The 57,671-nt window shown below is 39.0% G+C and carries 47 protein-coding genes and 1 tRNA gene (1 of these 48 running past the window's edge); 19 read left to right on the forward strand and 29 right to left on the reverse strand.

Translation table 11 applies throughout. From position 1 onward, the window contains the following. Positions 1-168: 168 nt before the first annotated feature. Positions 169-2,202, reverse strand: a complete 2,034-nt coding sequence (glgB, locus tag G587_RS22790; protein ID WP_081679454.1) for a 1,4-alpha-glucan branching protein GlgB — start codon at positions 2,200-2,202, stop codon at positions 169-171. Between the two features lie 57 nt (positions 2,203-2,259). Next, the gene (locus G587_RS0113405; protein WP_026492676.1) at positions 2,260-5,409 is read right to left on the reverse strand and encodes a tetratricopeptide repeat protein; all 3,150 of its coding nucleotides are present in this window, start codon (positions 5,407-5,409) and stop codon (positions 2,260-2,262) included. Between the two features lie 204 nt (positions 5,410-5,613). On the opposite strand from G587_RS0113405, the gene rsmA reads away from it, so the two are divergent. Both rsmA and G587_RS0113415 read left to right on the forward strand, forming a co-directional pair. Continuing rightward, on the forward strand, positions 5,614-6,483 hold the full coding sequence (rsmA, locus tag G587_RS0113410; RefSeq protein ID WP_026492677.1) for a 16S rRNA (adenine(1518)-N(6)/adenine(1519)-N(6))-dimethyltransferase RsmA: 870 nt from the start codon (positions 5,614-5,616) through the stop codon (positions 6,481-6,483). A 17-nt stretch (positions 6,484-6,500) separates the two neighbouring features. Beyond that, positions 6,501-7,265, forward strand: a complete 765-nt coding sequence (locus G587_RS0113415) for a TatD family hydrolase (protein ID WP_026492678.1) — start codon at positions 6,501-6,503, stop codon at positions 7,263-7,265. Positions 7,266-7,312: 47 nt separating this feature from the next. Here the strand turns inward: G587_RS0113415 and nrdG are convergent, their stop codons facing one another. The 3 genes from nrdG to murI all read right to left on the reverse strand — a co-directional run bounded on the left by nrdG (position 7,313) and on the right by murI (position 11,025). After that, on the reverse strand, positions 7,313-7,843 hold the full coding sequence (nrdG, locus tag G587_RS0113420; protein WP_026492679.1) for an anaerobic ribonucleoside-triphosphate reductase activating protein: 531 nt from the start codon (positions 7,841-7,843) through the stop codon (positions 7,313-7,315). 1 nt (position 7,844) lies between these two features. Then, positions 7,845-10,061, reverse strand: a complete 2,217-nt coding sequence (nrdD, locus tag G587_RS0113425) for an anaerobic ribonucleoside-triphosphate reductase (RefSeq protein WP_026492680.1) — start codon at positions 10,059-10,061, stop codon at positions 7,845-7,847. A gap of 130 nt (positions 10,062-10,191) precedes the next feature. Further along, positions 10,192-11,025 (reverse strand): glutamate racemase, encoded by an 834-nt coding sequence (murI, locus tag G587_RS0113430; protein WP_026492681.1) that lies wholly within the window; start codon positions 11,023-11,025, stop codon positions 10,192-10,194. A gap of 31 nt (positions 11,026-11,056) precedes the next feature. Between murI and G587_RS0113435 the strand changes: the two genes are divergently transcribed. Beyond that, a complete protein-coding gene (locus G587_RS0113435; protein ID WP_155829551.1) occupies positions 11,057-11,509 on the forward strand; it encodes a hypothetical protein in 453 nt (150 codons plus the stop codon). On the opposite strand, the gene G587_RS0113440 is transcribed toward G587_RS0113435, so the two are convergent. The 3 genes from G587_RS0113440 to trmB all read right to left on the reverse strand — a co-directional run bounded on the left by G587_RS0113440 (position 11,500) and on the right by trmB (position 13,533). Beyond that, positions 11,500-12,420 carry an SH3 domain-containing protein gene (locus G587_RS0113440; protein ID WP_207637474.1) on the reverse strand — a complete coding sequence of 307 codons (921 nt, stop codon included), beginning with the start codon at positions 12,418-12,420 and terminating at the stop codon, positions 11,500-11,502. The genes G587_RS0113435 and G587_RS0113440 overlap by 10 nt on opposite strands. 94 nt (positions 12,421-12,514) lie before the next feature. Continuing rightward, positions 12,515-12,838, reverse strand: a complete 324-nt coding sequence (trxA, locus tag G587_RS0113445) for a thioredoxin (RefSeq protein ID WP_022763000.1) — start codon at positions 12,836-12,838, stop codon at positions 12,515-12,517. A 56-nt stretch (positions 12,839-12,894) separates the two neighbouring features. After that, the gene (gene trmB / locus G587_RS0113450) at positions 12,895-13,533 is read right to left on the reverse strand and encodes a tRNA (guanosine(46)-N7)-methyltransferase TrmB (protein ID WP_026492684.1); all 639 of its coding nucleotides are present in this window, start codon (positions 13,531-13,533) and stop codon (positions 12,895-12,897) included. Positions 13,534-13,687: 154 nt separating this feature from the next. Here trmB and G587_RS22795 point away from each other — a divergent pair, with 154 nt between their 5' ends. Beyond that, positions 13,688-15,112: a D-alanyl-D-alanine carboxypeptidase family protein gene (locus G587_RS22795; RefSeq protein ID WP_051201038.1), complete on the forward strand. Its 1,425-nt coding sequence runs from the start codon at positions 13,688-13,690 to the stop codon at positions 15,110-15,112. 27 nt (positions 15,113-15,139) lie between these two features. On the opposite strand, the gene G587_RS0113460 is transcribed toward G587_RS22795, so the two are convergent. The 19 genes from G587_RS0113460 to rpmH all read right to left on the reverse strand — a co-directional run bounded on the left by G587_RS0113460 (position 15,140) and on the right by rpmH (position 35,989). Continuing rightward, positions 15,140-16,099, reverse strand: a complete 960-nt coding sequence (locus G587_RS0113460) for a 3'-5' exonuclease (protein WP_026492685.1) — start codon at positions 16,097-16,099, stop codon at positions 15,140-15,142. A gap of 6 nt (positions 16,100-16,105) precedes the next feature. Then, a complete protein-coding gene (locus G587_RS0113465) occupies positions 16,106-18,598 on the reverse strand; it encodes a clostripain-related cysteine peptidase (protein ID WP_026492686.1) in 2,493 nt (830 codons plus the stop codon). A gap of 65 nt (positions 18,599-18,663) precedes the next feature. Beyond that, on the reverse strand, positions 18,664-19,773 hold the full coding sequence (locus G587_RS0113470) for an NHL domain-containing protein (protein WP_026492687.1): 1,110 nt from the start codon (positions 19,771-19,773) through the stop codon (positions 18,664-18,666). Between the two features lie 113 nt (positions 19,774-19,886). Continuing rightward, complete coding sequence (locus G587_RS24575) at positions 19,887-21,332, reverse strand: CapA family protein (RefSeq protein ID WP_196812577.1); 1,446 nt, start codon at positions 21,330-21,332, stop codon at positions 19,887-19,889. 14 nt (positions 21,333-21,346) lie between these two features. Continuing rightward, complete coding sequence (locus G587_RS22805) at positions 21,347-23,671, reverse strand: DUF3160 domain-containing protein (protein ID WP_051201040.1); 2,325 nt, start codon at positions 23,669-23,671, stop codon at positions 21,347-21,349. 250 nt (positions 23,672-23,921) lie between these two features. Next, positions 23,922-23,995 (reverse strand) — tRNA-Arg (locus G587_RS0113485). Between the two features lie 69 nt (positions 23,996-24,064). Continuing rightward, positions 24,065-24,949 (reverse strand): DUF3881 family protein, encoded by an 885-nt coding sequence (locus G587_RS0113490; RefSeq protein WP_026492688.1) that lies wholly within the window; start codon positions 24,947-24,949, stop codon positions 24,065-24,067. A gap of 52 nt (positions 24,950-25,001) precedes the next feature. Next, complete coding sequence (gene serS, locus G587_RS0113495) at positions 25,002-26,288, reverse strand: serine--tRNA ligase (RefSeq protein WP_026492689.1); 1,287 nt, start codon at positions 26,286-26,288, stop codon at positions 25,002-25,004. 48 nt (positions 26,289-26,336) lie between these two features. Next, the gene (locus G587_RS0113500) at positions 26,337-26,849 is read right to left on the reverse strand and encodes a DUF4446 family protein (protein ID WP_026492690.1); all 513 of its coding nucleotides are present in this window, start codon (positions 26,847-26,849) and stop codon (positions 26,337-26,339) included. A 24-nt stretch (positions 26,850-26,873) separates the two neighbouring features. After that, positions 26,874-27,764, reverse strand: coding sequence for a ParB/RepB/Spo0J family partition protein (locus tag G587_RS0113505; protein ID WP_026492691.1), 891 nt, complete (start codon positions 27,762-27,764; stop codon positions 26,874-26,876). A 27-nt stretch (positions 27,765-27,791) separates the two neighbouring features. Then, positions 27,792-28,556 carry a ParA family protein gene (locus G587_RS0113510; protein ID WP_026492692.1) on the reverse strand — a complete coding sequence of 255 codons (765 nt, stop codon included), beginning with the start codon at positions 28,554-28,556 and terminating at the stop codon, positions 27,792-27,794. A 230-nt stretch (positions 28,557-28,786) separates the two neighbouring features. After that, positions 28,787-29,524, reverse strand: coding sequence for a 16S rRNA (guanine(527)-N(7))-methyltransferase RsmG (rsmG, locus tag G587_RS0113515; protein WP_026492693.1), 738 nt, complete (start codon positions 29,522-29,524; stop codon positions 28,787-28,789). A 108-nt stretch (positions 29,525-29,632) separates the two neighbouring features. Then, positions 29,633-31,555 (reverse strand): tRNA uridine-5-carboxymethylaminomethyl(34) synthesis enzyme MnmG, encoded by a 1,923-nt coding sequence (mnmG, locus tag G587_RS0113520; RefSeq protein ID WP_155829553.1) that lies wholly within the window; start codon positions 31,553-31,555, stop codon positions 29,633-29,635. Positions 31,556-31,588: 33 nt separating this feature from the next. Then, positions 31,589-32,986: a tRNA uridine-5-carboxymethylaminomethyl(34) synthesis GTPase MnmE gene (mnmE, locus tag G587_RS0113525; RefSeq protein WP_035786744.1), complete on the reverse strand. Its 1,398-nt coding sequence runs from the start codon at positions 32,984-32,986 to the stop codon at positions 31,589-31,591. A gap of 84 nt (positions 32,987-33,070) precedes the next feature. Beyond that, positions 33,071-33,886, reverse strand: coding sequence for an RNA-binding cell elongation regulator Jag/EloR (gene jag, locus G587_RS0113530; protein ID WP_026492696.1), 816 nt, complete (start codon positions 33,884-33,886; stop codon positions 33,071-33,073). Between the two features lie 14 nt (positions 33,887-33,900). Next, positions 33,901-35,193 (reverse strand): YidC/Oxa1 family membrane protein insertase, encoded by a 1,293-nt coding sequence (locus G587_RS0113535; RefSeq protein ID WP_026492697.1) that lies wholly within the window; start codon positions 35,191-35,193, stop codon positions 33,901-33,903. A gap of 17 nt (positions 35,194-35,210) precedes the next feature. Beyond that, positions 35,211-35,420 carry a membrane protein insertion efficiency factor YidD gene (gene yidD, locus G587_RS25165; protein ID WP_081679456.1) on the reverse strand — a complete coding sequence of 70 codons (210 nt, stop codon included), beginning with the start codon at positions 35,418-35,420 and terminating at the stop codon, positions 35,211-35,213. Then, complete coding sequence (gene rnpA / locus G587_RS22810) at positions 35,392-35,769, reverse strand: ribonuclease P protein component (RefSeq protein ID WP_051201041.1); 378 nt, start codon at positions 35,767-35,769, stop codon at positions 35,392-35,394. Before rnpA ends, yidD begins: the two co-directional genes overlap by 29 nt. 85 nt (positions 35,770-35,854) lie before the next feature. Then, on the reverse strand, positions 35,855-35,989 hold the full coding sequence (rpmH, locus tag G587_RS0113545; protein ID WP_022761795.1) for a 50S ribosomal protein L34: 135 nt from the start codon (positions 35,987-35,989) through the stop codon (positions 35,855-35,857). Positions 35,990-36,475: 486 nt separating this feature from the next. Here rpmH and dnaA point away from each other — a divergent pair, with 486 nt between their 5' ends. The 13 genes from dnaA to G587_RS0113610 all read left to right on the forward strand — a co-directional run bounded on the left by dnaA (position 36,476) and on the right by G587_RS0113610 (position 54,060). Next, complete coding sequence (dnaA, locus tag G587_RS0113550) at positions 36,476-37,867, forward strand: chromosomal replication initiator protein DnaA (RefSeq protein WP_026492698.1); 1,392 nt, start codon at positions 36,476-36,478, stop codon at positions 37,865-37,867. A gap of 303 nt (positions 37,868-38,170) precedes the next feature. Then, positions 38,171-39,280: a DNA polymerase III subunit beta gene (gene dnaN, locus G587_RS0113555; protein ID WP_026492699.1), complete on the forward strand. Its 1,110-nt coding sequence runs from the start codon at positions 38,171-38,173 to the stop codon at positions 39,278-39,280. A gap of 4 nt (positions 39,281-39,284) precedes the next feature. After that, the gene (locus G587_RS0113560; RefSeq protein ID WP_026492700.1) at positions 39,285-39,506 is read left to right on the forward strand and encodes an RNA-binding S4 domain-containing protein; all 222 of its coding nucleotides are present in this window, start codon (positions 39,285-39,287) and stop codon (positions 39,504-39,506) included. Continuing rightward, entirely contained in the window at positions 39,503-40,603 is a 1,101-nt protein-coding gene (recF, locus tag G587_RS0113565) for a DNA replication/repair protein RecF (RefSeq protein WP_026492701.1), read from the forward strand. Before G587_RS0113560 ends, recF begins: the two co-directional genes overlap by 4 nt. 10 nt (positions 40,604-40,613) lie before the next feature. Next, the gene (gene gyrB, locus G587_RS0113570) at positions 40,614-42,551 is read left to right on the forward strand and encodes a DNA topoisomerase (ATP-hydrolyzing) subunit B (RefSeq protein WP_026492702.1); all 1,938 of its coding nucleotides are present in this window, start codon (positions 40,614-40,616) and stop codon (positions 42,549-42,551) included. Positions 42,552-42,717: 166 nt separating this feature from the next. Then, a complete protein-coding gene (gene gyrA / locus G587_RS22815) occupies positions 42,718-45,255 on the forward strand; it encodes a DNA gyrase subunit A (RefSeq protein WP_242830087.1) in 2,538 nt (845 codons plus the stop codon). Positions 45,256-45,260: 5 nt separating this feature from the next. Beyond that, entirely contained in the window at positions 45,261-46,709 is a 1,449-nt protein-coding gene (locus G587_RS0113580) for a GGDEF domain-containing protein (RefSeq protein WP_026492703.1), read from the forward strand. Positions 46,710-46,800: 91 nt separating this feature from the next. Next, positions 46,801-47,013: a hypothetical protein gene (locus G587_RS0113585; RefSeq protein ID WP_026492704.1), complete on the forward strand. Its 213-nt coding sequence runs from the start codon at positions 46,801-46,803 to the stop codon at positions 47,011-47,013. A 23-nt stretch (positions 47,014-47,036) separates the two neighbouring features. Further along, positions 47,037-48,311, forward strand: a complete 1,275-nt coding sequence (locus G587_RS0113590) for a chloride channel protein (protein WP_026492705.1) — start codon at positions 47,037-47,039, stop codon at positions 48,309-48,311. A 48-nt stretch (positions 48,312-48,359) separates the two neighbouring features. Then, the gene (locus tag G587_RS0113595) at positions 48,360-49,121 is read left to right on the forward strand and encodes an exodeoxyribonuclease III (protein ID WP_035786747.1); all 762 of its coding nucleotides are present in this window, start codon (positions 48,360-48,362) and stop codon (positions 49,119-49,121) included. Positions 49,122-49,144: 23 nt separating this feature from the next. Next, positions 49,145-50,680, forward strand: a complete 1,536-nt coding sequence (locus G587_RS0113600; protein ID WP_026492707.1) for an MBOAT family O-acyltransferase — start codon at positions 49,145-49,147, stop codon at positions 50,678-50,680. Positions 50,681-50,700: 20 nt separating this feature from the next. Further along, positions 50,701-51,801, forward strand: coding sequence for a hypothetical protein (locus G587_RS0113605; protein ID WP_026492708.1), 1,101 nt, complete (start codon positions 50,701-50,703; stop codon positions 51,799-51,801). A gap of 6 nt (positions 51,802-51,807) precedes the next feature. Beyond that, positions 51,808-54,060: an ABC transporter substrate-binding protein gene (locus G587_RS0113610; RefSeq protein ID WP_081679457.1), complete on the forward strand. Its 2,253-nt coding sequence runs from the start codon at positions 51,808-51,810 to the stop codon at positions 54,058-54,060. A gap of 70 nt (positions 54,061-54,130) precedes the next feature. Here the strand turns inward: G587_RS0113610 and G587_RS24580 are convergent, their stop codons facing one another. Beyond that, the gene (locus tag G587_RS24580; protein ID WP_051201043.1) at positions 54,131-54,988 is read right to left on the reverse strand and encodes a MurR/RpiR family transcriptional regulator; all 858 of its coding nucleotides are present in this window, start codon (positions 54,986-54,988) and stop codon (positions 54,131-54,133) included. A 270-nt stretch (positions 54,989-55,258) separates the two neighbouring features. Here G587_RS24580 and G587_RS0113620 point away from each other — a divergent pair, with 270 nt between their 5' ends. Together G587_RS0113620 and G587_RS0113625 are read left to right on the forward strand one after the other, a co-directional pair. Beyond that, positions 55,259-55,798 (forward strand): NADH peroxidase, encoded by a 540-nt coding sequence (locus tag G587_RS0113620; protein WP_026492710.1) that lies wholly within the window; start codon positions 55,259-55,261, stop codon positions 55,796-55,798. 150 nt (positions 55,799-55,948) lie between these two features. Continuing rightward, a complete protein-coding gene (locus tag G587_RS0113625; protein ID WP_026492711.1) occupies positions 55,949-57,106 on the forward strand; it encodes a leucine-rich repeat protein in 1,158 nt (385 codons plus the stop codon). 143 nt (positions 57,107-57,249) lie between these two features. Here G587_RS0113625 and tnpA read toward each other — a convergent pair whose 3' ends face one another. After that, positions 57,250-57,671, reverse strand: the 3' portion of a protein-coding gene (gene tnpA, locus G587_RS22825; protein ID WP_051201044.1) for an IS200/IS605 family transposase. The gene runs 37 nt beyond the window's last position; the window shows 422 of its 459 coding nt (coding positions 38-459); its start codon lies off the right edge, out of view — the gene reads right to left on this strand; its stop codon occupies positions 57,250-57,252.

A 57,671-nucleotide genomic window follows, 5' to 3' on the forward strand; every position in this document is an offset into this window, starting at 1 on the left:
CGAACATTCCGCACTTCGTGCTCCATGTTCTTACAACCGGCAAATGAATTTGTATGCAAGCATCCATTCGCTTGCCGGTCTTGTGCAACAAAAAAATAAAGGTGACAAACATATTCAATGTTTATCACCTATTATTTCGGAATGATTTTTAAAAATCTTTATGCTGCCTTATTTTGTCTTTTTTGAAGTAGTCTTCTTAGTAGTCTTGGCTGCTGTCTTCTTAGTAGCTGTCTTATTTGTTTCTGCCTTAGCTGTATCAGCCTTTTTATCTTCTACAGTTTCCTCAGGCTTTGCATCCGGATCCTGGAATACAAATACCTCTGCTCCATAAGGCGGGATCGTCATTGTAATACTGTAATTCTTGTAATCGCAAAGTCCGGGCTCTGCCTTTATGCTCTCCGGAATACCTGTTCCGCAGCCTGCATATTTTTTATCGGCACTGTCAAGTATATGCTTGTAGTTTCCTGCAAAAGGAACTCCTACCTTGTAGTTCTGAACCTCCATAGGAGTAAAGTTAATTACAAATAAGATATTATCTCTTCCATTGGATGCTCTTCTGTAGAAGCTGTAAATGCTGTGATCTGCATCATCTGCATTTATCCATTCAAATCCGCCCCAGTCATTGTCCACTTCGTAAAGGGCAGGATATTTTCTATATATCTCGAGAAGGTCACGAACATAGTCCTTAAGACCTCTGTTTAGATCCTCCTGAAGAAGGAACCAGTCAAGCTCTCTCTTTTCACTCCATTCTCTCTCCTGACCGAAGTCCTGTCCCATGAAAAGAAGCTTCTTGCCACTATGTCCAAACATGAAGGTATAGCCGGCTCTCAAGTTAGCATACTTATCAACCTTGTATCCGGGCATCTTCTCAACCATGGAGCACTTAAGGTGCACTACCTCGTCATGAGATAAAGGAAGAATATAATTCTCAGCATTGTTGTAGCTCATTGCAAAGGTCATCATGTAATGAGCGCCTTTTCTGAAATAGGGATCGAGCTTCATGTATTCACAAAAGTCATGCATCCATCCCATGTTCCATTTAAAGCTGAAGTTCAGTCCGTCGTCCTCTACAGGAGCTGTGATCTTAGGCCATGCTGTTGATTCCTCAGCAATCATCATAACATCAGGGTATGTTCCTCTGACCACGCTGTTAAGATGCTTGAAAAATTCGATGGCTTCATAGTTTTTATTTCCGCCGTCCTTGTTGGGAACCCACTGTCCGTCTCTTTTTCCGTAATCAAGATAAAGCATTGATGCAACGGCATCAACTCTGAGTCCATCGATATGGAACTCCTTGATCCAGAACAGTGCGTTGGCGATCAGGAAGTTTTTAACTTCGTTTTTAGCAAGGTTAAATATCTTTGTTCCCCAGTCAGGGTGCTCTCCCTTTCTCGGGTCCGGATCCTCATAGATGCATGTACCGTCAAAGCATCCAAGTCCGAATTCATCAGGACAAAAGTGTGCAGGAACCCAGTCAAGTATTACTCCGATGTTATTCTTGTGAAGAAGATTAACCAGGTACATAAAGTCTGTAGGCTCACCGTAACGAGATGTCGGTGCGTAATAGCCTGTTACCTGATATCCCCAGGAACCATCGAATGGATGCTCCGCAATACCGATGAGCTCGACATGCGTATACTTCATTTCCCTTAAATATTCAACTACTCTGTCTGCAAACTGTCTGTAGCTGTAGAAGCCATCCTCAGTCCCATCAGGATGCTTCATCCATGAACCGATATGGCATTCATAGATAGCCATGGGCTGCTTATTTAAATCCTTGCCCTTTTTGCCTTCGTACCACTTGCTGTCACTCCATTTGAATTTGGAAAGATCTGTGGTTCTTGAAGCATTACCGGGTCTGAGCTCAGCATAGTTTGCATAAGGATCTGCCTTATAAAGCTTTCTGCCGTCCTGTGTATGTATCAGATATTTGTACAGCTCACCTGTACCTACTCCCGGAATGAAAAGCTGATATATTCCCATGTTTCCGATTCTTTCCATCGGATACATGTCCTCATCCCATCCGTTAAATGACCCGATCACATGAACCGCTGCGGCATTTGGCGCCCAGACAGCAAAAAACATCCCCTTAACGCCATTTTCCTCAGAGACATGTGCCCCTAATTTCTTATAAATATCGTAATGAGTTCCCTGCCCAAACAGGTACTCATCTGCGTCTGAAATAAAAACTGTCTGACCCATATAATATCCCCTTTTTAGAAAATTTTTGAAGTGTTTTCATTATAGCACAACAGGTGCTTAATGAAGGAAGTCCTTCTCCCTTAAAATAATCATATCTTCTTTATCATAACGCTTTCTCAAAAGCACATCGAAGTAATGTCCGATTGAATGCTTATCTGCGTAGTAGATCGCATCATCAACCATCTCTTTAACCTCAGCTACCGTAACCTCATGGTCAAGTGTCTGACGCTCAGAAATCTTCTGATGAAGCGCAAGAATTCCCAAATTATCTATGATATGTTCTTTTTCAAGTGCATATTGCTCAGCATACGCAACAAGAGAATCATCATCAAGTGCCTCTATATCAACACGTACATTGAAGCACTTATTGAGATCCGGATATTTATCAAGGAGTCTGTCGATGTCGTCCTTGGTATCCTCGATTACAACTATATAGCCCTTGTTCTCACTCTGAAGCTGTTTAAGAAGAGTCTTAACCGTATCCTCCTTAAGGTCAGCTGCACGTCTGATGATCAGCGCACCATTTACGATCTTATCAAGGATTGAACTTACGGAGCTCTTGTTGAGCTTCATAGCTGTGATCATTGCCACTTTTCCGGAGAAATTGGAATCTGTGGACTGCACGGCCTTGATAAGACCCTTTGCAAGGTTCACTGTTCCGGCGCCTTCTTCTCCTGTAACAATGGCATTATTGGTATAAGCAGCCATACTGAGATTATCAATGGCTCTTATTATCTGCTTTCTGGACTTCTTGTAATGGATGTAAGGTCCAAAGAGACCCTTCTCCTCAGGAGTCATTACGCGGACTCTCTGCTCAAGTCCTGCATCCTCTGTATCGTCATCGGAATCGTCTGCATCTTCAGACTCCTGTTTTCTGGAAACCTTTTCTTCCTTAACAGGCTTTGCAGGCTCTTCTGTCTTCTCTTCTTCTATATCCTCTGCTTTTTCTTCGGGAGCTTCCTCAGGAATCTCATCTTCAGGAATTTCTTCTTCAGATATTTCTTCAGAAGGTACCTCCTCAGATTCTTCCTCCTGCGGTAATTCCTCCTCAGGCAATTCTTCCTGTACTTCTTCCTTCGGAGCCTCTTCTACCTTAAGCTCCTTCATTCCGGAAGCCTTCGCTATAGCCTCTTCAACCTCTTCTGACTTAATCTCTGTAGTCTCTCCAAGGTCTACCTCTGCAGCAACCTTCTCTTCACCGTTATCTTCTTCAGGTGCCTTCTCAGTATTAGTAGCTTCTTCGAGGTCCTCACCAGTTATAAGTACTATTGACTGGGTATTCTGAAGATCATCAACAGGTGTTATCTCCTGTGATGTCTCCTCTACTGCCAGAGTATCACTTGTCTTTGCTGTCTCCTGAACAGGTTCAGTAATGATTTCTTCTTCCTGGATCACAGGCTCTTTTGCTACTTCTTCTTTTATACCTGAAACTCCGGCTTCACCTAAAAGCGCATCCTTTAGGTTCTCGTCAAAGTCCTTAAACAGCTCGCCTGTCTCTGAAGCCATAAGCTTCTTAACATTCTTGTACTGTTTTTCCTGCTGCTGCTTTTTATAATTCTCCCAGTCGCTCATGAATTCATTGATACTGATCTGACCGGTTATCTGGCGCTCAACCTGCTTTGCATCATCAATTGCAATGCTGATCTGTCCGTCAGTTTCCTGAGAGAGCATCTTATCAAAATGGCTGTTACTGTTGATCTGATATCTTACGTTAGGTCTGATAACAGCACCGGGAACCTCATCCTGCAGGGGCTCGTCCATGAAAACTACACCCTTATACATGGTGTGGTCATTCATTGTGGCTGCTGCAATATTCGCTGCAATCTCCTTGTCCTTAAGCTCCTCTGAAATAGGTGCCTTTTTATTTTCTGCAGGAACTGCCGGCTCACTTGCCTTCTTTACTTCATCAGCGCTCCATATCTTTGTAACAGTGAAATTATCATCATCCTCTGGAGTAGGTACTTCCAAAGACTCCTGCTCCGGCTCTTTCTCTTCTATCGGAACATTGACAGGCTCTTTTTCTGCAACGTCCTCTTTCTTATCCTCATAGAAAAGCTCAGACATAGAGGGACCTGTTATATCACCTGTGGTGTCGAACATATCTCCTGTATCAAGGCTCTCTGTCTCGTCACCCTCCTTGATAACCTGAGGTCCGTGAGCATCTGCAAAAAGTGCTGCTTCGGGATTTGAGATAAGTACCTCTTTAAGATTTTCAGCAATCTCCTTCTGAAGATCTACTGTGTTATAGGTATCCACATTTACTGTAGGAACAGTGTAGGGTTCAGGTATCTCCTCCTGATAGGGCTCCTGAACTGCCTGTGGTGCTTCATAAGCTTCCTGCCTAAGAGGAATCTCCTGCATGGGAGCCTCCTGAACAGGTGCCTGTGCTATGGGCTGTTCATAAACCGGCGCTTCATATACCGGTGCCTGATAAACAGGCTCATTTACTGCATTATTCTGATAGTAGGGCTGTCCATTAATCTGTTCTTCTGTTAATTCAGGAAGTTCTCTTGTGGGAGCCTTTTTCCCGTCAACAACATCTTTTCCGGGAACAGAATCCTGAACCTCGGGAGCATACAGATTGCCGCTTATCTCTGCCTTGTACTTCGCATAAACTGCCTTCTGCTCAGCAGAAAGAGGCTCATGCAAAGCCTTTAATTCCAATGCCTTTATTACATAGCGGCCCTCACGCATGTAGAGGAAAAGCTCATCACATTCCTCAATACACTCGGTTGTAAGACCGACTCTGTGATAAAGATAAGCCAGCTCATAAGCCCACTTTTCGTTATAATCATGCTTCTTATATTCCTCAAGTACCGCAATGCGCTCCTCAAGACTAACCTCCTGAGCCTCATAGAGTTTGTACTGAAGGATGTACCTTGCTGTATTTCTTGGAGCAAGTCGCACAAATTCCTTATAATATTCAACTGCCTGGACAAATTCACCCATGGCAATTGCCAGCTCGCAAAGAGAGTATACAATTTCCCTTCTCGTAGGACTTCTGTCGTATGCGAGAAGCAGAATGTCTCGGCTCTCCTCCAGCCTTCTATTTACCTTATACAGATCACTGATGGCACACAGCATACCGACACTCTTAACCCTTTTCCAGTCAATTGTGTCGGCAATCTTTACTGCATCTGCAAAACGCTGTGCTCTTATCAGCGATTTGATTTCTTCCGCTCGAATTTTATATTCTGTTTTATCCAAAATATTGTCCTCTAAAACTTTTTCATACTATATATAGTGAAATTTTAGCATAGCAACCTATTTATGTCAAAATTGTGTCATTAAAAATCCGCATATTTTCGCGGTTTTTCACGAATTTGTATCAAACTATTTTGAAGCACGTAGAAATATATTAAAATGTATGTACAAATATAGCTTTTATAAATGTTATTGGAGAGAAAATATATGCCAACTCTTGGATGTGCTTCGGGCACAAAAGCAGTAATTGAAAAATATAACCTAAGTATTCAAAAAAAATTCGGCCAGAACTTTCTTATAGATGATTCTGTTCTTAGCAGAACCGTGGAAGCCGCCGGAGTTACAAAGGAAGATACAGTACTGGAAATTGGCCCCGGAATCGGAACTATGACCCAGTACATCGCAGAGAGCGCCGGTAAGGTTATCGCTGTTGAGATAGACAGAATGCTAATCCCCATTCTTGCTGACACATTATCTGATTATGATAATATAAAGGTCATTAATGAGGATATCTTAAAGGTTGATATTGAAAAGATCGTTCAGGAAGAAAATGGCGGAAAGCCTATTAAGGTTGTCGCAAATCTTCCCTATTACATCACAACCCCCATACTAATGAGACTACTTGAAAGTGAGCTTCCGATTGAGAGTATAACCGTTATGGTTCAGAAAGAAGTCGCTGACAGAATGGCTGAAAAACCGGGATCAAAGGACTATGGTGCTCTTTCCCTTGCAATACAGTATTATACTGAGCCCTCTATGGTTCAGATTGTTCCTCCAAGCTGCTTTATCCCGCAGCCGGGTGTTGATTCAGCTGTTATCCACTTAAAGTGCCACAAGAATCCACCGGTTGAAACCAAGGACTCAAAGTTCCTGTTTTCCGTTATAAGGGCTGCCTTTTCACAGAGAAGAAAAACTCTGGCTAACGGTGTTACAAACGGAAATCTTGGTATATCAAGAGAGCAGGTAGTCTCTGCTCTTGAAAAGCTTTCTATTAATCCTTCTATAAGAGGAGAAAAGCTTAGCCTTCAGGAATTTGCCGATATTTCCAATCTTTTATATGATGAACTAAATAAATAAAACCTCAGGAGTAATTAATGATTTTCGAAACACACGCACATTTTGATGATGAGGCCTTTGATGAAGACAGGGCAGAACTCCTCTCATCAATGCAGGAAAATGGCATCGGTACTATTGTAAATGCCACTGCAAGTAAAAGGACCGTTGAGATGTCCTTGGAGCTTACCAAGAAATATCCCTTTATATACACAACTATTGGTGTTCATCCAAGTGACTGCGCTGAAATGGATGACGATGAGCTAAGATGGCTAGAGGATATGTGCTCTAATGAAAAGGTCGTAGCCGTTGGTGAAATCGGTCTTGATTATCACTATGATGAGCCCTCAAAGGACATTCAGAAAAAATGGTTCGAAGCCCAGATTGAAATGGCACGAAGAGTAAAGCTTCCTATCATTGTTCATTCCCGTGATGCTGCAAAGGATACTATGGACATCATGAAGGCCCTTAAGACAGAAGAAATCGGAGGAGATATCCACTGCTTTTCATATTCTGTTGAAGTTGCAAGAGAATATCTGAACATGGGTTTCTATATTGGAGTTGGAGGAGTAATTACCTTCAAAAACGGAAGAAAATTAAGAGAGGTTGTAGAATATGCTCCCATCGAACAGATCGTACTTGAAACTGACTCTCCCTATCTTTCTCCGGAGCCCTATAGAGGAAAGCGCAATTCCTCATTAAATCTTCCTCTTATTGCGGCAAAGATTGCAGAAATTAAAGGCATTACAGCCGAGGAAGTAATTGCCATAACTGAAGAAAACGCAAGAAAGCTTTATAACCTATAATAATAATAAATAGCTGTCGGAAATATTTCCGGCAGCTATTTTCATAATCAGTTATTCAATTCAGAAAGAACAATCTTTCCTTCTTTTAATGTATCCTGAACCTTTATGATTCTCTGGTTCGATGAACCTCTGAATTTTAGTGAGATATTTTTAAGGTCGATAACAAATTCTCCGTCCACAAGAGTATCAATCATGGATAAAATTGCTTCCGTGTCCTCACTGTGGCAGCGCTTATTGTTTTTGTCGTTAAGCTCTTCCCACACATATCCGGAATAAATCCAGATATTTTTATCAGGAAGCTCATTTTTTACCCTCTCAATAAAAGGGCGAAGAGCCTTCTGATTAACTACTTCCATGGGCTCACCACCAAGGATTGTAAGACCCTTTACAAAATCAGGACGCAAGGATTCAATTATCTCGTCCTCCACTTCCTTCGTGAAGGGCTTTCCGAAATTAAAATCCCATGTTTCCTCGTTAAAGCAGCCCTTGCAGTGGTGAGTACATCCCGATACAAAAAGAGATGTCCTGATTCCTACTCCATTTGCAATGTCTGTAGTTTTTATCTCAGCGTAATTCATATTAAAGGTGCAATACTCTTTCTTTTATCTCCTGTGTTCTACCCTGGTTCCAGTACTGGGTTCCAATGTATCCACAGGTACGTCTTGCCACGTTCATCCTGGACTGATCAGTGTTACCGCAGTTAGGGCACTTCCAGATCAGCTTACCATCGATGTCATTCTCGATCTGTATCTCGCCATTATAGCCACAGCACTGGCAATAATCACTCTTTGTATTGAGCTCGGCGTACATTATATTCTCATAAATATACTGCATTACAGAAAGAACGGCCTCAATGTTGTTGTTCATGTTAGGAACCTCTACATAGCTGATAGCTCCTCCCGGAGAAAGTGCCTGGAACTCAGACTCAAACTTGAGCTTTGTGAAGGCATCGATCTTCTCAGTTACATGAACGTGATAACTATTTGTAATATAGTTCCTGTCTGTTACTCCAGGAATCATTCCAAAGCGCTTCTGAAGTGCTCTGGCAAATTTGTAAGTAGTAGACTCAAGTGGTGTTCCATACAGACTGAAGGAGATGTTTGTTTCCTTTCTCCACTTTGCACACTTGTCATTCATGAACTGCATAACTCTGAGTGCAAAATCCTTTCCAGCGGGATCTGTATGTGTAACGCCCTTCATGAATTTAGTACATTCACAAAGACCTGCGTATCCAAGAGAGATTGTTGAATAGTTGCCATAAAGGAGCTTATCAATTGTCTCTCCCTTCTTAAGTCTTGCAAGGGCACCGTTCTGCCAAAGAATAGGTGCTACATCTGAAGGAGTTCCAAGAAGACGGTTATGTCTGCACATTAATGCCTTTTTGCAAAGCTCTGTGCGCTCTTCCATGATCTCCCAGAATTTCTCCTCGTCACCGCCTGAAGAGCAGGCTGCATCAACGAGATTTATAGTAACAACACCCTGGTTAAAACGTCCGTAATACTTGTGCTCACCCTCGTTGTAGTTCTGAGCCTTGGAAATATTGCCCTTGTTGCAAAGTCCCTCATTAGTATCTTCACTGTCTACTGTAAGGAAGCTTCTGCATCCCATGCAGGGATAAACGTCGCCGCCCTTGTATTCCTTCATCTTCTTTGCAGAGATGTAATCCGGAACCATTCTCTTAGCAGTGCACTTTGCAGCAAGCTGAGTGAGGTACCAGTAACGTGTACCCTCCTTGATATTGTCCTCATCAAGAACATAAATAAGCTTAGGGAATGCAGGAGTAATATAAACTCCCTTCTCATTCTTAACACCTGTGATTCTCTGCTTGAGCATCTCCTCGATAACAAGTGCAAGGTCATCTCTGAGCTGTCCTTCAGGAACCTCGTCAAGATACATAAATACTGTGATGAAAGGTGCCTGTCCATTGGTTGTCATTAATGTGATAACCTGGTACTGGATAACCTGAACACCGCGCTCGATTTCCTTGCGGACACGCATCTCAGCAATCTCTTTTATCTGCTCATCTGTTGCTTCCATGTGTGCATCGATGAACTCCTGGCGCACTTCTCTTCTGAACTTCTGTCTGCTGACATCTACAAAAGGAACAAGGTGTGAAAGAGTGATACTCTGTCCGCCGTACTGTGAGCTTGCTATCTGTGCAATAGCCTGTGTAGCAATATTGCAGGCAGTTGAAAAGCTCTTGGGACGCTCGATCATGGTCTCTGAAATAACTGTTCCGTTCTGAAGCATATCCTCAAGGTTTACAAGACAGCAGTTGTGCATATGCTGAGCAAAGTAGTCAGAATCATGGAAATGGATGATTCCATCCTTGTGAGCCTTAACAACATCCTCGGGCAGAAGGAATCTGCGAGTGATATCGCGGCTAACCTCTCCAGCCATGTAATCTCTCTGTACACTGTTTACAGTGGGATTCTTGTTGGAGTTCTCCTGCTTAACCTCCTCGTTACTGCACTCGATAAGTGACATGATCTGCTCATCTGTAGTATTAGACTTACGAACAAGAGCATGACGATAACGATAGGTTATATACTTACGGGCAACCTCGAACTTCCCGGACTGCATGAGGCCATCCTCAACCATATCCTGGATTTCTTCTACGCTGGCAGCTCTGGTAAGCTTTCCGCACTTCTCCTCTACCTGCGCGCCGATATTCTTAATTTGATCGTCAGACAAGCTCTGATCCGGAGTCACTTCCTTATTTGCTTTCTCGATAGCTGCCAAAATTTTTGAGCCATCAAAAGTAACTTCTTTTCCGCTTCTCTTTATAATCTTCACTGGTTAACCCCCTGGAAATATATGAATAAATTTAAATTTGTAGAAAAATAATAGCCACCCGAAACTATATCTTGTGGCTATATATAAACTATAATACATTATATTGTATAAATCAAGTAACAATTTATCGTTAGCTGAAATTTCTCACAAACTCAAGCCTGCTCAGCATTCTGAGGTATTTTGAGAGCCTTACGGTATCCGTTATTTCGTCTCCTGACTCGTAGTATGTCGTATTGAATCTAACCACTATATCTTGTGGTTCATTAAAAATAATCTCACTATCCGGAGTGTTTTTAGCTTTTAACCCCATAACATCCCCAAGATGATTGATTGTTCCGTGATTTCCATCTATAAGATGTATGTTGTCACCGAGAATTTCCTTATATAAAGGCTTAAAATAATTAAAATGAGTGCAGCCAAGAACAAGACCACTATATTTTGTGTCTGAAGCATCAAGAGTCTTAAAGCGCTGCCTTATATATTCCCTCACCTCATCACCTTCAAATTCTTCTTTTTCAGCAAAGGTTACGAGTCCCGGCATCTCAAGAAGATCAGCCTTGTGTCCTATATCCACTCTGTTAAGAAGCATCTCAAGCTTTTTCTCTCTTAAGGTAACGGGAGTTGCCATAACAAGGATTCTTCTTTCATCCTCGGGAGACTCCTCCACTGCAGGCTTAACTGCGGGCTCCATACCAAGTATGGGAAGATCGTATTTTTGTCTTACCATGGAAGCGCCTACACTGGTGGCAGTATTGCAGGCTATTACGATAGCATCCACCTTCTTTTCTATAAGAAAGCGCACTATGCCATCCACATATCCCTTTATCTCATCCTCAGACTTGGTTCCATAGGGTACGTGCCTGGTATCTGCATAAAAAATATATTCCTCATCGGGAAATCTGTGGTAAGCCTCATGTAAAACTGATAGTCCGCCTATACCGGAATCAAAAATTCCTATTCGCATATCGTTCCTCGTTGTTGTATCATTATTAATTATGAAAGAATCATTTATACTCGAATTACAAAAATTATATGACGACTCACACGTAAGCTCCCTTGTACAGGAGGTATGTGAATACTACGCATCCGGTCTTGACTACGAGGACGGTTCTTATATGGAAGAAATAGAGCCTCGTGAAATCTTCGAGCCGGTTTATATTCTTTTCCTTCTTCAGAGAAGAGAAAGCTATCTCGATGAGTTTTCCTACATCCGCAAAAAATATCCCCATCTGTTCACAAGCGTTGAACAACTCTATGAGGATATTCTTATTCATATGGATGTAAATGCCCTCGAAAAAACCAATGCAGATAAACTCTCATCTGCCCTGGATAACAAAATCACATCTGACGAGATCTTTGATAAAATCAATTCCTTGTGCATGCAAAAGGATGACATTTCAGATGCTCTTGATGGATTCTGCTCCTGGATCCACAACTTTTATTCCTGAACCTGAGCGTATTTCATAACACAGAATAAAAGCTGACCCTCGTACTGAATCTGTGCCCATTCACCGTCATCGCTGACAGCAACTCTGTCAAGGACGGTGCCCTGCGGTACCTGAACTACAATAAAGTCATCACTTGCAGTGCTGGGTGTATTTCTAAGATTAAGGTCTGCAGTAGTTACGATCTTATCACCGGTCTTGGTATAGCCGGCAAGCTCTCCCACAACCGTTTCAGTGGTGGTCTCTTCGTCAGGATCTGGTACAAAGTATTTATCATATACCTTATTCTTTAAGATCATTCCAATCAGTACCAGTATTACGATACCAGTAATAATAGAAGAAATCCTTACTATTAAAAGAGGAAGAAATTCATTCTCTTCATCATCGTAATCGTCTTCAGTATCTCTTCTTTCTACTTCCTTACGGTGCTTTTTCCTAATAAATTCCTGCTTTTCTTTTTTGGGTTCAGGCCTTCTTTTCTCTTTCTTAGGAGGCTCAGGACGCTTTTTTTCCTTCTTGGGTTCAGGTCGTCTCTCCTTTTTAGAAGGATCAGGTTCTCTGTCTCTGCTTTCAGATCTTTCTCTTGCAGATTCTCTCTTACTGCTTTCAGCTCTGGGTCTTTCAGGTTCTCTCACAGGTTCTTCGTACTCTACCTCAAAATCCTCATCCAGATAAAACTCATCCGAATCCTCGCTGAGGTTTTCTCTTTCCCTGTCCATGGCTTCATGCTGGGTTCTGTAGTATTCTTCTCTCTCCTCTGCACTTAAAAAATCCAGCGGATCCTGAATCTCAATATCTATTTCCTCTGTTGCCTGTTCGTCATTTATTATCTTTTTTCTGTAGTCGTTAAAATTCCTGATATTGTCCGACATGACTTCTCCTCCGGGAAATCCCTTGGTCAACATCTCCCCCATACAAAAAATAATTTCCAGTAAATTAAAAACAGCTCGGGCAGACCTGGTTGTCTACCCGAACTCTATATTATCACATAATTTAATTTAATTACATTCAAGAAACAACCTTGTCGATCATGCTCTGCAACTTAGCCTTGCTCTGTGCGCCAACTGCCTGATCTACAAGCTCGCCATCCTTAATAAAAGCAAACATAGGAATGGACATAACTCCGTATTTCTGAGCAATCTCAGGCTGCTCATCCACGTTTATCTTGCCAACCTTAAGCTCTCCGTCATACTCCTTGGCAAACTCGTCAATCATAGGAGCCATCATCTTGCAAGGTCCGCACCAGTCAGCCATAAAGTCAATAAGAACCGGAAGCTTACTGTTGAGAACTTCTTCCTCAAAGTTGTCTGTTGTAAATGTGTACTCAGCCATCGTCCACCTCTTTCCGCGATAAGTACTATCGCTTTGCATAAAATAATGTAACAACCCTACCGCTTGATAATATATTTGAAGATCGGATTTCCTTTTGCGGAAAACTTCTCCTCATATTCTGTCATTATGTTACCTTCATTCATGGATGAATCATTATGAAGATCATATGTAACTGCCTCTGCATGCCAGCCTGCAGTATTCAGCTCCATAAGTGAAAAATCAAAAAGGCCTCTGTTATCTGTTTTAAATTCCAACTGTCCGTCTTTTTTTAATATCTGATCATATCTTCTAAGAAAAGTACTTGATGTAAGTCTTCTCTGAGCATGTCTGTCCTTGGGCCAGGGATCTGAAAAGTTAAGGTAAATCCTGTCTACTTCATTCTCCTCAAAGACCTCTGTAATGATCTCAGCTTCCATTCGGATAAATCTTACATTTGTAAGCTCCCGCTCTGTCTGCTTCTGTACTGCTCTTAAAAGAACACTTGAGTATTTCTCAATTCCAACGTAGTTGATGTCCGGATTGGCCTTGGCCATATCCATAATAAATCTTCCTTTTCCGGTTCCAACCTCTATTCTGATAGGATTGTCATTCCCGAAAACCTCTTTCCATTTACCCTTGTTCTCTTCCGGGTTATCGATGGTAAAGGGACTTTCAGCAATCCTCTCTCTGGATCCGGCTACATTTCTAAGCCGCATATAAAAAATCACCTTTCAAATATAAATTAATTGTACCATAAATAGAGAATACGCCAATAGCCACTTATTGAAAAGTTTTTTGCAGCTTTATCTTTGGTTTTGTCCTCTTTTAGTGTATCATAGATTAGCAGAATGTTGCTATAAGGAGTTTTTAATGAATCGCAGATATTTTGTGGAAAAACTGAATAGAGGTGCATTAATATTCTCATTTATTGCTATTTTTCTTACGAACACATTTGTAAGCCATGCTGAGACTGATTTAGAAAGTGCTGCAGCCTCAAGAAAAGAGCTTCCTATACAAAGTAATGAGATTCCGGGATGGCCAGAAGGACCTCAGATCGGTGCGGAAGCCGCTATCCTGATGGATGTTAATACGGGAACAATTCTCTATGAGAAAAATATACATGAGGAGTTATATCCTGCAAGTACCACGAAGATAATGACCTGCCTCCTTGCTGTAGAAAATGCAAGTCTCGATGACAGGGTCGATTTTACATACGATGCTATTCACTCAGTACCCGCCGATGGTTCCAAAATTGGTATAGATGCAGGTGAATACCTGTCACTTGAGGAATGTCTTTACGGAATAATGGTCGGAAGTGCCAACGAGGTTTCCAACGCTGTCGCTGAACATGTGAGCGGTTCCATTGATGGCTTTATTGATCTCATGAATGAAAAGGCAAAATCCCTTGGCTGCACCAATACTCACTTTGCCAATGCGAACGGTCTTCAGGATCCAAACCACTACACAAGTGCCTATGACCTGGCTCTGATATCTGCTCAGTTTTTCTCAAATGAACTTCTTTGCAGAGTTGGTAATACTCCAAGATATCACTTTGAACCAAGTGCCGGTCAGCCTGATGATTTTTATCTTAATAACAAGCATAAGCTTATAACAGGCGAGGTTTCCTACGAAGGAATAATCGGAGGAAAAACAGGTTACACCGATCTTGCCAGAGAAACACTTGTAACCTGCGCCGAAAAAAACGGAATGAAGCTTGTCTGTGTTGTATTTATGGAGGAATCCCCGGCACAGTTTACTGATACAGTTACACTTTTTGATTACGGCTTTAATAACTTCAAGACAGTTAATGTTAAAAGTGAAGAAAATGGATATATCCCCAAGGACAATTCCTTTTTCTCATCCGATAAGGACTTCTTCACCACACAGAGCTCCTTTTTGGAATTTGCAAAATCAGATTATGTAATACTTCCTGTGACCTCTTCTCTGTCAGATGCAGTATCCACAGTATCCTACGATGAGGACGCAGAAAGTACAGGACATATAGCCACTATCAATTACAGCTTTAACGGTGTTCCTGTTGGTTCAGGGCATATTATTATTTCTCAGAATGCAGCTCTTTCCTCTGATGTGAATCCGGAAGCTGCTGCCAGCATGATATATATAAATATCAAATTCATAATAATTCTTATCTCAATTGCAGGTGGATCACTTGTCTTCCTGATATATGTATCCTCTCTTATCGGAGCATACAGTACCGGTGTAAGCCGCGAAGACAGAAAGAGACTTAACAGAAGAAAACGAGAAGCAAGAAAACGAAACGGACCAAGACTTTAAAATGTCTATAAAAAGAGCGGGCTGAAATTAATCAGTCCGCTTTTTCTTATGGTCTCCCAACCTGTTATAGCTCTTTTTTTCCGATTTAGCCTTCATCTCCTCCATCTCCTTATCGGTGATGAATTTCAAAGTTTTTACAGCATAATATTTCTGGCTTTCCGCCTTCTTTAATCTGACCTTTGCCTTCATAAAGCCATGCTCTTTGCAAAGAGATACACTGTAAAAATGCTTCCCGTTATTTGAAAACCATTTGACCTTTCTCTTTATCGGCTTATTACAAAGATAGCATTTTGTTCCCATTACCTCCGGGTCAGATAAAAGCTCTTCCTTTGACTTAAACTCTCTTGAGATATACTTTGCATAGTGTTCAAAAACAATATGAACTTCCTGATCCTTAGTCTTTGGTGTGACATAGTTGTCAAAGGAGTAGTTGTAAAATACCTTGCGGCTAAGCTCACAAAAAATCTGAGCAGTGTAGTCCGCATCCGCTAAGGCTCTGTGAAAAGCTGAATCCTTTTTCATACCGAGACTCTCTGTCGCATGCTCTAAGGATCTTCTCATCTTTCCATCCTCGTACTGGATGCTGAAAAGCTTTTGCACATCATAGAACGGAAGTGGTCTGTCTGAAAGAAGAGGCAGGTCAAAAAAGTCCATGTTCCTCTGAAGTTCTGTAAGATCAAGGGGTCCCCAGGTGCAGAAGGTCGGTTCCTCTCCGCACCATTCGAGGAAGTCAGTGATGACTGTTACAAAATCATCACCGCTCTGAAGATCTTCCATTGAAATGTGAATCAGGTCCTCTGTGATCTTGTGCATCTTTTTATAAACCTGAGGACGGACAAGGCGGCTGAATTCTCCGGTCCTGTTTCTATTCTCATCAAGACGCACTGCACCGATTTCTATTATCTCGAAAGGAAGAGATTTTCCATTTCTCTCCTTTACTGTTTTTCCCTGATTCCATTCCAGATCAAATACAATATAATTTCCCATTAAGGCTTAATACTCCTTGGCAGGTGTCCAATGCTCCTGCCCATAAATATCTGTAATCTTGAAGGTCACACGTACCTTGCCATCACCAACTGTTGTGTTGGAAATGTGAAGATCTGCCATGCTTCCCTCCACAGTCAAAGTCTCACCAAGGTGATACTTATCCTGAAAGTTCTCATCATAGTCATAGAAATCGCAAACAAAATCTATTCTATCACCAGTTTGCAGTTCTGTGAGATTTTTCGCAATGGTCTCTGTCTCACCCGTGGCATAATCGTAGCAAACACCTGCCACATATCCGTCTTCATTTTCTGAATCAAATATAAGGATAAGGTTAGCTCTTACATCGTTGATGAAGCAGGGAACTCTTCCCATTATTGCATAGCTGTCCTCATCTCCCTGAGTATCTATGCGAATGTACTCAACAGGCTGCTTATTTATTGATATCCATGTCCTGTCTGAAGGTGCAACAGGATTGCCGTCATCGTCGATATCATAGGAGTTATCAAGTCCGAGGTCAACGTATCCTGTATCATCATCATAGAAAATATTTACATCAAGATTCTGAACAAGACTCCACTGCTCCTCTGACATCTGAATAACATCTTCACCCTTGGAGTTAGTTGTCCATACAAACTGGTTATTGTCAAAGCTGTGCTCAGTTACATAGCTTGCCATTGTTTCCGCATCAATTCCTTTTCCAAAGAAGGAAGAATTGGATGCATCAAGTCCGGAGATTCCTGTTACTCCGCTGCTCATCATGCTTCCGAGAAGCTGAACCAGTACATCCTGACTGGATACGGACTGACCCTGGCTGCTCATGTCTCCAAACAGACTTCCCATAGGTGACATGGTTCCGCCTGAAGCTACCTGACCTGCAACCTCCATTGACGCAAACTTCTGAATACAGTCGGCATAGCTATCATCCATTCCTATAGCTTCATAGGTGCTTACCATACTGTCAACCTTGGAGGTCTTCTTATAAGGGAAGTATATGGAAAGGCCATAGGCATTTGTCATATTCTGACTTGTTCTGTTGTACTTTACGCAGCCCTTAAGAGCGTCCGCAAGCTCTTTTCCATCCTCTGTTCCCATATTGGAAGCAAGATGGATAAGATCAACCTGATCGATTTTCGATGATGAAGCAAACTCTCTTGCTTCTGATCTTGCATTTGCAACTACCTGATAATCCTTATCTGAAATCTTATCAGAGGTATCCTTTGCAAATTCCTTGAGCTCTGAAGGAACTGTGTTCTGAATCTCAGCAAGGTCTATAAGTGAAAGTGTTGTCTTTTGACCTCTGCAGGTTGTGGCACACACATCTGTGTATGTGTCAATTATCAGCTTCGCCAGGTCTATAGTTTCCATTGAAGGATTCTTGGAATAAGCGTTAAGCCAGTCTGTATAGTACCAGCCAACTCCGGGCTCTGTCTCCTCTGAAGCTATCATGTAGTCAGCGTAGTTTGAAGCAACAAGGGCTGTCTCTACAGTAGCCATGAGGCAGGCATCAAAGCCTATAAAATCATAGGTTATTCCACTATCCTTAAGTGCCTTGTTGATTTCTGAAAGATCCATTGATCCTTCCCTTGCAAATTTCTCATCATAACCATAGCCGCTTACAGATCCGCCGCCATGATCCCAGAAAATAAGGTCATATCTGTTTGCAGGAAAATTCTCTGCTGTCCACTTTATAAAGCCTGTAAGATTTTCAGGCTTTGTCATGGCAGTCTCTCCAAGGTTATCCTTTAAAAGAGCAAGACCACCCTTCTTTACCTGATAAATCTGATTTGTCTTACTTGAAATAACATTGTTCTGCCACTGCTTACAGCCACCTGTGTAAACAATGATGTTGATATTATCACTAATATCAGCGGCCATCATCTCCTGAAGATCTCTGGTGGCCATCTGGCTTCTTGACTCAAGGTCTGTACCACACATATAGATCATGATTGTGGTTTTATCAGAGCCATCGCCGATTATATTAGTTCTTCTTTCTCTTGAGCCCTCTGCAACCTCTCTGTTAAGGACACCTGTGTTAGGTGACTCGCTCCAGGCACTGCTGGTCTGACCATAGTATCCCGTTCCTCCTCCAAGAAGAGTTCCGAGAAGTGATCCCATCTGAGATGTGCCCGTCTGGCTCTGTCCGCTTCCTGACTGACTGCCTGTACCTGTTGTTGTCGTAGTATTGGTAGTATTCTGGGTGGTTGTAGTCTGATGACTCTCCTGAGTATAGGTAGTGTCATCTCCTGAAAAGCCTCCCATAAGGCTTCCGATTCCGCCGCCACCTCCAAGAAGAAGTATAGCCAAAATTACTATAAGTGAAAGAGGACTTTTTCCGCCGCTTCTCTGGGGACCTCCGCCTCCGGTAGTACTTCCTCCCTTTCTTCCTGCGTAGCCATCACTTGATCCGACGGGACCTCCGCCCAGACCTTCACCTCTCTTATGGACTCCAACGCCTCCGTCCTCGATGTTCTTTTTTCTTCTTACCGGCTTATCTGCCATTTTCTCCCCTTCCTCTTTCCATACCGGTCATTTCTTATGAAAAGATTTACATACCAAAAATATTTTTATAAATCTGCTGTATAGATTTTCTTTCCGAAATTATCGCAGATATATAATCTTCTTCCCTGTATGCATATCCCAATAGGTGACACCAGCTCTGCATCTGGAATTCTCTCATCCACAATGTTAAGGGTACTTACCTGTCCGCCCTTAATTAAACGAACCGCGCTGTTAACAGTATCAGCAACAAAAACTGTTCCATCTCCAGCAACAGCTATTCCCTTTGGTGATGAAAAGGATGCTTCAGGTGTTGCTCCGTCCTTAAAGCCCTCTTCTCCGTTTCCTGCCACAAGCTCAATATCACTGCTACTCTTTTTAGAGCTGACATCAGTGGCATTTACTTTTATAATTCTGTTTTTTCCTGTTTCTGCTATATATAAATAGCCTGAATTAAAGCTAAGTCCCATGGGGCTGTCCAGTCCATCAATAAAGGTGGAAACTGTTCCATCCTCTGAAACTATTTTTACTGAATCTGAATGAGTATCGGAAACAAAAAGATGTCCTGTTCCGTCGGAGGTAATTCCGGTTGGATAGTTATACTCATCAGTTCCGTTTGCAGAATTAATGGTATCAACCCTGTCATCGTTTATAAGTCGTATCACATTATTTTCTGTATCAGATACCGCGATTCCACCAAGGAAAGGTGTCACAGTCCAGGGCAATTTGAAAAGTGCTTCTGTCAATGACGCATCATTATAACCACCCTGGGGTTTATCATAGATATCCCTTGAGCTGTCCGCTCCTGCCAAAATATCTATTCCGTCAGCAGATGCCTTCCACACACATTTAGAAAAAGAATCCGTTATATAAAGGCAGCCGTCATAGCTGCAAATTCCGCAGGGCTCCATCGTATCAGGAAGGTCAGATAGGTCAAAATCTATAGTAGCTTCATCAGTGTCTATGCTGACATCTCCTATTCCTCCAAGTCCTGTATCTGAAAGAGAACCTGTGTCATAAAGCTCTTCCTCTGCCGTTTCCCCCTGTTCCTCCGCAGCCTTCTCAGAACCCTTTTCCTTAAAAAGACCGCAGGCAACCATAGTTACGGTAAAGGCTGTAATTATCAGTACAATTACAAGCAAAACCCATTTCAAGCCGTTTTTCTTTTTCTTATTCATAGCATCCCCCTGTTCGTTTAAATCATACCTATGCTAAATGAATATCTGTCCCAGCTTAATTTTCATATAATCTTAACTTATATTATAGCTGAAAATGCGCATTTCTGCAGGGTTTATTCTTTCCAATAAGAATTTAATTCCTTTGTTTCCCACTTTTTTAGACGAACACCATCATAGGTGTGAGCAACATAGAAAATGGCCTCTTCACCTGTTTTTGTAGCCTTATCTTTTCCCTGATCTGCCCTGAAATTCCCGAGAGAATAATAGACTAATAGCTTTCCTCCATCCTCTTTATCTATGAGCTCCGTCTTTTGCACTACATGTGGATGAGTTCCAATTATCACATCTGCCTCCGTCTTTGAAAATAGCTCAGCCATCTCCTTTTGTTCTTTGCTTATGTCCTTACTGTATTCATCACCCCAATGCACGAATACCACTATAAAATCTGCTTCTTTTCCGGCTTTATCAATGTCACCTATTACCTTTTTCTTTTCGGCATCTGTCCTTGGAAGGTAGTGAACTGCAAAGGGATATTTATCGGTCACATCTATGTCGTTTGTTCCATAGGTATATGAAAAAAGTGCAAATCTTATACCGTTCCTGCTTATAATCTCATAGGGCTTATATTCTTTATCAGAGCTGTTCTGGATTCCCACGCAGGTAATCTTGTTTTCTTTATAAAAATCTGTCGTTACATCTATTCCATAAATACCTTTATCAAGGGCATGGTTATTAGCACACACTGCTATGTCAAAGCCAGCATTTTTAATAGCTTCTCCTACAGCAAGAGGTGACCCAAAGCTTGGGTACCCAGATACAGCACTATTTTTATCCACAAGAATTGTCTCCGCGGCAATTGCTGCGATGTCTGCTTCCTCTATTTCTTTTTTAAAGGGTTTATATAAAAAGTCATAGCTTCCCTTTTCTTTTCTTGCCGCGTATTGGTAAATCTCTTCGTGGATAATGTTATCCCCAAAGGCGATGAATTTAACTTCATTATTTATATTCTTAAGTCCAAAAGATTCCCACATCCAAAGGGCACAGTTTTCATCTATATCCTCAGTAAGAAGTATGGCATTGTCCTTCTCCATGAGCTTCATTCTTGTGACCTGTCTTCCTATGTCGGAGGCAAACCACTTTGCGGACACCTTGCCTTCACTTCCTATGTCGTAAATTCCAATGTGCTGAGAAAAACTATCCTCATCACCCTTTACCCAGAAGGGTTTATCCTTTCCGTATCTTCCCTTTTTCCACAAAAGAAGGATCAGCTCTTCGTCGCCGTTTCTGTCGATATCTGTGATAAATTCATCCTGAACAAGATAATCTTCTTTGCTCTCCCAGAGTGTCTTACCTTTACCGTCCTTATATATCACATGCTTATCTGAAAGCTCGAAGACCTTTTTGTCGCTGGTCTTTAGCTCTTTTTCCTGAAAGGAAACCCACCCAGGTATCTCTTCATTTTCAGACGCGGCCGCTTTTACTGTAGTTAAATTTGTTGTTATATAAATGGCTGCCGCTATAAGAAGCAGCAGCCATTTTGATGTTGTTATTTTTGGCATATTATTTTTCATTATCACTTTATACGATAGCTTGTTGTCCATTCAGGCTTATCAGGTACATCCTCTGACTCAACCCAGTTCCAGTCGTCATCGAGATGTCCGCCTGAAAGTCTCTCTCTCCATTCGGAGTCTGTCATTCTCTCATTGATCGGAACGGTGAACTGATAGAAGCTGTATGCACTTCCACTTCCTACATGGAGCTCACCATCGATAGGGAATACTACATAGATTATATCTGCTTTTCCTGAACCAACCTCAAGAACAGAACCGTTAGGATCTGTCGCAATGTCAGCTACTACCGGGCAGGGTGCCTGATAACTGTAAACTATGCTATCTTCACTATCCTTATTTACTTCAAGCCAGAAGTGCTCAAGACTTCCGCCGTAGGATCTTATAAACTCATAGTCATCATCAGTAAGTGACTCATTCTTTAATTCCTTTTCAGAAATCTCAATAAGTCTCATTGCCAGTTCTGAGAGAAGCTCAAGATTCTTCTTATCATCTGCATCAAGCATCTTGAAATTATCAAGACCTTCCTTAGTCTTGTTAGATAAGAATACGAATCTGCTGTAAACAACAGGCTCTGGATCTACATATCCTCTGTCATCAGGAATCTCCTCGTCGCCGGGGCCTCCCATTTCTGCCATAACCTGCTTAGCATAAAGTATAGTGTCATGCTTTAATTCAGCGTAAGAGCCTGCGAAGGTTTCAAGATCCTTCTTTTCCCATTCATCTGACTTCATGTAGGACGGATAACCATCACCCTTTTTCTCGAAAAGAGGTCTTAATGTATTAAGCCATCCCGAGTACAAACTTGCATTCCATAATGCAGAGTCATTTCCGTCATAGATAGTTTGCATTGTTGTAAGATTGTCTGTATAGTTCTTGAACTTTGTGTCACCCTTATCTTCAAGTATCTTAAGGGCTGTTTCAGAACCAAGAGTTGCAGCCGTATCAAGTGTATCAGGAAGGTATCTTAATTCACCTTCATCATTTTCTTTTACTGACTGATATACCAGGCGCTGCATAATTGCTGCATCTATGGTGAATCTCTGTCCCATAAATCTGAAGGATGAAATAACTGATTCCTCATCCTCATAAACAGGAATAGAATTTATCTTCGGAGGTGCAAGATTCTTTATTTCATTTTTTACCTTATCAAAAGCGCCACTATCAGATGTCAGATCTGAAGCCTCCGGAATTTTTCCATAGCTCTTCTGCAATATATCTGAGAACTCTGCATATCCAGGATCATCTGATGCACCTGCAAAGAAGCTTGTTATTTCATAAATGCTCATCCAGTCATCCGGATTCTCAGCAATTCCCATTGTGATCAGCATTGAGCTTTTAAGGGTATCATCATTATCTACTTCGAAGGCCATTCTTCCATACATCATCATAGCTCGGAAATATTTTTCAAGCTTTTCATCACCCTCATAATATCCCCTTGGCTTGTACTGTGAATAATCTTCCTTAACTCCCGATATCAGGGATTCTTCTATTCCCTCAGCCTTCATGATCCTGTCGTATTCTGTTTTTACATCATCAGTAAGTTCACTATTACTGATAGGTGCTTCAACTGAATCGTCCTGAAGGAGTGAACCAAGATAAAAGAACTTTAAATTTCTAAGAGCAGCATTTTCAAAATCTGTTCCCTTTAATTCCTCATACTGCTTTGCTGATGCCTCGAGCATCTGCGCACTTAAGCTCTGAAGCCTATCTGTAATGTAATTAGTTTCTGTCTTTTTCATAAGATAAGCAAAGTAGAGATGATAGGTGTGCATCAGAGAATCAACCGTAACAAAATTAGGAAAATAGTTATAACGGTTTCCCTCATATACATCAAAGAATTCGTCATGCCCTGATTCTCTTACTACAAACATATTCTCAGCAAGACCTTTTCTGAAATCCTCTACATGATTGTATTCACTTTCTTCCTTCGGGTCGAAAAGATATTCAAATTTTTTATCATAAACAATATTGGAAAGATCAGGCTCTACCTGATAATCAGGTATACTTGGCACAAGATTTTCATCATAGTAGTTTTCTATCTCATCGCCAAGAAGTGAAAGTCTTTTTGTTTCACCGGTCGCAGTAGTTTCAGATGCATTTTCCTCCTCTGCTACTTCTGTTTCTTCAGTCTGTTCTGCTTCCTGTTCTTTTTCTTCTGTTTCCTTTACCTCTTCTTTTGTCTCTTCCTTTTTTTCTTCTACCGTATCATTATTGTTAGTAGTTTCCTCTTTTGCAGGTGCTTCATTATTATTAGAATTGTTACCTGCAGCACAACCGGACACAACTATTGATAAAGTAAGAATCATTGAAATAATCTTCTTTTTCATAAAGTTTCCCTCTTTCATAATTGTCTAAAATGAAATTCCGTTTTTGTGATAACCATAAAAAGTATATCATAAATTTATAATCTCTTTGCCTTGTTTATATAAAATTTATAAAGGAATGAGATTTCTCCCATTCCAATAAAAAAAAAGAAGCCTCATTATGAGACTTCGAAAAATGAACGTTCCCGATGTGATTCAAACACACGACCTTATGCGTTTTGGTCGGCAGATCTATACTGCCGGCTAGGTTGAACGTTCCCGATGTGATTCGAACACACGACCTTCCGCTTAGGAGGCGGACGCTCTATCCAGCTGAGCTACGAGAACAACTGTTTTACAACACCAAAATATCTTATCATAGGAGAAGTACAAGTTCAATACTTCTCCTATTTTCATTTAATTTTCCGGATAATTTACATATCCCTGCATCCAGATTGTTCCCTTAAATCTTCTTCCGGGAACAGGTTCACCGAGCAGATCCTTTTTATTTATACATACATCAAAGATAAGCTCGTTACAGTTGATGGTCATTATCTCCAGAGTCTGTCCTGTGAGACTGTTAGTCTCCTCATGGCATTCCATGATTTCTCCCATAACTGAATACTGATCGCACTCCACACCGAAGGGCATAAAGTAGTTATCCACAATTGTATAAATATCTGTGGTTTTTATCTGCTTTGAGATTGCACTATATGTATCCATATCCTCTATTGAAAGAGATTCCATTGCTGACTCATCACCTTTTCTTGCTTTGTGCATGAGCTTTTCTCTTTCACGGATTCTTTTTCTTGCAAAATTTTTATCGCTATCTGTTTTTGCAATTGGCATCATTATCGTTCCCTTAAGTGAAAGGGCGGATAATGTAAGTGAGGTTCCTTTGATTGGGAATCTGTTTTCATTCTGGATCTTGATATATGGAATCATGTTCTGCAGATAGAAAATTATTGTTACACCTACACGAAGGTCATCACACACTCCGGCATAGGATTCCTTAGAAGAATGCCTTGAGACTGTGATATCCTCTTCGGTAGTAACATTGGTTCCTCTGATGTAGGGGTAATAATAATCATATAAGAATTTATCGTTCTCATTGAATTCACCGCAGACACAGATTCCTATACGGTCAGTGAAATCCTTGCAGAATTCTCCTATAAGCTTTTCACCATCCTTAGTAACATAGGATCTTGTATCAGCCTGTTGAACTGTCATGGCAATCAGCTGCTGAATGTCTTCTCTGCTTTTGAAGTTTTCGAAGCCTATTGCTCTTAAATAATTGTGCATGGATTTCACCTCCTCTCTAATTTATATTTTTGCATTTTGTATTTTTAAATAATTACTTTACAGGAATCATTTTTTCCTTGTTGCCCATGTAAGGTCTGAGAGCAACAGGAATGTTAACTGATCCATCTTCGTTAAGGTTGTTCTCAAGGAATGCGATAAGCATACGAGGCGGAGCAACAACTGTGTTGTTAAGTGTATGAGCAAGATAGTTGCCATCCTTACCTTTGATTCTGATCTTAAGTCTTCTTGCCTGAGCATCACCAAGGTTAGAGCAGCTTCCTACCTCGAAGTATTTCTGCTGTCTGGGTGACCATGCTTCTACGTCGCATGACTTGCACTTAAGATCTGCAAGATCTCCAGAGCAGCACTCAAGTGTACGAACCGGAATATCCATAGATCTGAAAAGATCTACTGTGTTCTGCCAAAGCTTGTCATACCACATCTTGGATTCTTCGGGCTTACATACAACGATCATCTCCTGTTTCTCAAACTGGTGAATTCTGTAAACACCACGCTCCTCAATTCCGTGAGCACCCTTCTCCTTTCTGAAGCAGGGTGAATAGCTTGTAAGTGTCTGAGGAAGCTCCTCTTCTTCAATGATCTGCTCCTTGAACTTACCGATCATTGAATGCTCACTTGTTCCGATGAGGTAAAGGTCCTCACCTTCAATCTTATACATCATAGCTTCCATCTCAGGAAAACTCATAACACCTTCAACGACATTACCATGAATCATGAAAGGAGGAATGCAATATGTGAAGCCTCTGTCGATCATGAAATCTCTTGCATAAGAAATAACAGCTGAGTGAAGTCTTGCGATGTCACCCATGAGATAATAGAATCCATTTCCTGCAACTCTTCTTGCTGCATCAAAATCTATTCCGTTGAATCTCTCCATGATGTCTGTGTGATAGGGAATTTCAAAATCAGGAACAACGGGCTCACCATATTTCTGAATCTCTACGTTCTCTGAATCATCTTTTCCGATCGGAACTGTATCATCAATAATCTGAGGGATAACCATCATGATCTTCATGACTTTCTCATCAACTACCTTCTGGTTTTCCTCGAGCTCAGCAAGTCTCTTTGCATTAGCTGCAACTTCTGCTTTTCTCTCTTCTGCTTCTTCCTTTTTACCCTGTGCCATTAAAGCACCAATTTCTTTTGATATCTTATTTTTGTGGGCACGAAGCTCATCAGCTTCCTGCTGATTTTTTCTTCTCTCATTATCAAGTTCGATTACTTCATCAACCAGCGGGAGTTTTTCATCCTGAAATTTCTTTTTGATATTTTCCTTTACTACTTCAGGATTCTCTCTTAAGAATTTAATATCTATCATTTTCTTTTCCCCTTTATTTCTTATTTCACTTTTGTGAAATATAATTTGTTAGTTCTTATAATCCATTGCTTCATTCAATGCCATCTGCTCTTCATCGCCAAGTTCAAGTTTGCATTTTCCATGGCGTATCTCTTTTGAGTAGGAATAGCATCCGTCAGTACTGTGAACTGAGTTTAATAAAAATCCATTGTTGTCCTCATCAAGGAGTGCTATTGAATAACTGAGCTGTCCTCCCATCTGATTGAAGGCATCATATTTTATTATGCCAACCTTCTGGAAACATGAAGCAAGTCTGTTGTATAAATCATCTATGTCTTTTTGATTATTTTCAGTCGCTTTTTTGATAATCTGATTATCCTCAAATAAAGCAACAATTTCTTCTTCAAGGGAAGCTGCATCTCTACCCTTCATGAATCTTGATATCTGTTCCGTAATACTTTTTATCTTTTTATTCTGACTAATAATTATAATAAATAAAATAATAATAAGTACTGCAAATCCTATAAAAATGTAGGCAATATCCAAGTTCAATCCAAGCTGGTCAAATAAATTACTGTTCATACCTTATCTCCTAAATATAATTTATTACCTATATAATCTCTCAGTGATTTTTTCAAGATCATCTGTACTATAGAACTCAATTTCTATTTTTCCAACTCCATCACTCTTAGTTGAAATAGATACCTTAGTTCCGGTTGCCTGAGTACATTTATCTTCAAGTTCTCTATAGGCTGATTCAACACTTGGATTAATTTCTAATTTCTTTTTATTCTTCTTCGGTTTATCCAGATTCTTTACAAGCTTCTCAGTATCACGAACATTCATCTTTAAATCGAAAACCTGCTCCGCAATCTGGATCTGCTTTTCTTTATCCTCTATTGAGATAAGTGCTCTGGCATGTCCGGTGGAAAGCTTACCATCAATTACCATCTGACGAACTTCTTCACAGAGCTTAAGAAGTCTGAGTGAATTAGTAATAGCAACTCGGCTCTTAGAAACCTTCTCTGCTACAACATCCTGGGTATACCCGAAATCATCGATAAGCTTTTTGAAAGCAAGAGCTTCATCTATCGGATTAAGATCATCTCTTTGAATGTTATCAATGAGCGCATACTCTGCTATCTCTTCTTCAGTAAGATTTTTGATTATAACAGGTACTTCCTTAAGTCCTGCCTTTTTAGCAGCGCGCCATCTTCTCTCACCACCGATGATCTCATAATGATCTTTTCTATCCTGAACAATAAGAGGATTTATAATTCCATGCTGCTTTATTGAATCTGATAACTCTATAAGCTTATCTTCATCAAATGTTTTTCTGGGCTGATCTCTATTGGGTTCAACCTTAGTAATATTAACTGTTACTACCTGTCCCTCTTCTATCTTTTCTTCTTTTCCAGCTTTTGATGAAGCAGGAGCAGGAGCTATAAGTGCATCAAGTCCTTTACCTAATCCTCGTTTAGCATTTTTGGGTGCCATATATGTACCTCTTTCTATTACTTTAATTTAAAATTTTCTTCCGATAACTTCATCCGCTAATAATCTGTATGCTTCAGCACCTGCTGATCTTGTGTCATAAAGATTAATCGGAAGTCCGTAACTGGGAGCCTCTGCCAAGCGAATGTTTCTAGGTATTATTGTCTTATATACATTTTCAGAAATATGATCTTTAACGTTCTCAACTACCTGCATAGAGAGGTTGGTTCTTGAATCATACATTGTAAAGATGACACCTTCCATCTCCAATGAATTATTCAGTCTCTCTTTTACAAGGTTAACTGTATGTACCAACTGACTTAATCCTTCCAATGCATAATACTCACACTGAATCGGAACTAAAACTGTATCAGCTGTAGTCATAGCATTTATAGTAAGCATACTAAGTGAAGGAGGACAATCGATTACAATAAAATCATAGTTCTGTCTTATTGTATCTATGGACTTCTTAAGAATGAATTCTTTTTCTTCCATATCAATCAGTTCTATTTCAACTGCAGCCAGGTTAACATTGGAAGGAATAATATCTACTCCATCAACAACGTTTTTATATAATGCGTCATTAACTTCGCATTCACCTATGAGCAATTCATATATAGTATTTTCTAACTGATTCTTATTAAGACCAAATCCACTGGTAGTATTTCCCTGAGGATCTGTATCAATAACTAGTACCTTTTTACCTTTTTCTGCAAGTGTTGCAGATAAGTTAATAGATGTTGTAGTCTTACCTACTCCACCTTTTTGGTTTGCAATTGCTATTGCTCTTCCCATACTTTTCTCTCCCTCTTCAATTTTTAACTTTGTAATTATAACACAAATTCAGTACTTCAGTTTTGCAATTATGGCTATAATTTTTTATATTTTTGCTACAATATTCATCATATTAATGTTTCACGATGATATTTTACTACATATTGGGTTTGAATGTTTCACGTGAAACAATTTCTTGTAGAATAAATTTTTCATATATCAATGTTTCACGTGAAACTAATAATCAAAACCTATAATGGTTTTTTCTGTGGAACACCAGCTTTACGAGGATACTTAGATGATGTATTCTGTACCTTTTCAATTATACATATAGTACGTTTGATATCACTATTAGGAAGATTGAATTCATCAACAGACTTTATCTTCCCTCCTAATAAGAAAATTGCATTTTTTGCTTCATCAACTTCTTCAATTCCTTTATCACCTTTATAGGCAATAAAGTGTCCACCCTTTTTTACATAAGGTAAATCATATTCACAAAGAGTTGAAAATCTTGCAACTGCTCTTGATACTGCTATATCAAATTTTTCTCTAAGCTCACCCTTCTTTGAATCTGAAAAATCTTCTGCTCTTCCATGTACTGTTTTAATAGAACCTTCTTCATTAAGTCCAAGCTCTGATATTACTTCATCAAGAAAACTTATTCTTTTTTGAAGTGAGTCTAATAGAGTAACATGCAAATTAGGAAAAACAATTTTTAAAACTATACCTGGAAAGCCAGCACCTGTTCCAATATCTATTAAAGATAAATCATTTTTAGTAAAATCAAAAAATTTTGCAGATGATATTGAATCAACAAAATGAAGCTTACAGACATCATCAAATTCTGTTATAGCTGTAAGATTCATTTTATTATTCCAATCAACCAATAATTCGAAATACTTATCAAGCTGTTCAATCTGTTTGGTAGATAATTCTATATTGAATGACTTTATGTCTTCCTTTAATGAATTAAAATCATTATTCAATTCAATTTTCTCCTCTAAAAACACTAATTTATATGTGATTAATCAGCGTTGAAATTTTAATACAATATATAGTGTTTCACGTGAAACATTTAATACAATTAGTGGTAGTTATTTTTTACGATTATAATTTTCTAAATATACAAGTAACACAGAAATATCTGCTGGATTTACTCCACTTATTCTTGAAGCCTGACCAACATTTATAGGTCTGAACTTTTTAAGATTAGCACGAGCTTCAAGTCTTAAACTAAGAATATCATTATAATCTATTTCAGCAGGGATCTTTTTATTTTCCATCTTCTTAAATTTATCAACCTGTCTCTGCTGTCTCTCTATGTAACCTTCATATTTGATATTGATTTCTACCTGCTCGATTACTTCCTTGGAAAGTTCTTTTCTATCAGGATCAAGATCAGCTATATTCTCATAGTTGAGTTCAGGTCTGCATATAAGTTCTGCAAGTGAAACTGCTGTCTTAAGTATAGGTGAGTTATGCTCTTCCATAAATGCCTGAACATTTTTTGCGGCACCAACCTTTATAGACTTAAGTCTCTCAGTCTCTTCTTTAATCTGCTCTTCTTTTTCGATTAGCTTCTTGTATTTATCTTCAGGAATAAGTCCTACTTCGTAACCCTTTTTTCTAAGTCTTATATCAGCATTATCCTGTCTAAGCAATAATCTGTACTCTGCTCTTGAAGTCATCATACGATATGGCTCAAGATTATCTTTGGTAACAATGTCATCTACAAGTACACCAATATATCCCTCAGATCTATCGATAGATAAATAAGGTTTTTTCAAAATCTGCATGCAGGCATTTATTCCTGCATAAAGTCCCTGAGCTGCAGCCTCTTCATAACCACTACTTCCATTAAACTGACCGGCACTAAATAAACCTCTGATTTTCTTTATCTCTAATGTAGGATAAAGCTGACCAGAGCATAAGCAATCGTATTCAATCGCATAAGCGTTTTTTACAATTACACAATTCTCAAGTCCAGGAACAGATCTGTACATCTGAAGCTGAACATCCTCTGGCATTGAAGAGGACATACCATCTATATACATCTCATTAGTATGACTTCCCTCAGGTTCGATAAATACCTGGTGTCTTATCTTATCAGGGAATTTTACAACCTTATCCTCAATTGAAGGACAATACCTTGGTCCGATACCTTCAATGATACCTGCATATATAGGTGATCTATCTATGTTATTTCGTATTATTTCATGTGTTTTTTCATTTGTATATGTAAGCCAGCAATTGTACTGCTCCTTCTGAATATCATCAGGATTAGTATCAAATGAAAAAGGAATTACAGGAGTATCACCTGTCTGGATTTCCATCTTTGAATAATCGATTGTATTTCCATCCATTCTGGCAGGAGTTCCTGTTTTAAATCTTCTAAGTTCAACTCCGGCTTTTATAAGTGAGTCTGATAAAAGATTTGAAGGCTGTAATCCGTTAGGTCCAGTATAAGAAATTGACTCACCGCAAAGGCATCTGCTCTTTAAATATGTTCCGGTACAAAGAATAACTGCCTTTGCTTCATAGATAAGACCTGTAACAGTTTTAATTCCTTTTATTCTCTTCTCATATCCATCACTTAATAATTCTTTATCATTATTACTATTTAAATCTTCAAAAAGAATCTCAGAAATCTCTGACTGCTTTACAATTAAGTTTTCCTGATTTTCCAAAATATGTCTCATAGATTTTGAGTACTCAAGCTTGTCTGCCTGAGCACGAAGTGAATGGATAGCAGGGCCTTTTGATTTATTAAGCATCTTTGATTGAAGATAGGTCTTATCAATATTTCTTCCCATCTCTCCACCCAAAGCATCAATCTCTCTTACAAGATGTCCTTTTGAGGATCCACCAATGTGAGGGTTACAAGGCATAAATGCAATATTATCTGCACTTAAAGTAAAAACTATAGTCTTTAAGCCAAGTCTTGCTGCTGCAAGTCCGGCCTCACATCCGGCATGACCGCCACCTATTACAATTACATCTACTATATCTGCTACCATATTTTGCTCCATAAAACTAAATTACTAAACGAATTATTTTCCCATACAGAATTTTGAGAAAATCTCTTCAACCAGATCTTCATCAACTTCCTGTCCGATAATCTCACCAAGGAATGAATATGCATTCATAAGATCAATTGAATAAAAATCTTCTGACATACAATCCATAATACTACTCTCAACTTTTTTTAAACTGTCAAAAGCATTTATCAAAGCTTCCTTATGTCTTAAGTTAGTGATATATATTTCTTCCTTAGGAGTGATACTTCCATTGAAAAACATATCAGTTATTATTTTTTTGAGCTCATCAATTCCGGTCTCATCAACCATTGAGGTTTTAATAACGGGTATACTTGAACCATATATATTGTGTATATCATTTTCAAGAATACTAATACTGTCACTAATGTCATTTTTATTAAGTAATACAATCACATGTTTTTTATTGATTATATCCTTAATTCTCTCATCCTCTGAAACTGTCTTATCAGTGGAATCAATTATATATAAAATTAAATCTGCATCCTGTGCATATTTAACTGCTCTTTCAACACCAATCTTTTCAACTTTATCTTCTGTATCTCTTATGCCGGCAGTGTCCATTACTCTAAGAACAAAATCACCGAGTCTTATTGTCTCTTCAATAACATCCCTAGTTGTTCCTTCGATTTCAGTAACAATTGCTTTTTCTTCTCCGGCAAGTTTATTTAAAAGTGAAGACTTACCTGCATTAGGCTTTCCAATAATTACAGTTTTAATTCCATCTTTTCTTATAACACCTTCATCAGAGGAATTTATAAGAGAGTCTAATTTTGTAAGCCACTCTGAATTCTTTTTTGATAATCTCTCATCATATCCTGTGAGATCATAATTCTCAGGATCATCAATGGCAGATTCTATAAATGCCATCTCATATAAAATTTCTTTTCTAAGTGAATCTATTTTATTGAAAAGTGCTCCATCAAGTTGAAGTTCAGAATTTTTTACTGCAAAAGAATTCTGAGCACTAATAAGATCCATTACTGCTTCTGCTCTTGTCAGATCAATTCTTCCATTTAAAAAAGCTCTTTTGGTAAATTCGCCTGGCTCAGCAAGTCTGCAGCCATTTGATATAAGAAGGTTAATTATTGTTTCCATGACAACACGGCCACCATGAGTGTTGATTTCAACAACATCCTCTCTGGTATAAGTTCTTGGTGCCTTCATAATGGAAACCATAACTTCATCAACTTTAGTTTTATTGGCATCAACAATAAAACCATAGTTAATAGTATGGGACTGATAATCCTTCAAGGAAAAATTACCTTTGGCATCTATATAAAGTTTGCTTACGATATCAATTGAATTTTCACCGCTTACTCTTATGATACCAATACCGGCATCAATCATAGCTGTTGCTATTGCACAAATCGTATCTTCCTTATAAAACATTATTCAATCCTCAATAACACATAATGTAAATTAGAGCTGCCAATTGAAATCTATGTAAAATCAATGGCAGCTCTTAATATTTGCTTATTTTTTAAGAGTTACAACAACTCGGCGGAAGGGCTCTTCACCTTCACTGTGAGTAGTAACATATTTATCATTCTGAAGCGCTGAATGAATGATTCTTCTTTCATAAGGATTCATAGGCTCCAGTGATAAAGACTGTCTGTTCTTTCGAACCTTATAAGCAATGTTCTTTGCAAGATTCTCAAGAGTAGCTTTTCTTCTTTCACGGTAGTTCTCTGTATCAACCTTTACATGAATGTAATCCTCAGATCCTCTGTTAACAACAAGAGAAATGAGATACTGTAATGAATCAAGTGTCTGTCCTCTCTTACCAATAAGAACACCCATCTCATCACCTGAAAGTTCTATTTCAAGAACCTTATCTGTCTCATTGTATTTAGCACTCACATCAACCTTCATGTTCATGGAACCAAATACATTTGATAAAAATTCCTTTGCACTGTTTATGAACTCGTGATCATAAACATAAGAAATTTTCTTCTCTTCTTTTACTTCAGGAGTTTCAACAGAAGCTTTCTTCTTTACTTCAGCTTTTTTCTCCTCATTTTTCTGAGGCTTTTTGCTTTCCTTCTTCTCTGCTTTTTCTTTAACCTTGTTATCAACCTGCTCTTCAAGAGAAGTCTTTATCTCATCTTCTTCTTTTACAGCTTTAACTCTTGCTCTTATAACAGCAGGCTTAACATTTAAACCAAGAAATCCAGTTGAACCGGAAGAAATAACTTCATAATCAAGATTGTCACTTGTAACCATAAGCTGTGCACATGCTTCTGTGATGCAATCTTCTACAGTCTTTTTTGAAATCTCAATATATTCCATTTTCTTATCCCCTATCAGTTGTTCTTTTGATCAAACTCTTTTACCATATTTGCTCTGGCAAGAAGACTGTCTTTTCTGATCTTACCTGACTCATAAACCTTATTTGCCTTCTTGAGACCCTCTTCCTTCTCTTTTTCAGATAAAGTTGAAGAATAAGAATTCATGGTTCTGGTATTCATATTAGCATAGCGATTCATCTGAGGAGTTGACTTCATCTTCTCAAGCTTTTCGTTATACTTAGCGATATTTTTCTCAATCTCAGCATCAATATCGGTCTTGTCAATGTGCTTGTTAATTACAATCTGCTGAACTGTACGAACTACAGCACCTGCGATCCAGTAAATACCAAGACCTGCAGGGAATGTAAATGTGAAGAAAAGTGACATGAGAGGCATCATCATGTTCATAGTCTTCATTGAATTAGCCATCTGAGCTGCCTGATCGTTAGGATCATTGGATGTAGGAGCAGCCTGAGGCATAAGCTTAATGCTAACCCACTGTGTAAAGCATGAAAGGAAAGGAATAATAAGTGCAACTACAAAAAGAACAAATGACTTATTAGCCCAAGCTGTCTGAACCATGTAGGAAGGTGAATCTCCCATGTTAAGACCAAGGAAGTTGTTGTACTTACTAATAAGTGCATGTGAGTTTGCAATTGAATCTGAAAGACTTCCGAACTTTTCTGTAAGTGAAGCCCAATCCTTTGTTGAAGCCTTGTAAAGAACATCAATAAATGTGTTCTCTATATAAGTAGTATTACCTGATGTGAATGCTTCATTTGTAAACTGCTTTGAATACTGACCTGCACTTGAAAGTGTCTGTAAAAACTCAGCTGATCCTGCTGTCTCACGAAGCTGTGTAACAAGAGGATAAAAAGCTGACTTTACCTGGCTAACATAAGCAGGCATGGAATAGATAACTCTGTAAAGAGCGATCATGATAGGAAGCTGAATTAAAAGCTGAACGCAGCTACCTGTCTGTGAAACACCATACTTAGCATAAACAGCTTTGATTTCTTCCTGCTGTGCAAGCATGGACTCGTTATCCTTCTTACCCTTGTACTTCTTCTGAATTTCCTGAATCTCAGGGTTCATTCTTGCCTGCAGCTTGGAAAACTTCTGCTGCTTGTAGGTAAGAGGCATAAGTAAAAAGTACATTATTATTGTAAATAAAATAATAGCAAGACCGGTACTGGGAATACCAATCTTATCGAGGAAAATGAAGATCCAGTTCATAATATGACCAAGGAGCCATGCAATAGGACCTACAATTTTTCCCTGATATTGTGTCAACGTAACAATATTCAAAACCTATCCTCCAATACTTACGGTACAGGATCGTAACCACCGCTGGAAAATGGATTACATCTTAGAATTCTCCATGCAGCAAGTAAACTACCTTTTAATGCACCGTGTTTTTCTATTGCTTCTAATCCGTATTGCGAACAAGTCGGTATATACGGACATTTTGTTCTCTTTAAGGGAGAAACATACTTTTGATATAACTTAATCAGGAATATCAGTACTCTCTTCATATTTCACCTCATCATTTTTCCTTAGATGAGACTTCCCGGCCAGATATAAAAATGACTTCTCAATATCAAAATACGAAGCATCTTTAGCACGGCTTCTGGCCACGACTACTATATCTAAACCACTATTAAATATATTTTCGTGTAGTCGGTAAACTTCTCGAACAAGTCTTGCAAACCTGTGCCTTACAACACTGTTCCCTACTTTTTTGCTTGCTGAAATACCAAGTCTGTTTATATCGGTATTATTTTCTCTGACATAAATGACAATGTTTTTATCTGCGTACGCCTTACCGGTTTTATAAACAATCTTAAAATCAGCTGTTTTTCTTAAACTTTCTGTATTTTGCATTTATATTTCCTATAAGATAAGAAAATACGCGAATATGCATCTATGCACATTCGCGTAACAAGACCACAATATGCTGTGGTCCTTATTATGCAGATATCTTTTTTCTACCCTTAAGTCTTCTGGCAGCAAGTACCTTTCTGCCTCCCTTAGTTGCCATTCTTGCTCTAAAGCCGTGAACACGAGCTCTCTGAAGCTTATGCGGCTGATAAGTTCTCTTCATAGTCGAAATACACCTCCTTTTTAAAATCTATTTAGCAAATAATATAATTGTCTGAATCAGAAAAAATCGTTGTTATTATAATAAAATTAAGCATTTCCGTCAAGTTAAAAAAAAATTGTGGATAACTGTGGAAAATATTTTGAAAAAATATTGTCTACATTTTGTATTTCAACAAGTTATCCACATCTAAATGTTGATTTTGTGGATAACTTGTTATTATCTGTAAATTTAGAATTTTTATCCACAAAATGTGGATATAATGTGGAAAACATTTAAAGTTTTTATAAAGTTAAAATATAGAATCCAGTATTTATGCGGCTTCCAGACGGTGAATATCTCTATCCTTTTTTTCCACTTTTCCACCTGTTGTTATTACAATGTGATTTTAAAATATTTTTTTTTAAAAGTTATCCACAATTTCCCTCCGTTTGATATTTAGTTATCCATAAGATAAAATAAATCTTAAATTTGCAATGGGAGAAATATATGGAAAAGGCTACAGAAATAACACAAAAACTTACAGAGAACTTTGATAATTTAAAGGAAGAAATACGAGTAGAGCTAGGTATGACCACTATCTCCTTCGATACGTGGATCAAACCTCTTTCTTTTTATAAATATGAAAACGGTTCTGTTATCGTTTTAATTCCCTTTGATGATACAAACGCTCTCAATTATATAGAGAGGAAATATCAGAAATTCTTTAAGGTTACTTTATCTGAATTTTTGGATGAGGAAATTGAGGTCGAATTCCTTTTAGAAAAAGATGCATTTATTAATAAAGAAGAAACTCATTCAAATGAGTCAGATAAACCTAAATCTAATCAGAATAACTATGAGTTTTCTAACCTGAATCCTAAATACGTTTTTGATACATATGTAGTAGGTGGAAATAACCGTTTTGCATACAACGCTTCATTAGCAGTTGCAGAATCACCGGGAGAAGCTTACAATCCCCTCTTCTTATATGGAGGCCCCGGACTTGGTAAGACTCACCTCATGCATGCTATTGGACATTTCATAATAGAGAACAATCCAGGCTTTAAGGTTTTATATGTTACATCTGAGCAGTTTACCAACGAAGTTATCGAGTCTATCAGAAGTGGTAAAGCCGAGGCCATGAGTCGTCTTCGTGATAAATACCGTACAGTTGATGTACTTATGGTAGATGATGTTCAGTTTATTATAGGCAAGGAAAGTACTCAGGAAGAGTTTTTCCACACCTTCAACGTACTTCACCAGTCAGGAAAACAGATCATTATTTCATCTGATAAGCCTCCGAAGGAAATGGAGACCCTTGAAGAGAGATTCCGTTCAAGATTCGAGATGGGACTTATCTCAGATATCCAGGCTCCTGACTATGAGACCAGAATGGCAATCCTTAAGAAAAACGCTGAGAGCTATTCAAAGCACATCGATGATGAGATATTTGAGTACATTGCTACCAATATCAAGTCAAACATCCGTGAGCTTGAAGGTGCTTACAACAAGATAATCGCATTCTCACGTTTAAATAAGGTAGAAATTACTTTAGATAATGCCAAGGAAGCATTAAAGGATATCATTTATCCCGATGTTTCAAAGGTTATTACAATCTCTCTTATTATAAGTACAGTTTGTGAGCAGTATGGAGTAAGACAGGAAGACATTACTTCCAAGAAGAGAAATAAGGAAATTGTCCTTCCCAGACAGATCGTTATGTACCTTGCAAGGGAGCTTACAGATATGCCTCTTGAAGAAATAGGTAAGGCACTTGGTAAAAAGGATCACACTACTGTAATGAGTGGCGTAACCAAGATAAAGGATCTTCTTGCTATTGATGATGAGCTCAAAAAGAATCTCGACATTATTAATAAGAAGCTAAACCCTTCTGCGTGATAAAGTGGATAACTCAGTTTATAAATACTTTATAAATTGTTTATAAACTGGGGATAAGAGTGGAAAACTTTTTTATAGCCTTATATCGCAAAATTTGCCCTGTGGAGAACATTTAGCTTTTCAACATTAAATTTTTATTTATCAACTATTAAAAATTTGTAAATAAGGCAGATAAATTGTATAATAGATAAGGATTTCCACATATCAACACCTATTACTAATTATAATACTAAATATTATTAATTAATTTATATATAGTGTTTTGTGCATAATCACTTTCTAGTTGGAGGGAGTTCTTAACCCATGAAGTTTGTTTGTTCAAAATCGAATCTTATTACCGGACTACAGATTGTTTCAAAGGCAGTTCCTAATAAGACTACAATGTCTATATTGGAATGCATTCTTATAGATGCTACAGAAACAGTCATCAAATTTATCGCTAATGATATGGAACTCGGAATACAGACCGAGGTAGACGGTAATATTTTAGAGAGAGGATATATTGCTATCGATGCAAAGATCTTCTTTGACATTATAAGAAAGCTTCCTGATAATGATGTAACTATTGAATCCGATTCAAACGGTAAGGTTACTATCAGCTGTGAAAAAGCTAAGTTTGGTATTGTAGGAAGAAATGCAGATGATTTTACATATCTTCCCAATATTGAAAGAATAGATGGTATAACTGTATCTCAGTTCACTCTTAAAAACATTATCCAGCAGACTATCTTCTCTATCGCTGAGAATGATGCCAATAAGATGATGAGTGGTGAGCTTTTCGAGATTAATCAGGATACACTTAAGCTTGTATCCCTTGATGGTCATCGTATATCTATTCGTAAAGTAAAGCTTCAAAATTCTTATGATTCCAAAAAGGTAGTAGTTCCCGGAAAAACTCTTTCGGATATAAGTAAGATTATTACTGACAGTACTGAGAATAATGTTGAAATTTTCTTTACTGACAAGCATATATTGTTCGAGTTTGATAAAACTATCGTTGTTTCAAGACTTCTTGAGGGTGAGTACTTCAATATTGATCAGATGCTCTCCAGTGATTATGAAACAAAGATGACTATTTCAAGAAAAGAGATGCTTGATTGTATAGACAGAGCAACTCTGCTTGTAAAGGAAGGCGATAAGAAGCCCGTTATCATCTCAATTACTGATGATAAGATGGAGCTTAAGATCAATTCCACAATCGGAAGCATGGATGAAGAGATTGAAATCGAGAAACAGGGTAAGGATCTTATAATCGGATTCAATCCTAAGTTCCTCATTGATGCTCTTCGCGCTATTGACGATGAGAACATAGATATCTACATGGTTAATCCTAAGGCACCCTGTTTTATAAGGGACAAGGATTCTAACTACATCTATCTTGTTCTTCCTATAAATTTTTTAACAGTGAGCTGAAAAAATGGAAACAATAAAGGTTAATTTAAGAGAAAGCGACGAATTCATTAAATTAGGGCAGGCCATGAAAAAGGCCGGCCTTGAGGAATCCGGCGTTGACGCCAAAATGGATATTCAGGAAGGTCTTGTTAAGGTTAATGGTGAAGTTGAAACCAGAAGAGGCAGAAAACTTTACAGTGGAGACACTATCGAATACGAAGGCGTTCAGGTACAAATAATAAAATGATAATAAAATCATTAGAGTTAGCAGATTTTAGAAACTACGAAAATTTAAAAATAGAATTCAGCAGTGGAACCAACATTCTTTACGGTGACAATGCCCAGGGAAAGACTAACATTCTCGAGGCTATTTATCTTGCTGCTACAACAAAGTCCCACAAAGGTAGTAAGGACAAAGAAATTATATCCTTTGGTAAAGAAGAGGGACATATCAGAACAATTATCGAGAGAGATGGTGCAGAATATCGCGTAGACATGCACCTTAGAAAAAGCAAATCCAAAGGAATAGCAATTGACGGACAAAAAATAAGAAAAGCATCTGACCTTGTGGGAAGATGCAATGTTGTATTTTTTTCTCCGGAAGATCTTAGTATTATAAAGGACGGTCCGGCGGAAAGACGAAGATTCATGGATATGGAGCTTTGTCAGCTGGATCAAATTTATTTAGAGAACCTTGCGAAATACAATAAGCTGATCACTGAGAGAAATAAGGTATTAAAGGATATGTTTGAACATCCTGAAAACAGTGTTCTTTTGGATGTTCAGGATAAGCAACTTTTGGAATACGGATCAGTAATTATAAGATCCAGAGAAAAGTTCATAAGGGATTTATGTGATATTGTAGATCCTATTCATCATAAACTCACAGGTGGAAGAGAAAAATTAAAGATATATTATGAGCCCAATATAACTGCTGCGGAATTCGAAAGTAAGCTCAGAAATTCCAGGCAGAAGGACATATATCTTAAGCAGACAACGGTAGGACCTCATAAGGATGATTTTTCATTTAATGTCACTACTGAAAATATGCCTGAAGAGATAGATATCAGGAAATATGGTTCTCAGGGACAACAGAGAACTGCTTCACTTTCACTTAAGCTTTCGGAAATTGAGATTGTAAAAAAATCCAAAAAAGAAAATCCGGTTCTTTTACTTGATGATGTATTGTCAGAGCTTGACAGTAACAGACAGAATTACCTGTTAAATACCATAGGTGATATTCAGACAATCATTACCTGTACCGGTTTGGATGAATTTGTTAATAATCGTTTTGAAATAAACAAAGTATTCAGAGTAGTTAACGGAAGTATACCTGAAGAATAAGAGGATAAGAATGAGTAACGAAGAAAATAAGTATGGCGCGGACCAAATACAGATTCTTGAAGGACTTGAGGCAGTTCGTAAGAGACCTGGTATGTACATTGGAACTACTGCTGCAAGAGGACTTCATCATCTTGTATATGAGATAGTAGACAATTCAGTAGATGAGGCACTTGCCGGATTCTGCGATCACATTGAAGTTAATATCAATGCTGACAACACCATAACCGTTATGGATAACGGCCGTGGAATTCCTGTAGACGTTAACCACAAATCAGGACTTACCGGTGTAGAAGTAGTATTTACTATTCTTCACGCAGGTGGCAAGTTCGGTGGTGGAGGATACAAGGTATCCGGTGGTCTTCACGGCGTTGGTGCATCAGTAGTTAATGCTCTTTCAGAATGGCTTGAGGTTCAGGTTGTTCGTGAAGGAAAAATTTACCAGCAGAGATACGAGAGAGGAAAGGTTTGCTATCCTCTTAAGGAAGTTGGAACAACAGATGTTGTAACTTCTGGAACAAAGGTATCATTTAAGCCTGATGCTCTTATTTTCAAAGAGACAACTATATTCGATTACAACGTATTAAAGCAGAGACTTCGTGAGATGGCCTTTCTTACAAAAGGTCTTAAAATCACGCTTAGAGATTACAGAGTTGAAGAAGGCGCTGACTTTACAGAGCAGACCTTCCACTACGAAGGCGGTATTAAGGAATTTGTTCAGTACCTCAACAAGAGTAAGACAGTTCTCTATGATCAGATAATGTACTTTGAAGGAAATAAGAATAACGTTCAGGTTGAAGTATCACTTCAGCACAACGATTCCTTCAACGAGAGCACATATACTTTCGTAAACAACATTAATACTCCTGAAGGCGGAACTCATCTTGAAGGCTTTAAGGCAGCTCTTACCAAGACCTTCAATGACTACGCAAGAGAAAAGAAAATGCTTAAGGATAACGAGGATAACCTCACAGGTGATGATATCCGTGAAGGACTTACATCCATCATCAGTGTTAAGATCGAGGATCCTCAGTTCGAAGGACAGACAAAGCAGAAGCTTGGTAACAGTGAAGCAAGAGGTGCTGTAAACAGCGTTGTTGCTGAGCAACTTACATATTTCCTTGAGCAGAATCCTCAGGTTGCAAAGGTTATACTTGAAAAAGCTATTCTTGCACAGCATGCAAGAGATGCTGCAAGAAAGGCAAGAGACCTTACAAGAAGAAAGTCTGCTCTGGATGGACTTGGACTTCCCGGAAAGCTTGCAGACTGCTCAGATAAGGATCCCAAGAACTGTGAGATTTTCATAGTTGAGGGAGATTCCGCGGGTGGATCAGCTAAAACAGCAAGATCTCGTGCGACTCAGGCTATTCTTCCTCTTAGAGGAAAAATCTTAAACGTTGAGAAGGCAAGAATAGACAAGATATATGGTAATGCCGAGATCAAAGCAATGATCACTGCATTTGGTACAGGAATTCATGATGATTTTGATATCGAAAAGCTTCGTTACAACAAGATCATTATCATGACTGATGCCGATGTCGACGGTGCTCATATTGCTACACTTATGCTCACATTCCTTTACAGATTCATGCCTGAGCTCATTAAGACAGGACATGTATATCTTGCTCAGCCTCCGCTCTATAAGCTGGAGAAGAACAAAAAGATATGGTATGCATACAGTGATGATGAGTTAAATAAGATTCTTAACGACGTAGGTCGTGATCAGAATAACAAGATTCAGCGATATAAGGGACTTGGAGAGATGGATCCCGAGCAGCTCTGGGAGACAACAATGGATCCTGACAGACGAGTTCTGCTCAGAGTAAACATCGATGAAGAAGCTGAATCTGATATCGATGTAACATTTACAACTCTTATGGGTGACAAGGTAGAGCCCAGAAGAGAGTTTATTGAGAAGAACGCAAAATTTGTAAAGAATCTGGATATATAATATTAGCCTTTCAATTATTGGAGGGCGTCAGCGAAGCTGACGGATAGGATAAAAAATGGCGGATAACAATAACAACAATAACAACCAGAATGGAGAAGAGTTAGCTGATGACGTATTTGATCAGGTAACTACTGACAGAATTAAGGAAGTTGACCTGCAAAAGACCATGGAGTCTGATTACATCGACTATGCCATGAGTGTAATTGCTTCAAGAGCTCTTCCCGATGTCAGAGACGGACTTAAGCCTGTTCAGAGAAGAATTCTCTACTCCATGATAGAGCTGAACAATGGACCCGATAAGCCGCACCGTAAATGTGCTCGTATCGTAGGTGATACAATGGGTAAATTCCACCCTCATGGTGACAGCTCAATTTACGGAGCTTTGGTTAACATGGCTCAGCCCTGGTCAATGAGATACTGTCTTGTTGACGGACACGGTAACTTTGGATCTGTGGATGGTGACGGCGCTGCCGCTATGCGATACACAGAGGCAAGACTTACCAAGATTTCCATGGAAATGACTGCTGATATCAACAAGGATACAGTAGATTTCACACCTAACTTTGATGAGACAGAAAAAGAGCCTGCAGTACTTCCTGCAAGATTTCCTAATCTTCTTGTGAACGGTACAACAGGTATCGCTGTCGGAATGGCTACAAATATTCCGCCTCACAACCTTCGTGAGGTAATTGCTGCTGTTGTTAAGATGATTGACAACAAGGTAAATGAAGATAGAGAGACAGATATTGAGGAGCTTTTACCCATCGTAAAGGCACCTGATTTCCCTACAGGTGGTATCATCCTTGGCACAAGAGGTGCAGAGGAAGCATACAGAACAGGTAGAGGAAAGGTTGTAGTTCGTGCGGTAACAGATATCGAGACTATGCCTAACGGTAAGAGCAGAATTATCGTAACAGAGCTTCCTTATCTGGTTAATAAGGCAAATCTTATTTCCAAGATTGCAGAATATGTAAAGCTTAAGAAGCTTGACGGCATCACAGCTCTTAGAGATGAATCAGACCGTGAAGGTATGAGAATCGTTATTGAGCTCAGACATGATGTAAATGCAAATGTAATGCTCAACCGTCTCTTCAAGCACACACAGCTCCAGGATTCATTCGGTATTATCATGCTGGCTCTTGTTAACAACGAGCCTAAGATTCTTGGACTTGTTGATATGCTTCACCACTACATCGTCCACCAGGAAGAGGTAGTAACAAGAAGAACACAGTACGATCTCAACAAGGCTGAAGAGAGAAATCACATTGTTGAGGGATTGCTCATAGCTCTTGATAACATCGATGAAGTTATAAAGATAATCCGTGGAAGTAAAACTGTTCAGATAGCAAAAGAACAGTTGATGGAGAGATTCGGATTATCAGATGCTCAGGCACAGGCTATCGTAGACATGCGTCTTCGTACTCTCACAGGTTTGGAGAGAGACAAGCTTGAGCAGGAGCATGCTGAACTCTTAAAGAGAATTGAAGAGTTGAAGCTCATCCTTTCTGACAAGAAGGTACTTCTTGGAGTAATCAGAAAAGAAATCACAGAGATATCTGATAAATACGGCGATGATCGTAAGACTCAGATAGGACATGATGATTCTGACATAAACATTGAGGACATGATTCCCAATGTTAATACAGTTATAGCTATGACAAACGTTGGTTATATCAAGCGTATGTCCATAGATAACTTCCGTGCACAGAACCGCGGAGGTAAGGGAATAAAGGGAATATCCACAATTGAGAACGATTATGTGGAAGACCTTCTTATGACCACAACACACAATTACATTATGTTCTTTACCAACAAGGGAAGAGCTTACAGACTTAAGGCTTACCAGATTCCTGAGGCGTCAAGAACATCCAGGGGAACAGCAGTAGTAAATCTTCTGCAGCTTTCACCTGAAGAAAAAATCACAGCTACTATTCCAATCAAGGAATACACAGAGGAGAAGAACCTCTTCATGGTTACCAAGAAGGGAACCGTTAAGAAGACTCCTGTAATGGAATTTGCAAATGTAAGAAAGAACGGACTTACAGCAATCAATCTTGATGATGACGACGAGCTTATCGAGGTTAAGACAACAAAGGCAGATTCTGAGATTTTCCTTGTAACCAAGAATGGTATGTGTATCAGATTCAAGGAGACAGATGTAAGACCTACCGGAAGATCATCAATGGGTGTAAGAGGTATTATGCTCGGTGATCAGGATGAAGTTGTAGGAATGCAGCTTAATTCTCAGGGTGATTCGCTTCTTATCGTATCTGAAAAAGGCTTTGGAAAGAGAACAGAGCTTGGTGAGTTCCATATCCAGCTCAGAGGTGGTAAGGGTGTTAAGTGCTACAAGATAACAGAGAAGACCGGAAATGTAATCGGTGTCAAGGCTGTTAAGGATGAGCACGAGATCATGATGATCACAGACAGCGGAATACTGATCCAGCTCAGAATGGAAGAAATAACAATCCATGGCAGAGTAACATCAGGTGTTAAGATGATAAATCTTGACAAGGGTGTCAGTGTAGTTGCCATTGCAAAGGTTCGTGAGAAGATTTCAAACGGTGACGAAGAGTTCGAAAACATCGAAGATGCAATGGAAGATATTCCTGAGGACGACGGTGTGGAAATAACCGACGACTTCGACGATGATGATACTGACGATATCGAAGAAGGCATTGAAGAAGAGACAGACGAAGAGTAAAACTTATGAGAGTTGGGCTTTTAATTTCTGAATTTAAGGATAAAAATGTTTGCGATATGTGTCTTGGAGCAGACATTGCTGCAAGAGACCTAGGGGTTGAACTGGTCATTTTTCCGGGAAAATATATCATCACTGATAAAAACTTCAGTGATGATAATCCCTATGAATATCAGTATCAGGCAGTATTTGATTATATCTATGAGGCCGGCTTTGACGGACTTATTGTGGATATAGAGCGCATTGGAAATAGTGCGCCGATACTGAAAAAAGAAGGCTTCCTTAAGCAGTTTGGAAAAAAGCCCCTCCTTACAGTTACAGAGCTTGAAGGCTTTGAAAAGGTCGAATATAAAAAGGACACACCCTATTTTGAAATAGGCTTCCTTGCTATTGAGCAGATTCTGTCAAAGGTATCTGATAACAAGGTAAAGGCAAAGAGAAAGAGTATAAAAGAGTTTACAGCTGAAGATGTTATTAGTGTAAATAGCAGAACATCAGCTTTGGCAAAGCTTTCTTCTCAGTGCAATTATGAGGAGGATAACTATGATCTCATATTCAAAAAAATAGCTCAGGCCGGATTTAAGAATTTTGAAGTATTTCTTCTTGAAAGTCCTCAGATATGTTCAATGAAAAAGGGCTGGAAGGTACCTAAATACAGTAAGCGTATAATTACCATTCATGACGGAAAAGCTGATAAATTTGATAAGAAGACAGATATGGAAACCTCTGATATTTTTGACCTTTCCAAAATCAAGGGTACAAAAATTATAAGAAATGTTTTCAGAGGTGAGGAGCAGTATGGTCTTTTTATCATCGGATTTGAAGACAGTGTAAGAACAGGAACCTTTGATGACCTTATTACAAGCATTGTTCTTAGCGGAATAAGAATGAATTTTTTAAGAAAACGTCTTATTGATGCTGAGGAAGAGCTTACTCAGTGCCAGGAGGAGATTGCAAGAGACGGATCTGTTCTTGATCATATTGGAGATAAGGATTATCTTACCAATCTTCCTAACAGAAGAGGATTTTTCACAAAGGCATACGATCTTCTTAAAAAGGACTTCAAGGAAGGAAAATATGCTGTAGTTGCATATATAGACATGGATTCATTAAAAAACATTAATGCTATTCATGGCCATGACGAGGGCGACCACGCTGTAAAGAGAGTAGCTGATATTCTTGAAGAAGTATTTGGTAAAAAGAGTGTCTGCGGAAGAATACGTGGTGACGAATTTGCTGTAATAGAGGTTACAGACGAAGAGGATAAGGCTGAGGAACTCAGAATTGAGATGGCCCGTCAGAACAATAAGCTTCTCATGGAGAATACAAAGTATCTTAATCACTTGATCTATTCTATCTGCGAATTTGATTATGAGGAGAGTCTGTCACTTAGAGAAATGCTCAAGGAAACAGATGATAATCTCAAAAATATGCGAAGAATGGAAACTCTTGGTTAATAGTTTATAATTTATTAAGTTGTTAAAAACAATAAAAGAAGATACAATGTGCTTAACTAGTATCATTAGCATTTAATTTAGAGGATAGTAAATGGGTACTGATGCAAACGGATTAGATCCAGAACAACAGGCTTTACTTGCGAGTATTATGGGTAAGTCTTCTCAACAGGGAGCAGGCTCATTTAGTATGCCCGCAGCAGCTGGAGCTACGCCAACACCTGCCGCGGCTCCCAATCCTGCAGATAGTGGTAAGATGCTAAGTCAGGCAGAGATAGATGCACTTATAGCGTCAATGTCTAAATAATAAGATAGTTTTTGGGTGAGAAAATGTCTGTTCAAAACAATGCGAATAGTGAAGAACCACACTATAAGCATCAGATCAGAAGGCTTTTAGCTACGCTGAAATGGTTGGTGCTTGGTATTATTGTGGGAATAATCATAGGGGCAGTTGGGGCTGCCTTTTTTCATGGGATAAGACTTGCTACTGAGTTTAGAAAAACTCATAGCTTCATGATTTATCTACTACCCTTTGCAGGTCTTCTTATAGTATTTCTATACAGAATGTCCAAGGAATATGAGGACACCGGTACGAATCTTGTTATTACTACGATTTCAGCCGGTGATCACTTACCCAAAAGAAAAATACCACTGATATTTGTAGCTACAATTCTGACACACCTCTGTGGAGGAAGTGCCGGAAGAGAAAGCGCGGCGCTACAGCTTGGCGGAAGTATCGGACATAACTTCGGTGAACTGATAGGGCTTGATGAAAATGACTGCAGAATAATAACCATGTGTGGAATGAGTGCAGCCTTTGCAGCTTTATTTGGAACACCTATGGCTGCAGCATTTCTTGCGATGGAGATAGAAGCGGTTGGAGTAATGTACTATGCTGCTCTTATCCCATGCGTATTATCTGCACTGGTTTCAAGCGGTGTTGCCCAGCATTTTGGAACGGTCCCGGATGTTTTTACGGTTGAAATCGTTCCTGCTTTTTCAGTAAACACTGCTATTAAGGGTGGAATACTTGCCATACTCTGTGCGCTTATAAGTATTATATTCTGCATAGTTATGAAGAAAAGCGGAGAGCTGTACAAGAGATTCTTCAAAAATCCCTACATCAGAATATTTGTAGGTGGATGCCTGGTAGTGGTTCTCACTCTTATAGTTGGGAATAATTACTACAATGGCGCAGGAATGGATATTATAGAGCTTGCTACAAGAGGAGAATCGCCATATTTTGCCTTTGCTCTTAAGATGCTGTTTACAGCAGTTACCACGGGAGCCGGATATAAAGGCGGTGAGATCGTTCCTGCTCTGTTTATCGGAGCAACCTTTGGAAGTCTGTATTCACAGCTGTTTGGATATAATGCAGCACTTTGCTCAGCAATAGGAATGGGGGCTCTTTTCTGCGGAATTACAAACTGTCCGATTTCATCTCTTCTTCTTTGTTTCGAGATGTTTGGATATAGCGGAATGCCATATTATCTTATAGCCATTGCACTTAGCTATACATTTTCAGGCTATTACGGAGTATATGGCTCACAGAAAATTATGTATTCAAAGTTCCACAATAAATACATTAACCAGAAAACAAAGTAACAAGCAGACAGAAAAAAGCACAAGATAGTTAATTTACAGGAGAAAAAAATGTCAAAAAAGCTGGTATCATGGAACGTTAACGGACTTAGAGCATGCGTATCAAAGGGTGAATTCAATAGCTTTATGGAAAATGAAAAGCCCGATGTTATAGGACTTCAGGAGACAAAGCTCCAGGAAGGTCAGATAGAAATTGACCTGCCGGGATACTATCAATACTGGAATTACGCAGAAAAAAAGGGATATTCCGGAACAGCTCTTTTCACAAAAGAAGAGCCAATAAATGTTACCTATGGTCTTGGAATCGAGGAACATGACCATGAGGGAAGAATAATAACAGCTGAGTATCCGGAATACTACCTTATAACCGTCTATGTACCCAATGCCAAGGATGATCTGTCCAGACTGGAATACAGATGCAGATGGGAGGATGACTTCTTAAAATACGTTAAAAAGCTTGAGGAGACAAAGCCTGTTATCTACTGCGGAGATTTAAATGTAGCACATAAGGAGATAGACCTTAAAAATCCGAAGCCCAATCGTGGACACGCAGGCTTTACAGATGAAGAACGTGAGAAATTCACAAATGTGGTTAATGCAGGCCTGATCGACACCTTCAGATATTTTTATCCTGATCTTGAAGGAGCTTATTCCTGGTGGTCCTACAGATTCCAGGCGAGAGCAAAGAACGCAGGGTGGCGTATCGACTACTTTGTAACATCAAAAGCTCTTGAAGACAAAATTGAAGATGCAGTTATCTACAAGGATCAGATGGGATCAGACCACTGTCCTGTAGGACTTATACTTAAATAAAAAAATAACCTTATAATTGAGACATGTCATTTAATTCATTTTCGTTTATCTTAATATTTTTACCGATAGTGCTGATAACCTGGCACGGACTTAATCGGATCAAAATGTGGAAGCTGGCAGATCTGGCACTTATCGCAGCTTCCCTGATTTTGTACGGCCTTTTTTCAGTGAGATTTGTCTGGGTTTTAATGGTTTCATGTCTTATAAACTATGGAATATCCAGGCTAATTGTGGATAACTTCCTGAAAAAAGCAGAAATAATCCATGTAGTAGGAATTATCTTTAACATTCTTCTCTTAGGATTTTTTAAATACTCAAATTTCTTTGTTTCCAATATTTTTACAGTCATAGGAAAAGAAATCCCGGAATTAAAAATAATAATGCCTGTGGGAATAAGTTTTTACGTATTTTCACAGATAGCATTTATAACTGATATAAAGCGTGAAAAAGAAAATAAGGTAAAGGAAAATGAAAAGCTTGGAGATGTAGATTTCATAGAATATCTCATTTACATCACATATTTTCCTAAGATAGTTCAGGGACCTATAGCTCTCCCCTATGAGATAATCGGTCAGATAAGAGATACTGAAAAAAGAGCATTAAAGGCTGAGAACTTCCGAAGAGGTATAGAGCTTTTTGTAATAGGACTTTCCAAAAAGGTACTTCTTGGAGATAACCTTGCTAAGATCGCGGACTACGGATTTAAATATACCTACTATATGGATACTCTTACAGGAGCGCTGGTTCTGATATCTTATGCATTCCAGCTGTACTTTGATTTTTCCGGCTACTGCGATATGGCAGAGGGCGTAAGTCTGATGCTTGGAATAGAGCTTCCGCAGAACTTCAACTCGCCCTATAAAGCCTTCAGCGTCAGAAACCTCTGGCAGAGATGGCACATGACACTTACAAGATTTTTCGTAAGATATGTTTACATTCCTCTTGGGGGATCAAGGAAGGGAAAGCTTAGAACAGCAACTAATGTACTTATAATCTTTATCCTCAGCGGAATTTGGCACGGAGCAGGCTGGACATATATATGCTGGGGACTTGTCATGGGAATCCTGGTGGTATGGGATGACCTTGGAATCATGGCAGTCGAGGGAGATATTAAAAAGAGCTATCTACTTAGGGAAAAGCCTTTAGTTGTAATTCCCAGGATGCCTGGACAGATACTTACATTTATGATGTTCCTTGTATCACTGATATTCTTCAGATCCCAGGACATGACTTATGCACTGCAGTATTTTAAACAGCTTGTGATACCGACCTGGCCGGGATTTATGTATAAGACATCAGCAATGCTTGATATATCTGAGAACTACCTGCTTATTACCGCTGCAAATATGTATGCGAAGCAGTACACAAGCATCCTGTATCTGATCACATGGATAATTCTTCTTGTGATATCTGTTTTAGTGATAAGAGCAAAGAACGCCCATGAGATCGTGGATGAAAAGAGGAATTCAGTAGGACACGTGATCTTTATGGTCATCATTTTTATATGGTCCTTTATCTCATTATCACAGGTAAGCACATTTATATATTTCCAGTTCTGATTGTTTAAAGAGGACGATTTTTGAAAAACGGTAACAAAGACATTAATTTCATAAAAAGATTTGCGATAGCATCTCTTGTGGTTATCATACTGACAGGCGCAGTGGTATTTTGCATAGATCCTTTTTATCACTACCATAAGCCCTGGTTTGGACTTAAGGCAGTTCTTAATGACAAGGAATATCAGTGTATAGGTACCCTCAGGCACTTTGATTATGACACACTTATAGTCGGATCATCTGTTGCTGAGAATAATGACAACGGTTGGTATGACGAAGCCTTTAACTGCAAGTCAATTAAGGCGATAAGGTCTTATGGTGCAACGGCAGACCTCTGTTATCTGTTAGATGAAGCCTTTGCATCAGGTAATGATATAAAGAGGGTGTTTTATAACATAGACCCTTCATCGCTAAATGCAAGTACAGAAACCACCTACGAGATGACAGGATGCCCTATGTATCTGTACGATCATAATCCTTTTAATGATGTGCAGTATCTGTACAATAAGGGCGTAATCCTTGAGAAAATCCCATATATGATAGTTAACTCATATATAACTGACTACAATGAGAACCTGTCATATAACTGGGCAAAGTGGAAGAACTTTAGCAGCGAGAGCGCTCTTGGACTTTATTTTAGAACCAGAACCGAAACTCCCATGATGGATGAGAAGGTCTATGACGAGCAGCTTAAAGGAAATATAGAGCTTCTTACAGGTGAAGTTGAAAGACACCCTGACACAGAGTTTTATTTCTTTTTCCCTGCATATTCCATGCTCTGGTGGGACGGAATATACAGAACAGGTGAGAGGGATGCATTTATCCACTGTGAAAAGGAGATGGTTAAGAGTCTCTTACAGTATGATAATGTAAAGGTCTTCTGTTTCCAAAATGAGCAGGATGTAATAACAAATCTTGATAACTACATGGATTCAATCCATTTTTCTCCGGAGATCAATAAGCTTATGCTTGATCAGATGATAGCCGGTGAGTACCAGATGACAGAAGACAATTACGAAGAAATGCTTGATGACATGAAGAGCTTTTCGGATAAAATAGTTAATGAGCTTATTAAGCCCTACGAAGAACAGAACCTCTTAACATACGAACAGATAGAAGAATAAAAAAATATGATCAAAAAACTGCTAACAGGGGGGATAGTTGCGGTTATGGTACTGTCTATGACTTTTTCATGCGCTTGCGGGAAAAGTGGCAGTACATCACAAAAAGTAGATTCAAATACAGAGATCAATACCTATGAATTCAAAGACCTTGGCATAAATATTTCAAGTGACAGTGAGTATTCCAATTTTACCTTTGATAAAAACGGAATGTACTGCCTTAGAATGACAAAGAGTGACGGACATAGTACTTATAGCTTTTCAAGAGTCAGAAACGATGAGAAAAAGGCAGAGGAAATACTGTTAGAATCAGGTAATGTTAACCTTGAATGCCTTACTATGGGAGATGAAGGCTGTTTTTATGCCATACGAACAATATACCCGGATAAGATAGCATCTCTTAACACACCGGATGATAACAGCTATACCGGTAATGGGGAAAAGAGACTGGTTAAATACTCCTCTTCAGGAGATGAGATCTGGGCTGTAGCTTTAACGGATAATGATGAGAACTCACATATTCTGGATATTGCTTATATTAAGGGAAAAGGAATCATTACCTACTCTCAATACGGTGGATACTCTCTCTATGATGAGGATAATGGCCGTGTAAGTCTGTTGCAGATTAAGGAAGAGGGGAATCTGCATGGAGACAGGAGATTTTTCACCTCAGCTGATGGAAGAGTTTTTGTAGGGGAGACAGATGGTAAGTGGAAATATTTCCTTAGTGAGTTAGATCAAAAGAAGCTGACTCTTGGGAAGAAACATTATGCGCCGTCAGATATCGCTAACGGAAGTAATCTTTTTCCAGGAATTACCTATGACTTTTACTATTTAAACAATAATTACATATATGGTTTTAATGTTGGAGATGGCAGCTTAAAAAAAATCTGCTGCTTTGAGGACTACGGTTTTTATTCAGACAGTACGCTGCTTCTTTATGAATACGCTCAGGGGACCTTCAGACTTGTATCTAACTATGGCGCAGATACCATAAAAACTACTGAGATATCAAAGAGAAATACTCAGAGTAATGTAAAAGAGATAATCACTATCGGAACAGCTTTTACCGACGAATATGTAAAAAAGAGGATAGTTGATTTTAACGAAAGCAGTGACGAATATTTTATAAAGGTCAAGAACTACGCGGAGGAAGGATATTCAAGCTACTATTCAATATACCAGGCGATGAACAAGGATATTGAAGAGGGAAATGCGCCGGATATCATGGTTCTAAATTCCTACGCGTCCATCGATTCGTATATATCAGATGGACTTCTTGAACCCCTTGATTCATATATTGAAAATGATGAAGAGATAACTAATAAGAAATATCTTAAAAGCATTAATTCTCTTCTTAGCAGAAACGGTAAGCAGTACATGGTAATGCCTTCATTTACGGTGGCTACCTGCGCAGCTTCAAACAGTCTTCTTGAAGGAAAAGAAATAACACTTTCAAATTATATAAACCACTGTAATAAGCACAACATCAAGCTGCAGAACATGATGGGAACAAAGACCTTTGACAACGCAGAGGATCTTTATACAGCATGTGCATTTGACTTTATAGACTTTGAAAATAATACCTGTAACTTCAAGAATTACAAATTCATAGATCTTCTGATTTTCATAAGAGAGCTCAAAAGAGCACAGGAGCATAATAACCAGAAGATAGATGACAACTGCTTTAGAGATAAAAAGGCTCTTTTGCAGAGCTGCTTTATAACATCCTTTGAGGATTACAGAATTATAAAGGATGGATACTTTAGTGCAGATGTGGTTTTCAATGGCTATCCCGGAAAGGATAGAGGACTTTCATATATTGATCCGGGAATGCTATTTGGTATCAGCAGCTTAAGCTCCAACAAAGAAGCAGCCTGGGAATTTATAAGGTATTTCCTTCTTGATGAATACCAGTACAAAATAGACTGGGGATTCCCGGTAAATGAGGACGCCTTTAATGCACTGATGGAGAAGTCTGAACAGGATAAATACTACATCGATGACAGCGGCAGAAAGATAACAACCAACAGTACGGTAATAATCGGAGACAGGGAAATAACGATCACGCCTCTTAACAGAAATGAGGCGGAGAGCTTTAAAACCTTTATCTGCTCAATAGACAGACTCCGTCATCAGGACACTGAGATAATAAAGATAATAAGTGAGGCAGCAAAGCCCTACTATAACGGAGAAATAACTGCTGAGAAGGCATCAAGCCTGATACAGCACAGAGTTGAGAAATACCTTAGCAGTAATTAAAAAAACGCCCCGGATATTTTTAATGATATCCGGGGCATAATAATATACTTTTTTAAGTAGATAAGAGTAATCAATAGGTTCCCATATCATGGAACAGATCATAGGAATCCTGAAGATGCTGGCGAATGTTTGCAAAGTCTTTATTTGCTACAGCTGTATAAAGAGTATCTACAAGGAAAAGCTGCGCAAATCTTGAGCTTGTAACACCACTCTTTTTATCAATTTCAGGGGATGTGGTAAAGAGCACATGCTTACATCCCTGAGCAAGGGGACTGTTTCCGAGCTTTGTGATAGCAACTGTATCAGAGCCCCTCTCATTTGCAATCTTCAAAATCTGCATGATTTCATCGGTTTTACCTGAATCGCAGAAGAAAATGGCTACATCCTCTTTCTGGAGCTGAGCGGCATTCATGAGACTGTTATGATAATCCTCATTGTAGGTTACGTTATAGGACAGTCTCTGGAACTTAGTGAAAAGATCGTAAGCAGCAAGTGAACTGCTTCCTACACCAAATATCCTGATCATTCTTGCACCGACTATAGCGTCAACGGCTCCCTCAAAGGACTGGGAATCGAACAGTCTGTAGGTAGTCTGAATAGCCTGTGAGCTGGTAGCGCAGATGTTATCGGCTATTGCCTGCATTGATGTATATTGGTTAAGATCCTTGAACTCTATGTGAGGACCTGCTTTTTCAGCTTTCTTTGCATCTGAGAAAATCTCGCGCTTTAGACCTTTAAGTCCTGAGTAGCCAAGAGACTTGGAGAATCTGCTCCAGGTAGCCTGTGTCGTTCCTGAAGCCTCAGCAAGCTCTGCTACGGTATTGTTATATATGGTTGCATCATTCTTTAAGCAATAGTCAGCTGCTTTGCGCTCTTCTCTGGTAAGATTTGCATAAACGCTTTTAATTCTTTCTTCTAATAATGACATATTCTATCCCCTTTTCATCATAGGCGAGAATAACGTAATTAACCATTTATAGTATAACGCAAAAACAGTAATTACATTATTAAATAACAATAATATATTTAAGCATTTATTAAAATTCTATAAACGATTAAATGTGTTAAAATTATTTGGTATACTAGATATTAGGTGAGAATGCTGATTCTCTAATAGCCCTTGTCAATAACAAGAAGATTTCATTAAAGCTGAAGGAAGATGAGGCATTCTGTTTCAAACAGAAAGGAGATTTCAAATATGAAATGGGTTTGTTCAGTATGCGGTTATGTTCATGAGGGAGATCAGCCGCCGGCAGAGTGTCCGGTATGTCATGCTCCTGCAGAGAAGTTTACAAAGCAGGAAGGTGAGCTTACATGGGCAGCAGAGCATGTTGTTGGAGTAGCTAAGGGTGTTCCGGATGACATTATCGAAGATCTTAGATCTAACTTTAATGGTGAGTGCTCAGAGGTTGGTATGTATCTTGCTATGAGTCGCCAGGCTTACAGAGAGGGTTATCCCGAGGTTGGTGATTACTATGCTAAGGCTGCATGGGAAGAGGCAGAACATGCTGCTAAGTTTGCAGAGCTTCTTGGTGAGGTTCTCACAGATTCCACAAAGAAGAATCTACAGATGAGAGTAGATGCTGAGAATGGCGCTACAGCAGGTAAGGTAGATCTTGCAAAGCGTGCTAAGGCACTTGATCTTGATGCAATCCATGACACAGTCCATGAGATGGCTCGTGACGAGGCAAGACATGGCAAGGCATTTAAGGGACTCCTTGACAGATATTTTAAATAAATCGATATTATAAAAATAAGTGAGAGAAACTGTCGCATTAGTTTATAGTGCGGCAGTTTTTTCATTAATATAATAATCGACTTGTGATATAATTATTGACTATGAGGGAGCCTGCCATAGTGCAGAATAGAAAAGTCAGGGGAAATGAAAATGAAAAAAATCTTGGGGAATCTTTTACTCTTTATCACATCACTTATGTGTGTGATAGTCTTATTTGGATGTGTATCCATAAATTCGAAAGCAGCAAGGAAAGTACAGCCTGTTAAGGATCTAAAATTAATCGATGATAGATATCATTTCAAAACGGTTACAGATGGATTTTACTTCTTTTTTGTATGCTATGAAAATGAAGATGGGAAAATAAAATGTCTTGATCGATGTACTATAGGGACACTTAAAAAGAATAAAACAATAGATAGTGCTGATTTGAATTTGTTCTATAAGTATGACAAGCTTGGGAAGATCATATTTTATGTTGTTGGAAGTGATGAGGAAAAAACCACATTTAATAGGGATGAGTATCTTAAAACTTCAGAATATGCCGTATCAAGTTACCAGACAACTGTAAAAGAAAGAATGCCACAGCCTACCGGAATAACAACTAAAATAGATGAGAAAGATGGAAAAAAATGTTGGGTAGTAAGCTGGGCTGATGATGGATACGGACATGTTCTAAGATATTCCAATGCAAAAGATTATTATTTTACATCCAGTATGAATAAAAAAGTAAAGTTTAGAAAAATAGATTGGGATGTAGAAGAAGTTACTTTAAAAACTTCTTCATGTGACCTGAATAAATATGCTAATTCAGAGGTGGTCACAATTAAAAGACCTACCGAGGATTCAGATGATGAAACATCAAAAAATATTCCTGCAGATGAAAATGCTAATACAAAAGATAAAGTAGATGCGGTAAGTAAGCTGCCTATGACAGTAACTATTGATGATATAACTTATGACATCGATGTTAATGGCAATGCCTGCGCAACAAAAATCGCATCAAAAAAGAAAGCTGTTCTGGATGTAGTTACAGTGGATGGTACAACTTATCCTGTCACATCTATAGCTAAAAATGCCTGCAAAAACAATAAGAAAATAAAATCTGTGAAGATTGGCAGTAATGTTACTTCTATAGGAAAAAATGCCTTCAGGGGTTGTAAGAAACTCAAAAAGGTTACCATAAAAGCGAATAAATCCCTGAAAATAGGCAAGGGTGCTTTCAAGAAGATTAACAAAGACGCTAAGATCAAGATTAAAGGTGTAAAAGGTAGTAAAAAGAAAAAGCTCATAAAATCAATCAGTAAGTAATTTAACAGCATTGTGAAAAGATTACGCCATTAAATATTGACCCCTTAGGAGAATGAAAATAGTGTCACCTAAGGGGATAAATTATGATATATCAGCGAGAAAACTCCTTCCGACATAGTCGGTGGGGGATGAATCGCTGATCCTCAGCGATTTGATTTACTATATCGTCCTGTCTTTTCATATTTTCTTTTGTGGTCATCTGTGCGCTGGCTTTCTATATATTTTTTCACTGTCTCAAGTGAAACGGATCCGGTTGTGGCGCAAAAATAGCTCCTGCTCCAGAAAAGAGCATCTCCCCACAGAAATTTTTCTATATGTTCACGGTATTTGATCCTGACTTCTTTAGAGAGCTGGGACTTTAAGGTGTTTATCAGTTTTACCGGAGCAACATCCGGAGGCATGGAGATAAGCATGTGTATGTGGTCTTCGTCTGTCTCAGCTGAGAGCATATCGCAGTTCATCCTTCCACACAGATAAGCGGCGTGATTTTTCATGAAATCCCCCATCTCATCGGTTATCACTTTTTTTCTGTATTTAGTGACAAAAATGATATGATAGGTAAGCA

The organism is Butyrivibrio sp. XPD2002, assembly GCF_000423945.1.
Lineage (GTDB): Bacteria > Bacillota > Clostridia > Lachnospirales > Lachnospiraceae > Butyrivibrio.

Coding starts and splice junctions, on each gene's coding strand:
- serS (WP_026492689.1), bottom strand. CDS start 26,288: ATGATAGATATTAAATTCTTAAGAGAGAATCCTGAAGTAGTAAAGGAA.
- G587_RS0113560 (WP_026492700.1), top strand. CDS start 39,285: ATGGAAACAATAAAGGTTAATTTAAGAGAAAGCGACGAATTCATTAAA.
- G587_RS0113465 (WP_026492686.1), bottom strand. CDS start 18,598: ATGGCAGATAAGCCGGTAAGAAGAAAAAAGAACATCGAGGACGGAGGC.
- mnmG (WP_155829553.1), bottom strand. CDS start 31,555: ATGGTAGCAGATATAGTAGATGTAATTGTAATAGGTGGCGGTCATGCC.
- G587_RS0113505 (WP_026492691.1), bottom strand. CDS start 27,764: ATGGCACCCAAAAATGCTAAACGAGGATTAGGTAAAGGACTTGATGCA.
- gyrA (WP_242830087.1), top strand. CDS start 42,718: ATGGAGTCTGATTACATCGACTATGCCATGAGTGTAATTGCTTCAAGA.
- G587_RS22805 (WP_051201040.1), bottom strand. CDS start 23,671: ATGAAAAAGAAGATTATTTCAATGATTCTTACTTTATCAATAGTTGTG.
- G587_RS0113580 (WP_026492703.1), top strand. CDS start 45,261: ATGAGAGTTGGGCTTTTAATTTCTGAATTTAAGGATAAAAATGTTTGC.
- G587_RS24575 (WP_196812577.1), bottom strand. CDS start 21,332: ATGCCAAAAATAACAACATCAAAATGGCTGCTGCTTCTTATAGCGGCA.
- G587_RS0113510 (WP_026492692.1), bottom strand. CDS start 28,556: ATGGGAAGAGCAATAGCAATTGCAAACCAAAAAGGTGGAGTAGGTAAG.
- G587_RS0113590 (WP_026492705.1), top strand. CDS start 47,037: ATGTCTGTTCAAAACAATGCGAATAGTGAAGAACCACACTATAAGCAT.
- G587_RS0113435 (WP_155829551.1), top strand. CDS start 11,057: ATGAAAGAATCATTTATACTCGAATTACAAAAATTATATGACGACTCA.
- murI (WP_026492681.1), bottom strand. CDS start 11,025: ATGCGAATAGGAATTTTTGATTCCGGTATAGGCGGACTATCAGTTTTA.
- recF (WP_026492701.1), top strand. CDS start 39,503: ATGATAATAAAATCATTAGAGTTAGCAGATTTTAGAAACTACGAAAAT.
- rnpA (WP_051201041.1), bottom strand. CDS start 35,769: ATGCAAAATACAGAAAGTTTAAGAAAAACAGCTGATTTTAAGATTGTT.
- nrdG (WP_026492679.1), bottom strand. CDS start 7,843: ATGAATTACGCTGAGATAAAAACTACAGACATTGCAAATGGAGTAGGA.
- trmB (WP_026492684.1), bottom strand. CDS start 13,533: ATGCGGCTTAGAAATGTAGCCGGATCCAGAGAGAGGATTGCTGAAAGT.
- rsmA (WP_026492677.1), top strand. CDS start 5,614: ATGCCAACTCTTGGATGTGCTTCGGGCACAAAAGCAGTAATTGAAAAA.
- yidD (WP_081679456.1), bottom strand. CDS start 35,420: ATGAAGAGAGTACTGATATTCCTGATTAAGTTATATCAAAAGTATGTT.
- G587_RS22795 (WP_051201038.1), top strand. CDS start 13,688: ATGAATCGCAGATATTTTGTGGAAAAACTGAATAGAGGTGCATTAATA.
- G587_RS0113490 (WP_026492688.1), bottom strand. CDS start 24,949: ATGCACAATTATTTAAGAGCAATAGGCTTCGAAAACTTCAAAAGCAGA.
- trxA (WP_022763000.1), bottom strand. CDS start 12,838: ATGGCTGAGTACACATTTACAACAGACAACTTTGAGGAAGAAGTTCTC.
- G587_RS0113415 (WP_026492678.1), top strand. CDS start 6,501: ATGATTTTCGAAACACACGCACATTTTGATGATGAGGCCTTTGATGAA.
- G587_RS0113440 (WP_207637474.1), bottom strand. CDS start 12,420: ATGGGGGAGATGTTGACCAAGGGATTTCCCGGAGGAGAAGTCATGTCG.
- gyrB (WP_026492702.1), top strand. CDS start 40,614: ATGAGTAACGAAGAAAATAAGTATGGCGCGGACCAAATACAGATTCTT.
- G587_RS0113470 (WP_026492687.1), bottom strand. CDS start 19,773: ATGAATAAGAAAAAGAAAAACGGCTTGAAATGGGTTTTGCTTGTAATT.
- dnaN (WP_026492699.1), top strand. CDS start 38,171: ATGAAGTTTGTTTGTTCAAAATCGAATCTTATTACCGGACTACAGATT.
- glgB (WP_081679454.1), bottom strand. CDS start 2,202: ATGGGTCAGACAGTTTTTATTTCAGACGCAGATGAGTACCTGTTTGGG.
- G587_RS0113610 (WP_081679457.1), top strand. CDS start 51,808: ATGATCAAAAAACTGCTAACAGGGGGGATAGTTGCGGTTATGGTACTG.
- G587_RS24580 (WP_051201043.1), bottom strand. CDS start 54,988: ATGTCATTATTAGAAGAAAGAATTAAAAGCGTTTATGCAAATCTTACC.
- dnaA (WP_026492698.1), top strand. CDS start 36,476: ATGGAAAAGGCTACAGAAATAACACAAAAACTTACAGAGAACTTTGAT.
- rpmH (WP_022761795.1), bottom strand. CDS start 35,989: ATGAAGAGAACTTATCAGCCGCATAAGCTTCAGAGAGCTCGTGTTCAC.
- mnmE (WP_035786744.1), bottom strand. CDS start 32,986: ATGTTTTATAAGGAAGATACGATTTGTGCAATAGCAACAGCTATGATT.
- G587_RS0113585 (WP_026492704.1), top strand. CDS start 46,801: ATGGGTACTGATGCAAACGGATTAGATCCAGAACAACAGGCTTTACTT.
- G587_RS0113595 (WP_035786747.1), top strand. CDS start 48,360: ATGTCAAAAAAGCTGGTATCATGGAACGTTAACGGACTTAGAGCATGC.
- G587_RS0113460 (WP_026492685.1), bottom strand. CDS start 16,099: ATGGGAAATTATATTGTATTTGATCTGGAATGGAATCAGGGAAAAACA.
- G587_RS0113620 (WP_026492710.1), top strand. CDS start 55,259: ATGAAATGGGTTTGTTCAGTATGCGGTTATGTTCATGAGGGAGATCAG.
- jag (WP_026492696.1), bottom strand. CDS start 33,886: ATGGAATATATTGAGATTTCAAAAAAGACTGTAGAAGATTGCATCACA.
- G587_RS0113500 (WP_026492690.1), bottom strand. CDS start 26,849: ATGAACAGTAATTTATTTGACCAGCTTGGATTGAACTTGGATATTGCC.
- G587_RS0113625 (WP_026492711.1), top strand. CDS start 55,949: ATGAAAAAAATCTTGGGGAATCTTTTACTCTTTATCACATCACTTATG.
- G587_RS0113600 (WP_026492707.1), top strand. CDS start 49,145: ATGTCATTTAATTCATTTTCGTTTATCTTAATATTTTTACCGATAGTG.